The organism is Erwinia aeris (genome assembly GCF_041224955.1).
GTDB lineage: Bacteria > Pseudomonadota > Gammaproteobacteria > Enterobacterales > Enterobacteriaceae > Erwinia > Erwinia aeris.
Genome location: NZ_JBGFFX010000002.1, coordinates 114,452 through 170,093, shown reverse-complemented (window position 1 = coordinate 170,093; position 55,642 = coordinate 114,452). Strand labels below are relative to the sequence as shown.

The window sequence follows — 55,642 nt, the reverse complement described above, 5'->3', positions numbered from 1 at the left end:
GCCGGTGCGTCATCACATTCCGGTCAATCTGTATTACCTGACCGCCTGGGTCGCTGACGACGGACGTACGCAATATCGTACAGATATTTACAATTATGACCTGACGGCGCGCTCCGGGGCGCAGGTATTGGCGAAAGCTGGTCAATTATTACTCTAGTGGTTGATTCTTCAGGTTTTCTGATGTTGGCCTGCGGCCAGCCTGCCTGACGGGTACGGCAGCCTCTCCAGGAATTGCCGTATCCGTCACGTTTCGTCGGTTGACGCCACATTTCTACCCGGTTATGGTTCCGGGCGGTGAACGTTTCCACCGTTTCAGAACTTTTTTAGCCGGGTAACACAGATTAATGGATAAATTCGACTCTCATCGCCGTAAATTACTGGCCCTGGGCGGCGCGGCACTAGGCCTGTCGCTGCTTCCTGGCCAGGCTTTCGCTTCGCTTTCCACCTCACGTCCTCGCATTCTGACGCTGAATAATTTACATACCGGAGAAAGCCTTAAAACCGAGTTTTTCAACGGGAAAAGCTATGACAAGGATGAGTTAACGCGCCTTAACCATTTTTTTCGTGATTATCGCGCCAACAGGATCAAAAGCATCGATCCACATCTTTTCGATCAGCTGTATCGGCTCCAGGCGCTGTTGGATACGCGCAAGCCCGTACAGCTGATTTCCGGTTACCGTACGCTGGCGACCAACAACTCGCTGCGCGAACGCGGCAGCAGCACCGGCGTAGCTAAGCACAGCTATCATACGCTGGGCCAGGCAATGGATTTTCATATTGAGGGGATCGCCCTCAGCAATATACGCAAAGCGGCTCTTTCCATGCGGTCAGGGGGTGTAGGATACTATCCTAAAAGCAACTTTGTGCATATTGATACCGGGCCGGCAAGGCACTGGTAAGAAAATCCGGGCTGACCGGAATTAATGGAGCCTTATGAATTATCAAACTATTCCGGTAACGGCCTTTTCGCAGAACTGCTCTTTGATCTGGTGTCCGGTGACGCTGCAGGCCGCCATTGTCGATCCTGGCGGCGACGCAGAAAAAATTAAAGCGCAGACGACGGCAAAGGGCGTAACAGTTACGCAAATTCTGCTGACGCATGGCCATCTGGACCACGTAGGCGCGGCAGCTGAACTGGCTGCTTTTTATGCCGTACCGGTTGTTGGGCCGCATAAAGCAGATGCGTTCTGGCTGGAAGGGCTGCCGATGCAGAGCCAGATGTTTGGTTTTCCTGAATGTGCGCCGTTAACGCCCGATCGCTGGCTGGAAGAGGGTGAGGTTGTGCACGTGGGCGATATCTCGCTTGAGGTTCTGCTGTGTCCGGGCCATACGCCGGGTCATATCGTATTTTTTGATCGGGCTTCTCGCCTGCTGATCTCCGGCGATGTGATCTTCAGCGGCGGGGTGGGACGTACCGATTTCCCTCAGGGCAGCCATAGCGACCTGATTGCCGCGATCAAAAACAAGCTGCTGCCGCTTGGCGATGACGTCACCTTTTTACCCGGCCACGGCCCCAGCTCGACGCTGGGCAGAGAGCGGATTTCCAATCCTTTTCTGCAATAAAGCTGCCGTATAAAAAAGCCTGCGTAATGCAGGCTTTTTTATTGCGTGACGGATAAAATATTTCGCATCCGCTTTATGCACTTACAGCACGGCGGCAATCGCTTCGCACAGCGGCGCCATATTGTCCGGCGTCATTCCCGCTACGTTAACCCGGCCTGAATTGACCGCATAAACGCCAAACTCTTCCCGTAGCCTAATCACCTGATCTTTGGTCAGGCCGCTAAAAGAGAACATACCGTTCTGGTTGATAATAAAGCTGAAGTCGCCTTTTGCCCCTTTTTCCTGCAGGGTATTAACGAACAGCTGACGCATACGGTGGATGCGCTGGCGCATATCGGTCAACTCCTGCTCCCACAGGGTACGCAGCGCATCGTTGCCCAGGATAGTGGCGACGACCGCCGCGCCATGCGCAGGCGGATTAGAGTAGTTCGCGCGGATGGTAGCTTTAACCTGGCTAAAGGCCGTGTTGGCAATATCGGCCGTGCTGGCGACCAGCGTGAACGCGCCTACGCGCTCATTATAAAGCCCGAAGTTCTTCGAATAAGAACTGGCGACAATCAGCTCCTGGTGTCCGGCAGCAAAAATGCGCAGGCCCTCTGCATCTTCTTCCAGCCCACGCGCAAAGCCCTGATAGGCAAAGTCGAACAGCGGCAGCCAGCCTTTCGCCAGCGACATCTCGGCAAGCTCCTGCCACTGTGCGGCCGTAGGATCGATGCCGGTAGGGTTATGGCAGCAGCCGTGGAACAGCACAATATCGCCCGCCTGCGCTTCACGCAGCGCGTTCAGCATTCCGTCGAAATCCAGCGAATGGCTGGCCGCATCGTAATACTGATATTCACAGACTTCCAGCCCGGCGGACTGAAACACATTTTTATGGTTAGGCCAGCTGGGATTGCTGACCCAAACGCGCCTGGCGCCGGTTTGCGCGGCAATAAAATCCGCCGCTACGCGCAGCGCGCCCGTACCGCCAGGCGTTTGCGCTGTACGCGCACGTTTGTCACGCAGGATGGCGTTATCTTTGCCAAACAGCAGCGCCTGCGTACATTTGCCAAAATCGGCCAGGCCATCAATGCTCAAATAATTTTTGGTCGTTTCATTTTCCAGCAGATACTGCTCGGCTTTTTTCACGCTGGTCAGCACCGGCGTTTTGCCGGTTTCGTCCTTATAAACGCCAATGCCAAGGTTAATTTTGTCAGGACGGTCGTCCGCACGATAAAGGTCGGCTAAGCCAAGGATAGGATCTGCGGGTGCAGCTGCAATGCGTTCAAACATAATGAAAGTCCGTTATAACCTGAAACGAAATGAGAATTCAGGGTACCGCCACTATGATAAAAATGCCAACCGTTTGCGCTAAAAACAGTGAAAGAATGCCCTGGATAAAGGTAGCGGCAGCCAGCTGCTATAAACACCTGTAAAGGTAAAATAAGCGCGGCCGCTTTCCTGGCGTACGGGGCCTATAGCCAATGAAAACCTCTGGCCATAATGTAGGCCAGGCCCAGCGCAACGCCGATCAGCGCGCTAAACATCAGGCGAAAATCAGTCTGCATATCTTTGCGGATATCTTTCATCTCACCGCGTACGTCCTGTATCTCACCGCGTACGTCCTGTATCTCACCGCGCACGTCCTTTATCTCGCCGCGTACATCCTTTATTTCCCCGCGAATATCATGGAGCTCGTTTCTGATATCGTTAACGTCATGTCTGAGCCAGGCGATATGCATTTCGATACGGGTAAAGCGCGCTTCCGTCTCGGTTTCTTTTTTTTCCTGCTGGTTGCTGTGGTTTGACAGCGTTAGCAGAAGAGGGCTGTCCATATCCATATTGGCTCTCCTTAAGCTAAATCCAGACTGATTTTTTCATGTTCACGCGTGGCTAACAAACACTTTTGGAAATTTTTCAGGAACGCTGCGGCATGGCTCGAATTTTTATGAAACGGAAAAAGAAATTACATAGGGAAGCGACAGGTTTTATTTAGCAGCACGGGCAAGTCAGGAAGGGAATAAGGGCAGGCAGAGAAAAGCGAAGGTGCAGACAATAAAAAAGCGGGGCCGAAGCCCCGCCAGACGATTTGTTGCTTGATTAGAACTGGTAAACCAGACCTACAGCCACGGTGTCGTCGGTGTTCAGACCCAGTGGATTGTTGTCATCCAGCAGGTTGATCTGGTAGTCAACGTAAGTAGACATGTTTTTGTTGAAGTAGTAGGTTGCGCCCACATCAACATATTTGATCAGGTCAGCATCGCCAACGCCTTCGATATCCTTGCCTTTAGACTGCACGTAGGCCAGGGATGGACGCAGACCGAAGTCAAACTGATACTGCGCAACCAGCTCAATGTTCTGAGCCTTGTTAGCGAAAGAGTTAGCAGACCAGGAAGTGCTGTCAGCGTCGCTAAAATTGCCGCTGTAAGAAATTGGCGTGGCGTTACGGGTTTCACCGTACATCGCTGCCAGGTAAACGCTGTTAGCGTCATATTTCAGCGCGGTAGCCCATGCTTCAGCACGTTTACCCGCGCCGCTATTGATGGTGACGGATTCAGCGGAGTTATTCGGGTTAGTCACGGTACGCACGCCAGCTGCCTGCGCATCGGTACGGTCATAAGAACCATAAGCTGCAGACACGCCTACACCGATTGGCGCGGTATAGCTGGTAGAGACTGCGTAACCGTCTCCGTTAGCGCGGCGAATGTCGTCTTCACGCTCGTTTTTACCCTGATACTGTACGGCAAAGTTCCAGCCGTCAACCAGGCCAAAGAAGTTGGTGTTGCGGTAGGTCAGCACGCCGGTAGTACGGCCGCCCAGGATGCCCAGGTCGCTATAGGCAGAGTCGCCGCCGAACTCTGGCAGCATATCGGTCCAGCCCATTGGATCGTACAGCAGGCTGTAGTTACGGCCGTAATCGATAGAGCCGTACTCAGCGAATTTCAGACCAGCGAAGCCCAGACGGGTTTTGTTGCCGTCCTGCGCGTCGGAGCCGCCTTCAGAATTGTTTGCCTGGATGTTGTATTCCCACTGGCCGTAGCCGGTGAGCATATCGTTAATCTGGGTTTCACCTTTGAAACCAAAACGCACGTAGCTCTGGTCGCCATCGTTGCCGTCGTTATCAGAGAAATAGTGCAAACCAACTGCTTTCCCATAGAGGTCCAGCTTATTGCCGTCTTTGTTATAGATTTCTGCTGCATTGGCTGCACCAGCGGCTAACAGGGCTGGGATAACCAGTGCCAGAATATTGCGCTTCATCATTATTTATTACCCTCATTGGAGTTATCTGGACACCTGCCACTGCCGTCAATAATTCTTTACAGAACTACGATGAGAGTTTGGTGTCTTCCTGTATCTGCACGCATCTTTCCATTCGCGGTGCGGTTAATCTACCTCGAAAATGCTACTAATATCCTATTCTGGTTACAGGAAGAAAATTTGTGTTTCAATATGTAAATAAAACGGAACTTTGTGAACTATATCTAAATTTACAAAAATAAAAAAAGGCCAGCGAGGCTGGCCTTAGTTATATATATGAATTTCTTATATTTAATGCAAAAATCAGAAGCTGGCGTTGCGCGGCGTCCTTGGGAAGGCGATGACGTCCCTGACATTTTGCACGCCGGTAACGTAGGCGATCAGGCGCTCAAAACCTAAGCCGAAGCCGGAATGAGGCACGGTGCCGTAGCGGCGCAGATCGCGATACCACCAGTAGTCTTCTTTGTTCAGCCCCATCTCCGCCAGACGCGCGTCCAGCACGTCCAGACGCTCTTCACGCTGCGAACCGCCGATGATTTCACCAATGCCCGGCGCCAGAACGTCCATCGCCGCTACGGTTTTGCCATCGTCGTTCAGGCGCATATAGAACGCCTTGATGTCTTTCGGGTAGTTTTTCACTACGACCGGCGCTTTAAAATGTTTCTCCGCCAGGTAGCGCTCGTGCTCGGACGAGAGATCGATACCCCAGGAGACGGCGTTTTCAAACTTCTCGCCGCAGGCTTTCAGGATCTCGATAGCATCGGTGTAATCCACCTGCGCAAAATCGGTAGTAACAAATTGCTCCAGGCGAGTAATCGCTTCTTTGTCTACGCGTTCGGCAAAGAAAGCCATATCGTCGGCACGTTCGGCCAGGACGGCCTTAAAGACGTACTTCAGCATGGCTTCAGCCAGCGCGGCATTATCTTCCAGATCGGCGAAGGCCACTTCCGGCTCCAGCATCCAGAATTCCGCCAGGTGGCGGCTGGTATTGGAGTTTTCAGCGCGGAAAGTCGGGCCGAAGGTGTAGATTTTGGAAATCGCGCTGGCGTAGGTTTCACCGTTAAGCTGGCCGGAAACGGTCAGGAACGCCTCTTTACCGAAGAAATCTTCATCGTAATTGACTTTGCCTTCCGGCGTACGCGGCAGGTTTTCCATATCGAGCGTGGAGACGCGGAACATTTCACCAGCGCCTTCCGTATCGGAAGCGGTGATCAGCGGGGTGGAGACCCAGAAAAACCCCTGCTCGTCAAAGAAGCGATGCAGCGCCTGCGCCAGCGTATGGCGAACGCGCGCGACGGCGCCGATCAGGTTAGTGCGCGGACGCAAATGCGCCACTTCACGCAGATACTCGATGCTGTGACGCTTGGCCGCCATCGGATAGGTGTCCGGATCGTCGACCCAGCCCACGACTTCCACCGCGCTGGCCTGGATCTCAAAGCTCTGGCCCTGGCCTGGCGAGGCCACGACTTTTCCGGTGATTGCCACGGAACAGCCGGTGGTCAGGCGCAGCACTTCTTCCTGGTAATTATTCAGAGAATTATTAACGACGGCCTGGACAGGATTAAAGCAGGAACCGTCGTAGACGGCGATAAAGGAAATACCGGCTTTTGAATCTCTTCGGGTACGCACCCAGCCGCGAACGGTGACTTCGCTGTCAACCGCGATCCGGCCTTGCAGTACATCCGCTACAGGCACAACGCTCATATAAGTCTCTCTTTTCATCAGAATTAAAATTACCCGAAACCGGGGCAATGCTATGTTACTTGCCAGAAGATGAGACACAAGAAGAATTCGTTGCGAGGCAGGAGATTTCTTAACGAAAGGCAATCAGAAAGAGAGAAAGGCAGGGCGCCTTTCTCTCTGTAGGCAGCCTAGCTGGCTTTTTTCACCAGCGGCAGATCGAACGCCTTGCGCAGGGCGCGAACAAAAGCTTTATCCTGGCAAATGGTTTTGCCGGGGCTGTCGGAGAGTTTGGCGACCGGTTTGCCGTTGCACTCTACCAGCTTAATGACGATATTCAGCGGTTTTACCTGAGGGATATCGCAGGTCAGCCGCGTGCCGATACCGAAAATGACCTCGATGCGCTGGCCAAAGTGGCGATAAAGCTCCACCGCTTTTGGCAAATCGAGATTGTCTGAAAAGACCAGCGTTTTTTCCTGCGGATCGATGCCGAGCTTTTCGTAATGCGCAATGGCTTTTTCACCCCATTCCACGGGATCGCCGGAGTCATGGCGCAGTCCCTGATAGCTGCTGGCGAAATTCAGGCCGAAATCACGCAGGAAAGCGTCCATGGTGATGCAGTCGGTCAGCGCAATACCCAGACGGTTCGGATACTCCTCCAGCCAGGCCTGCAAGGCGGCGCGCTGGCTGTTGGCCAGAACAGGGCTGATCTGCTGATGTGCCTGGAACCATTCATGCGCCTGCGTGCCCACCGGCGCGAGCTGTAGCTGCCGGGCAACATCGTAGTTGCTGGAGCCGACCAGCCAGGGGAAATCGGCTTTTAGCGTGCTGACAATCGCCAGCTGCACATCGCGGGAGAAACGGCGGCGCGTACCGAAGTCCATCAGCTTAAAGCGGGACATATCCAAATCTGCCGTCAGCTTGCCGAAATCAAGCAGCTTGCTTTGCAGACGCTCGACGGCCATCGCGGGGACGACCAGCGGCGAGCGGTGGCGGTGCACCACTTCGCTGATCAGCGCCAGCAGCGGCACCTCCCACATAATCACCTCCCGCCACGGGCCGGCGATGCGGATATCCAGCTTGCCCTGATGATTGCGGATGCGCACCTGAGCAGGGTCATAGCGGAATTGTTTCAGCCACTGCAGATAATCCGCGCTGAAAAACGGCAGTCCGGCAAGATAGCGGCTCTCTTCGTCGCTGAGCGCCAGCGACTGCATCAGGGTCACCTGTTGAGCGATTTCCTCAGCGTAGATGCCAAGCAGATCGTCGCCACGGCAGCGAAACTCAGCCACTACGGAAACGTTCTGATAGCGATGAAATACCGCCTGCTGCATATGCAGCTTATAGGCGTCCGTATCCAGCAGCGTGGTCAGTATCGGGGAAGCATGTCGTGTCATGGTGCGTTTCAGCATCCTCTGGCGAAGAGCGTTATCCCTGGTTTAAAAAATAGTAATGACGCAGGAGTATAACTTGAATACTCATTTATTGAACCCGATCACAGCACAATTCGATCCGGCAGGTCGAGGGCAATCCGTGCGATTGTTAAGAGGATGTAGCTTTTAACAGCAATTCCGACCGCCCGACGCGATTCTCCATGGCAACATTGCAGGAAGCGGAATAGACTTGCAAAGTTAACTAATTATCGACATGAGAAGCACTTATGACGCAACTGCCACAAGCCAAAAATCGCCATGATTATCGTGCGCCGGATTACACCATTACCGACATCGATCTGACGTTTGAACTGGATGCCGCAACCACCCGTGTGACGGCCGTCAGCCGCGTAAAGCGTTTGGGCCAGGCTGATGCGTCGCTGCGTCTGGATGGGGAAGATCTGACGCTGGTCTCGCTGGAGATTGACGATCGGCCCTGGACGGATTACGCGCTGGAAGAGGGCGCGCTGATAGTTTCCGGCCTGCCGGAGTCATTCACGATGAAAATTGTCAACGATATTCATCCGGATAAAAACAGCGCGCTGGAAGGCCTGTATAAATCGGGCGAGGCGCTTTGTACCCAGTGCGAGGCCGAAGGCTTCCGCCATATCACCTGGTATCTGGATCGGCCTGACGTGCTGGCTCGCTTCACCACGACCATCATCGCGGAACAACAACTTTATCCCTATCTGCTGTCAAACGGCAACCGGATAGCCGGCGGCGAAGCGGAAAACGGACGTCACTGGGTAAAATGGGAAGATCCTTTTCCAAAGCCGTGCTACCTGTTTGCGCTGGTGGCAGGCGACTTTGACGTGCTGCGCGACAGCTTTAAAACGCGCTCCGGCCGGGATGTTGCGCTGGAGATCTTCGTGGATCGCGGCAACCTCGATCGCGCCGACTGGGCAATGACCTCGCTGAAAAACAGCATGAAGTGGGACGAGCAGCGTTTCGGCCTGGAATACGATCTGGATATCTTTATGATCGTTGCCGTCGACTTCTTCAACATGGGCGCGATGGAAAATAAAGGCCTGAACGTCTTTAACTCTAAATACGTGCTGGCGAAAGCGGAAACGGCGACGGATAAAGACTATCTGGGCATTGAGGCGGTGATTGGCCACGAATATTTCCACAACTGGACGGGCAACCGCGTCACCTGCCGCGACTGGTTCCAGCTTAGCCTGAAAGAGGGCCTGACCGTATTCCGCGATCAGGAATTCAGTTCCGATCTCGGCTCTCGCGCGGTCAATCGTATCGATAACGTGCGCGTGATGCGCGGCGCGCAGTTTGCCGAAGACGCCAGCCCAATGGCGCATCCGATCCGCCCTGAGCAGGTGATCGAGATGAACAACTTCTATACGCTGACCGTGTATGAAAAAGGGTCTGAAGTTATTCGTATGCTGCACACCCTGCTGGGCGAGGCGAATTTCCAGAAAGGCATGCAGCTTTACTTCGAGCGCCACGACGGCAGCGCAGCGACCTGCGACGATTTTGTGCAGGCGATGGAGGATGCTTCCAACGTCGATCTTTCCCAGTTCCGCCGCTGGTACAGCCAGTCCGGCACGCCGGTGCTTTCCGTACGCGATGACTATAACGCCGAGCTGCAACAGTACACGCTGCACGTTACCCAAATGACGCCGCCAACGGCCGATCAGAAAAACAAGCTGCCGCTGCATATTCCGCTGGATATCGAGCTTTACGACAGTGAAGGCAACGTCATTCCTTTGCAGCACAATGGTCATCCGGTTCATCATGTGCTGAACGTGACGGAAGAATTCCAGAGCTTTGTGTTCGACGAGGTTTATCAGCAGCCGATCCCCTCGTTGCTGCGTGAATTCTCCGCGCCGGTGAAGCTGGACTACAACTGGAGCGATGCGCAGCTGACTTTCCTGATGCGCCATGCCCGTAACGATTTCTCACGTTGGGATGCCGCGCAAAGTCTGCTGGCGACCCATATCAGGCTGAACGTCGCCCGCTTCCAGCAGGGCCAGCCGCTTTCGCTGCCGCTGCACGTTGCCGATGCTTTCCGCGCCGTGCTGCTGGAGGAAAACAGCGATCCGGCATTGATGGCGCTGATCCTGACGCTGCCTGGCGAAAACGAAATTGCCGAGCTGTTTGAGGTAATCGATCCGGTAGCCATTGCGGAAGTGCGCCGTGCGCTGCTGAGCACGCTGGCTACGGAGCTGGCGGATGAGTGGCTGGCGGTTTACAACGCGCATCGTGTGGACGAATATCGTATCGATCATGCCGATATCGGCAAGCGCGCGCTGAAAAATACCTGTCTCAACTACCTGGCCTTCGGCGAAACAGGGCTGGCCGAGAAACTGGTTACCGCCCAGTTCCGTCAGGCGAACAATATGACCGACTCGCTGGCGGCGATGACGGCCTCGGTTGCCGCGCAGCTGCCGTGCCGGGAAACGCTGCTGGCCGAATTCGACGAGCGCTGGCATAAAGATGGCCTGGTGATGGACAAGTGGTTTACTTTGCAGGCCACCAGCCCGGCTGCGGACGTACTTAGCCGCGTTCGCGCGCTGCTCAGCCATCGTTCCTTTACGCTTAGCAATCCAAACCGTATCCGTTCGCTAATCGGCGCGTTCGCCTCGGCTAACCCTTCCGCTTTCCACGCTGCTGACGGTAGCGGTTACCAGTTCCTGGTGGAGATCCTGACCGATCTGAATACGCGCAATCCTCAGGTTGCCTCGCGCATCATTGAGCCGCTGATCCGCTTTAAACGCTACGATGAAGCCCGTCAGGCGCTGATGCGCGGCGCGCTTGAGAAGTTAAAGGCGCTGGAGAATCTTTCCGGCGACCTTTACGAAAAAATCAGCAAGGCGCTTCAGGACTAATCGTCCGGCGTAAATGACAAAAAGCCCCGACAGTCGGGGCTTTTTCTTTTAGCAACGGCGTAAATCAGCGTTGCGCGTAGCGTTTTTCTTCTTCCACCGGCGAGCGTTTCATGACGCGATCCAGCACTTTCGCTTCCAGCTCCGCCAGCCGCACGGAGCCTTTACGGCGCGGGCGCGGCAGGTCGATTACCAAATCCAGCCCGATATTGCCTTCTTCAATCAGCAGCACCCGGTCAGCCATCGCCACGGCTTCGCTGACGTCATGGGTGACCAGCAGCACGGTGAAATGATGCTGCTGCCACAGCGACTCGATCAGATCCTGCATTTCAATACGCGTCAGCGCATCCAGCGCGCCTAAAGGCTCATCCAGCAGCAGCAAACCCGGCCGGTGGATCAGCGCGCGGGCCAGCGCCACACGCTGCTTTTGCCCGCCGGACAGCGCCGCAGGCCATTCGTTGGCGCGTTCCGCCAGGCCGACGGCTGCCAGCGCCTCCAGCGCGTCGCTTTTCCAGGCACGGCCTTTCAATCCCAGGCCAACGTTATCGATAATGCTTTTCCACGGCAGCAGGCGCGCATCCTGAAACATCAGGCGGGTATCGTCTCTGGCTTCGCTCAGCGGCGCGCTACCGGCCAGCAGCTCGCCGGCGCTGCTTTTTTCCAGCCCGGCCAGCAGGCGAAGCAGGGTGCTTTTACCGCAGCCGCTGCGTCCGACCACCGCCACAAACTGGCCGGAAGGAATATGCAAATCGATGTTATTCAGCACGGTGCGGCCGTGATACTGCTTGCTGACGCGGTTAACGATCAGAGGCGTACCGGCGTTAAGACGCGCTGGAGAAGACGTTAACTCGCTCATGCGTTTTCCTCTTTAAGTTGATAAGCCGGATGCCAGCGCAACCAGACGCGTTCCAGTAACAGCGCGCTGACGTCAGCCAGTTTACCGAGCAGGGCATACAGGATAATGGCAACCACCACGATATCGGTCTGCAAAAATTCGCGCGCGTTCATTGCCAGATAGCCGATGCCGGAGTTGGCGGAAATGGTTTCCGCCACGATCAGCGTCAGCCACATCAGGCCCAGGGCAAAGCGCACGCCGACCATAATGGAGGGCAGCGCGCCCGGCAGCACCACCTGAATAAACAGGCTCCAGCCGGAGAGGCCATAGCTGCGGGCCATCTCTACCAGGCCGCGATCGATATTGCGGATGCCGTGATAGGTATTGAGATAAATAGGGAACAGCGTACCCAGCGCCACCAGAAAAATCTTGGCGGATTCGTCAATGCCAAACCACAGGATCACCAGCGGGATCAGCGCCAGGTGCGGCACGTTACGCAGCATTTGCACCGACGTGTCCAGCAGCCGTTCGCCCAGGCGCGACATGCCGGTAATCAGGCCGAGGATCAGGCCGATGGAACCGCCAATGCTGAAGCCGACCGCCGCACGCCAGCTGCTGATCGCCAGGTGCTGCCACAGCTCGCCACTGGCCGACAGCTTCCAGAACGTAATCACTATGGCTTCTGGCGAAGGCAAAATACGGGTAGAAAGCCAGCCGGTCTGTGAGGCGATTTGCCACACGATCACCAGCGCAATGGGCAGTGCCCATGGGATCAGCTGATTGCCGATACGATTAAGCGGTTTGCTCATAGCCACCTCAGCTCTGCGACACTTTTTGTGGAGCGAAATCATGCGCTACGGCTTCGCCGTGCGCGGTAATGTTGTTCGGCTGCGGCACTTCCGGCACGTTCAAATCGAGATGCGGGAACAGCAGCTCGCCGACGCGATAGGCCTCTTCCAGATGTGGATAGCCGGACAAAATAAACGTCTCGATGCCCAGATCGGCATACTCCTGCATCCTGGCCGCTACGGTAGCGCCATCGCCGACCAGCGCGGTGCCCGCGCCGCCGCGCACCAGCCCAACGCCCGCCCACAGGTTGGGTGAAATCTCCAGCTTATCGCGACGTCCGCCGTGCAGGGCGGCCATGCGGTGCTGACCGACCGAATCGGTTTTTGCCAGCGCGGCCTGCGCCTTAGCAATAGTGGCGTCGTCGAGATGCGAAATCAGACGATCTGCCGCTTTCCAGGCCTCTTCATTGGTTTCCCGCACGATAACGTGCAGGCGGATGCCGAACTTCACCGTTCTGCCCTGGGCCGCCGCTTTCGCCCGCACCTGCTCAATCTTCTCTTTGACCTGTGCCGGCGGTTCGCCCCAGGTCAGGTAGACATCGACCTGTTCCGCTGCCAGATCCTGAGCAGGTTCGGAAGAGCCGCCAAACCATAACGGCGGACGCGGCTGCTGCACGGGCCGAAACATCAGCCGGGCGCCGCGAACGTGCACGTGCTTGCCTTCGTAATCCACCGTTTCGCCTTCCAGCACGCGACGCCAGACGCGGGTAAATTCCGCCGACTCAACATAGCGCTCACGGTGATCCAGAAAGACGCCGTCGCCCGCCAGCTCTTCCGCATCGCCGCCGGTCACCAGGTTAAACAGCGCACGGCCGTTTGACAGCCTATCCAGCGTGGCGGCCTGGCGCGCGGCCTGCGTAGGGGAGATTACGCCGGGACGCAGCGCAACCAGAAAACGCAGGCGCTGCGTCACGGGGATCAGCGACGCGGCCACCAGCCAGGCATCCTCACAGGAACGCCCTGTTGGGATCAGCACACCACCAAAACCCAGACGATCGGCAGCCTGAGCAATTTGCTGCAGATAAGCGTGGTCGACAGGACGCGCGCCCTCCGTCGTGCCTAAATAGTGACCATCGCCATGCGTGGGCAGAAACCAGAAAACGGAAAGGCTCATTGTGGGACTCCTTGCGTAGCGGCGGCGACATGCCAGACACGGCTGGCGATATCGACTTTCACCGGCATTAAATGGTTAGCGTAAAAGAGATCGGCGGTATGCTGCTGGGCCTGCACGGTTTTCTCGCTGACCGGGCCGATAACGGTCGGCGGACGGTGATCGAGATAGCTGGCGATAACCGGTTTCGGCAGGCCGATAGTTTGCGAAAGCAGGGCAATGCTCTGCTCGCGATCGCTGCGGGTCAGCTCGTCGGCCTTGCTGAACGTCTCCAGCACCTGCTGCACGAAAGCGCCGTTGGCTTCAGCAAAAGGGCGGGTCGCCAGATAAAACGAACCGGTCAGGTTCAGCCCGTCGCCATCGGCCAGCACCCGCACGCCGCCCTGCAACAGCGCGGCGGAATAGTAGGGATCCCAGATAGCCCAGGCATCGACATCGCCCTGCTGGAAAGCCGCGCGGGCATCGGCAGGCGTCAGATAGGCAGGCTGAATATCACTGAATTTCAGCCCGGCTTTGGTCAGCGCGCGCAGCAGTAAATTATGCGAGCTGGAGCCCTTCTGGAAAGCCACCTTATGGCCTTTCAGTTCGGCGACGCTTCTAATCGGGCTGTCTTTGGCTACCAGGATCACTTCAGATTGCGGCTTGGGCGGCTCTGAGCCGACATAAAGCAGATCGGCACCGGCCGCCTGGGCGAAGATTGGCGGAATGTCGCCCGTGCTGCCCAAATCGATGCTGTTAACATTCAGCGCTTCCAGCATTTGCGGGCCGGCCGGAAACTCAATCCATTTAATCTGCGTATGAGGGAAACGCTTTTCCAGCAGCTGATGCGAGCGGGCCAGCGCCATGCTCACCGACCCTTTTTGATAGCCAATACGGAAAGCGGCAGGCGCGGCCTCGTCCGCCAGCGCGCCGCCAGTGAACAGCGCGCTGAAGGCCAGCGCCGAGACAAAACGTGTAAACAGGCTCATGGGCGCTTCCTTATACCGCTGCGGCCAGCCGCTGATGACGACGCGACAGCGCATACCAGAAGGTGTCGAGTGATTCCGCAATGCGTTCGGCAAGCAGGGGAGAAAGTTCGGGCTGGCGATCGTAATGGCTAATCTGGCTGTCGTCGGCAAACACGCCGTGCAGCACCTCCTGCGCCTTCAGCGCGTTAAGCACCGGTTTTAGCGCATAGTCCACGGCCAGCATATGCGCGATGGTGCCGCCGGTCGCCAGCGGCAGCACCACTTTATGCTCCAGCGCGCGTTCCGGCAGTAAGTCGAGCAGGGTTTTTAACGCGCCGGAAAAAGAGGCTTTATAAACCGGCGTGGCGACGATCAGCCCATCGGCGTTAGCCAGATCCTCTTTTAAAGCCAGCAGCGCAGGCGAGTCGAAGCGGGCGTAAAGCAAATCCTCTGGAGGAAAGTTATGCAGGTTCCAGGGGATCACCTCGGCGCCTCGTTGCTCCAGCGCGTGCTGGCACAGGGTCAGCAGCGCGGTTGACCGCGAAGGATAGCGAGGACTGCCTGCCAGAGTAATAACGCGCATCATCTCTCCTTATAACCAAAAGTTATTGATTGAAATAATTCCTGAACTTATGGAACTATCCTGGCAGAGTGTGACGGACGCCTTAAATGATTTATCCGGCATATTTAAGTTACTTTTTGACTAAGCGAAAAACAGATAACAGGAAAGCGCGGAAAAAGAGAGGGATGGGGCACGCAAACGTTTTACTTTCCCGGCAAAGGACTTTACCATTTTCCCCCGCGCCTGCAGCGTTGCTGCGCATGTCGAAGGCCGCTGTTCTTTGTATCTGATAACGTATAAAAGCGAAGAAGGCGTGTCGACCGCACAGTTTTCAGGGTTGCTGAGGCAACCGTTAGTCCTTTTCCGGCCCGGTATTATGGGCTACTCAGGAGCGATCATGTATAACCTGGTTCGTAACGCGCTTTTTCAGCTCGACGCCGAGCGTGCGCACGAATTGACCCTTCAGCAGCTGCACCGGATAACCGGAACGCCGCTTATTCATCTGGTTCGACAAACTCTTCCTTTTAAGCCCGTCAACTGCATGGGCCTGACGTTCAAAAACCCGCTGGGCCTGGCGGCGGGGCTGGATAAGAACGGTGAATGTATTGACGCCTTCGGCGCAATGGGCTTTGGCTTTATTGAAGTCGGCACCGTGACGCCACGACCACAGGCGGGGAACGATAAGCCGCGTATGTTCCGCATCAGAGAGGCGGAAGGCATTATTAATCGTATGGGATTCAATAATCTGGGCGTGGACCAGCTGGTCAATAATGTCAGGCAGGCTCGCTTCGACGGCATTCTGGGCATCAATATCGGCAAAAATAAAGATACGCCGGTCGAAATGGGTAAAGAAGATTATTTAATCTGTATGGAGAAAGTTTATCCTTATGCAGGTTATATTGCGATCAACATCTCATCGCCGAATACGCCAGGGTTACGCACGCTGCAATATGGTGAAGCGCTGGACGATCTTTTGCAGGCGATTAAGCACAAACAGCAGGCGCTGGAAAATCAGCATCAAAAATATGTGCCGGTAGCGGTCAAAATTGCGCCGGATTTAGCTGAAGAAGAACTTATCCAAATTGCCGACAGCCTGGTGCGGCATAATATTGATGGTGTAATCGCGACCAATACCACGCTGGATCGTTCGCTGGTTAGCGGCCTGAAATACAGCGAAGAAACGGGCGGCCTGAGCGGGCGTCCGGTACAGCTGAAAAGTACGGAAATCATTCGCCGTCTCTCGCAGGAACTGCAGGGCCGGCTGCCGATTATCGGCGTAGGCGGCATAGATTCGCTGGTGGCAGCCAAAGAAAAAATGGCGGCGGGCGCCTCGCTGGTGCAGATATATTCCGGTTTTATTTACAAAGGGCCGCCGCTGATTAAAGAAATTGTCAGTCATATTTGATTAAATGCAGGCTTAACGGGGCCAGGGGGTTTATTTTCCCCTCTGGCTCGTTTATATTTTCTCCTGTTTATGCATTATTCAGACTATTTTGGCACGGGGCGGATCGCGTGTTCGCTGACCTCGCGATAAATAGCCGACCTGACGATCATTACGGGATACTTCATGAGGATTAAACCTGACGACAGCTGGCGCTGGTTCTTCGATGACGAACAGGAACGCATGATGTTGGCTATGGCGGAAGGCGCGCTGTTCCGCTCACGCTTCCCTCGTAAAATGCTGACGCCCGATGCCTTTAACGCCGCGCAATTCTCCGTCGACGACGCCGCCCTGTTTTCCACCTTCGCAGAAAAATGCCTGACGTGCGACCTGACCGAATGGCAGCGTACCGAGCTGGTGCTGAACGCGCTGGTTGCCCTGCGTTTTCTGAAGCCGCAGATGCCAAAAAGCTGGCACTTTTCCGCGCATCCGCGTCACTGTACGCCGCAGGATGGCGAGCTGGTAGCGGTGCGCCTGTGCGAAACGGGCGAAGAAGCCACGCTGCTGGTGGTGGAAGCGGGCGAAAACGCCGCGCTGTGCCTGCTGGCGCAGCCGGAGCTGCAGCTGGGCGGCAAAACGATGGTGCTGGGCGATGCTATCAAGGTGATGCACGATCGCCTGCTGCCCGCCATCAGCCAGCATATTTTCACCTTCGCCCGCGCCGTTTAACGCGCCAACAGCACCAGGTCGCCGTCCGGGACGCAGCTACAGCTTAACAGCGTGCCGTCCTCGCGCAGCGCGCCTTTCTTCAGCGCCCGAACCTGGCCGGACGCCAGCCGGACGCGGCAGCTGCCGCAAACGCCCGCACGGCAGGAGTAGGGGATGCGATAACCCTGCATCTCCAGCTGCTCCAGTAAAACCTGCTGATTGTTGCCGCTGAAGCGCTCGCCTTCCCAGCTGAGGGTGACGCTTTCCTGCGCTGCGGCAACCGCTTCCAGCGATTCCGCCACTTCACCCGCGCCATACAGGCGTGCCGGTTTATCGGCAACCACCTCCAGCTCGTCACCCACCCGCACGATGCCGCTGTTGCGTGCCACCAGGTTGATACCAAAATCGACATCGCCGCTGCCATCCATCGCGGTACGGAATTTTTGCAGGGTTGTCAGCGGCTCGCCGGTGGGATGCCTGCGGCCGCGCTCCGTGCTGACAGTGGTAAAAATGCAGCGGCTGCAAGGTTTCGGTGCGTCAAAAAGGATGCCGCCGATGCGCACCGTTGCCCAGCGATCTTCCGCCCATGCCGTCGTGCCCGTTACCACCAGGTTTGGACGGAACTGCTCCAACTTTACGCCGGCCGGGCAACGCTTACGTAAATCGTGCAGCGAGGCCTCATTAATCAGCAAATAAGGATAGCCGTCGGCAAAGCCCAGCGGCACCTCGCTAAATCGCTGCACGCGCCGGGTCATCTCCGGTCCTACCCAGCGAAGCTGCACGGGACGCGGAAAAAAGCCGCTCAGCCAGCTGTTGATTGGCGCAGGCGCAATCAGCGCGGTGAAATGGTTGCCCCAGACTTCCACCGGCGCAGGCTCGGCGGCGAAATCCGCAAAGCGCACGGTGGCGCTGCTGCCGTCCGGCGCCGCCAGCAGCAGACCGTCCGGCAGCAGTGCGGGCGTAAAAAGCACCATTTCAGGATACTGACGCGCTGTAATAAAGGTGCCGTCCGCCTCGGTAAGCATAAAAATACGATCGAAGGCCAGGCCGCTGGCAAGCGCCTGAGCATGAGAAACCTGCGTGCCACGCATGGATTTTACGGGATGAATAAACAGACGGGACAGGCTAATCATGGTGCTCTCCAGCAGGGAAGAAAACGCCAGCGCAAAAAAAGAGCCGGGAGCGGCTGACGAAAAGAAGCTAACTTTATGACATGCGCCCCGGATTAGCTATAATGCGCAGCAATTTTCCAGATGATAAGTGATGTTATGAATTCTCTGTTTGCCAGTACGGCGCGTGGGCTCGAAGAGCTGTTAAAAAGTGAACTGGAAGCGCTGGGGGCCGAGGCCTGCCAGATTGTCCAGGGCGGCGTACATTTTCAGGGCGACGATCGTCTGATGTATCAGAGCCTGATGTGGAGCCGCCTGGCTTCCCGCATCCTGCTGCCGCTGACCGAATGCGGCGTATACAGCGACCTGGATCTCTATCTGGGCGTACAGGCTATCGACTGGCCGGCGCTGTTCGGCAGCGATAAAACCTTTGCCGTGCATTTCAGCGGGCTGAATGAAGTGATCCGCAACAGCCAGTACGGCGCGCTTAAAGTCAAAGACGCCATCGTGGACAGCTTTACCCGCAAAAACCTGGCGCGACCGGATGTGGATCGCGAGCAGCCGGATATCCGCGTTAACGTCTGGCTGAACAAAGACAATGCCAGCATTGCGCTGGATCTGAGCGGCGAAGGCCTGCACCAGCGCGGCTATCGCCAGCAAACCGGCATGGCGCCGCTCAAGGAAAACCTGGCGGCGGCTATCGTGCAGCGCTCCGGCTGGCAGGCGGGCACGCCGATGGTCGATCCTATGTGCGGCTCGGGCACGCTGCTGATTGAAGCGGCGATGATCGCCAGCGATCGCGCGCCTGGCCTGCATCGCACCTACTGGGGCTTTACCGGCTGGAACAAATTCGACGAGGCGCTGTGGCGTGAAGTGACCAGCGAAGCGAAAGTGCGCGCTCGTCGCGGGCTTCAGGAAACGACGTCCCGTTTTTATGGTTACGATAACGACTCCCGCGTCATTGAACGCGCGCGCGTTAACGCCCGTCGTGCAGGCCTGGCGGAGCTTATCAGCTTTACCACCCAGGACGTGCTGAAGCTGACCAATCCGCTGGCGGAAGGGCCAACCGGCACCGTGCTGAGCAACCCGCCTTACGGCGAACGTCTGGAAAGCGAACCGGCCCTGATTGCGCTGCACAGCCAGCTGGGACGCCTGATGAAACAGCATTTCGGCGGCTGGAACCTGTCGCTGTTCAGCGCGTCGCCGGAGCTGCTGAGCTGCCTGCAGCTGCGTGCTGAACGCCAGTTCAAGGCCAAAAACGGCCCGCTGGACTGCGTACAGAAAAACTATCAGCTGGGAGTGAATACCTCCGGCGTGGCGCAGATTGCGGAAGACTACGCTAACCGCCTGCGTAAAAACCTGAAGAAGCTGGAAAAATGGGCGCGTCAGGAAGGCATTGAGTGCTACCGCATTTACGATGCCGATCTGCCGGACTACAACGTCGCTGTCGATCGCTATGGCGAGTGGGTGGTGGTGCAGGAGTATGCGCCGCCGAAGACCATCGAGCCGTCTAAAGCCCGTCAGCGCCTGTTTGACGTTATTGCCGCCACGCTCAGCGTGCTGGATCTGCCGGCAAACCGTCTGGTGCTGAAAACCCGCGAGCGGCAGAAAGGCAAAAGCCAGTATCAGAAGCTGGGCGAAAAGGGCGACTTCTTCGAGGTTTCCGAGTTTAACGCGAAGCTGTGGGTAAATCTCACCGACTATCTGGATACCGGCCTGTTCCTGGATCACCGCATCGCGCGTAAAATGCTTGGGCAGATGAGCAAGGGCAAAGACTTCCTGAACCTGTTTGCCTATACCGGCAGCGCCAGCGTGCATGCCGGACTGGGCGGCGCCAAAAGCACCACCACGGTGGATATGTCGCGCACCTATCTGGAATGGGCAGAACGCAACCTGCGTCTGAACGGCCTGACCGGCCGCCAGCACCGCCTGATGCAGGCAGATTGCCTGAGCTGGCTGCGCGAGTCCGACGAGCAGTTCGATCTGATCTTTATCGATCCGCCAACCTTCTCGAACTCGAAAAGAATGGAAGAGAGTTTTGACGTGCAGCGCGATCATCTGCTGTTGATGAAAGATCTGAAAAGGCTGCTGCGCAAAAACGGCACCGTCATGTTCTCCAACAATAAGCGCGGCTTCAAAATGGATCTGGAAGGCCTGGCCGAGCTTCAGCTGCACGCTGAAGAAATTACCGCGAAAACGCAGTCGCAGGACTTCGCCCGCAACCGTCAAATTCATAACTGCTGGCTGATTACTCACGCCGGTAAGGAATAAGTTTTATGTCACTGATCAGTATTCATGGCGCTTACCTCTCATTCAGCGACGCGCCGCTGTTGGATAACACCGAGCTGCATATTGAAGAGAACGAGCGCGTCTGTCTGGTAGGGCGCAACGGCGCGGGCAAATCAACGCTGATGAAAATCATCAACCGCGAGCAGCCGCTGGACGATGGGCGCATCATTTATGAGCAGGACCTGGTTATCGCGCGCCTGCAACAGGATCCGCCGCGTAACGTAAAAGGCTCGGTGTATGACTTCGTTGCCGAAGGCGTGAATGAACAGGCCGAGTACCTGAAGGCCTATCATGCGATTTCGCATCTGGTAATGAGCGATCCCAGCGAGAAAAACCTGAACGAAATGGGCAGGCTGCAAAGCATTCTCGATCACCAGAACCTGTGGCAGCTGGAAACACGTATTCAGGACGTGCTGAAGCAGATCGGTCTGGACGGCGATGCGCCGCTCTCCTCGCTGTCCGGCGGCTGGCTGCGTAAAGCGGCGCTGGGCCGCGCGCTGGTCAGCAATCCGCGCGTGCTGATGCTGGACGAGCCGACCAACCACCTGGATATCGAAACCATCGACTGGCTGGAAACCTTCCTGAAAACTTTCCAGGGCAGCATTATCTTTATCTCGCACGACCGTTCGTTTATCCGCAATATGGCGACGCGTATCGTTGACCTCGATCGCGGCAAGCTGGTTTCCTGGCCGGGCGACTACGATCAGTTCCTGCTGGGCAAAGAAGAAGCGCTGCGCGTGGAAGAGATGCAGAACGCCGAATTCGACCGCAAGCTGGCGCAGGAAGAAGTCTGGATCCGTCAGGGCATCAAAGCCCGTCGTACCCGTAACGAAGGACGCGTCCGCGCGCTGAAAGCATTGCGCAACGAGCGCGCCGAACGCCGCGAAGTGATGGGCAAAGCCAATATGCAGGTGGAAGAGGCGAGCCGCTCCGGCAAAATCGTCTTTGAACTGGAAAACGTCAGCTACGGCGTGGCGGGCAAACAGCTGGTGAAGGATTTCTCCCGCCAGGTGCAGCGCGGCGACAAAATTGCGCTGATCGGCCCGAACGGCTGCGGCAAGTCTACGCTGCTGAAGCTGATGCTCGATCAGCTGAAACCGGACAGCGGTCGCGTGCATATCGGCACCAAGCTTGAAGTGGCCTATTTCGATCAGCACCGGACGGAACTCGACCCTGATCGCACGGTGATGGATAACCTGGCGGAAGGCAAGCAGGAAGTGATGGTGAACGGTAAGCCGCGCCACGTGCTGGGCTATCTGCAGGACTTCCTGTTCCACCCTAAGCGTGCCATGACGCCAGTACGTGCGCTGTCGGGCGGAGAGCGTAACCGCCTGCTGCTGGCGCGCCTGTTCCTGAAGCCCAGCAACCTGCTGATCCTCGATGAACCGACCAACGATCTGGACGTGGAAACGCTGGAACTGCTGGAAGAGCTGATCGACGGCTATCAGGGCACGGTGCTGCTGGTCAGCCACGATCGTCAGTTTGTCGATAATACTGTTACCGAGTGCTGGATTTTTGAAGGCCAGGGCGAGATCGGCGCTTTTGTCGGCGGCTATCATGATGCTCAGCTGCAGCGCACCGCCTACAAGCAAACCCGCAGCGCGGCGCAAAGCGCGCCGGCCACGCGTCAGGAAACCGTAAAAAGCGATCCGGCAAAGCGTCCGGCGGCTAAGATGAGTTATAACCTGCAGCGCGAGCTGGAGCAGATGCCGCAGAAGATGGAGCAGCTGGAGAACGAGCTGGCCTCGCTGCAGGCGAAGGTGGCCGACGCCAGCTTCTTTGGCCAGCCGCACGACGTGACCCAGCCGGTACTGGATGCGCTTGCCGAAGCCGAACAGGCGCTGGAAAAGGCTTTCGAGCGCTGGGAATACCTGGAATCGCTGAAAAACCAATAACCCCGAGGTAATCTATGTGTTCATCGCACCAGGCCGACCAGTGGATGCTTTGCCCGCAGTGCGACCTGATGACACAGTTGCCGCCTCTCACGCCGGGCAGCAAAGCCAGCTGCCCGCGCTGTGATACCACGCTGGTCATGAACTGGGATGAGCCGCGCAAGCGGCCAACCGGCTATGCGCTGGCGGCGCTGTTTATGCTGCTTCTGGCGAACCTGTTTCCGTTCGTCAATATGCACGTGGCGGGGATGAGCAGCGAAATTACGCTGATGCGTATCCCGCAGGTCATGGTTTCGGTGGATTACAGCAGCCTGGCGACGCTGTTTCTGCTGTTCGTGCAGGCCGTGCCCGCGCTCTGTATGCTTATTATCCTGCTGCTGGTGAACCCGGTTAATCTGCCCACGCCGTTAAAAAAAGCGATGGCGCGCGCGCTGTTTCAGATCAAAACCTGGGGCATGGCGGAAATTTTCCTGGCCGGCGTGCTGGTCAGCTTTGTCAAACTGATGGCCTACGGCGATATCGGCATCGGCACCAGTTTTATTCCCTGGTGTTTGTTCTGCGTGCTGCAGCTGCGCGCTTTTCAGTGCGTCGATCGCCGCTGGATGTGGCAGCGCATTGCGCCTCTGCCTGCGTTGCCGGCGAAACCGGTGCCTGCCATCAGCGGCCTGGCGCAGGATCTGCGTTCCTGTAGCTGCTGTACAGCCATACTGCCGGTCGGACAACTCTCCTGTTCACGCTGCGGCACGCGCGGTCACGCCCGGCGCAGGCACAGCCTGCAATGGACAATGGCGCTGCTGCTGACCTCACTGCTTTTATATATTCCCGCTAACCTGCTGCCAATTATGATCACGGAATCCCTTGGCAGCAAAACGACGTCTACCATTATGGCGGGCGTGGTATTGCTGTGGGGAGAAGGCTCCTATCCGGTTGCGCTGGTGATTTTTATCGCCAGTATCATGGTGCCTTCGCTAAAAATGCTGGCTATCGGCTGGCTTTGCTGGGATGCCAACGGCAAAAGCAAGCCGCATCAGGACAGCGAAAGGATGCATAAAATCTACGAGGTGGTGGAGTTTGTCGGCCGCTGGTCAATGATTGATGTCTTTGTGATAGCTGTGCTCTCCGCGCTGGTGCGCATGGGCCAGCTAATGAATATTTATCCCGCGACGGGGGCGTTGCTGTTTGCGCTGGTGGTGATCCTGACGATGTTCGCCGCCATGACGTTTGACCCCCGTCTGACCTGGGATCGTGTCAGTACCCAAACTAAAGAGGAGCCAGGCATTGCAGGAAAATAATCATGGCGTGGCGACGGTTGATCGAATCAAACGTTGGTCACCAGTCTGGATCATCCCCATTATCACCGTATTAATCGGTGCGTGGATCCTTGTTTATCATTTCACCCATCAGGGGCCGCTGGTCACGCTGATCACCACCAACGCGGAAGGCATCGAAGGCGGTAAAACGGCGATTAAAAGCCGCAGCGTTGATGTCGGCACGGTAGAAAGCGCCGTACTGACTGACGATCTGCTGCACGTGAAAATTACCGCGCGCCTTAACGCCGGCATGGAAAAACTGCTGAAAGGCGACAGCGCGTTCTGGGTGGTTAAACCGACCATCGGCCGCGAAGGCGTTACCGGTCTGGGGACGCTGCTTTCCGGCTCCTATATTGAGCTGCAGCCGGGCAGCAAAGGCGAACAGCCCGAACAGTATAAGCTGCTGGATGCGCCGCCGCTGGCGCCGCCGGATGCCAAAGGGGTACGCATTACGCTGGACAGCGCGAAAGCGGGCCAGCTGAACCCTGGCGATCCGGTGCTGTTCCGTGGCTATCGCGTAGGCTCGGTGGAAACCAGCCAGTTCGACGCCGACAAACGTATGATGACCTATCAGCTGTTTATCGCCGCCCCTTATGACCGGCTGGTCACGACAAACGTGCGCTTCTGGAAGGATAGCGGCATCGCGGTAGATATGTCCGCTTCAGGTATGCGGGTTGAAATGGGCTCGCTGACCACGCTGTTCAGCGGCGGCGTCAGCTTTGACGTGCCGGACGGCTGGGATCTGGGACAGGCGGCGGCGAATAAAGCGGAATATAAGCTGTTTGACGATCAGCGCAGCATTCAGGATTCGCTCTACACCGTGCATAAAGACTTCCTGATGTTCTTCAGCGATTCTATTCGCGGCCTGCAGCCGGGCGCGCCTGTAGAGTTCCGGGGCATAAGGCTGGGAACGGTCGCGGAAGTGCCGTTTAAATCCACTAAAGTCGCGCAGCAGCTGGGCAACGATTACCGTATCCCGGTACTGATCCGCATCGAGCCGGACCGCTTCCAGAGTATGCTGGGCAAGGACTTTGATATTGAGCAGCACCTGAAGGACGGTATCAAGGCGGGTCTTCGCGCCTCGCTGAAGTCGGCCAACCTGCTGACCGGCTCGCTCTATATCGATCTGGATTTTGACAGCAATGCCAAACCGTTCAAAGGACCGGCCTCTTTTGCGGGCTATGAGCTGATCCCAACGACCAGCGGCGGACTGGCGCAGATCCAACAGAAACTGATGGATACGCTGGATAAAATCAATTCGCTGCCGCTGAACCCGATGATTAATCAGGCCACGGGCACGCTGAAAGAGAGCCAGCGCACTATTCGCGAGCTGCAGAAAACGCTGGATAACATCAACCAGATCACCGGCAGCCAGTCGATGAAAGAGCTACCGGCCGATATGCAGAAAACGCTGCGCGAGCTGAACGCCAGCATGAAAGGCTTCCAGCCTGGCGCACCGGCCTACAGCAAACTGGTCGGCGATATGCAGCAGCTCAATCAGGTGCTGCGTGAACTGCAGCCGGTGCTGAAAACGTTGAACAGCAAGAGCAATGCGCTGGTGTTTGAAGCAAAACCCGGCCAGGATCCCCAGCCGAAGAGGGCGAAATAATGAAAAAATGGCTACCTGTGGCTTTGGCCCTGGCGCTGAGCGCCTGCAGCAGCACGTCCGATACCACCTATTACCAGCTGCCCGTGGCGGCGAAGGGCGCGGCCGTCAGCAGCGTTGATGCCGCGCGGCCAGCGGTTTTTGTCCAGCATGTTTCCGTTCCGGACTATTTGTCCGGTAACGGGCTGGTTTACCAAACCAGCGACGTGAAATATACGATTGCTGCCAATAACCTCTGGGCCAGCCCGCTCGACCAGCAGCTACAGCAAACGCTGGTGGCGAACCTGAGCCAGGCGCTGCCCGGCTCGCTGGTCTCGGCTTCACCGCTGGGCCAGCAGCAGGATACGCTCAACGTAACGATGACCGGCTTCCACGGTCGTTACGACGGCCATGCGGTGATCAGCGGCGACTGGGTGCTGGAGCATCAGGGGCAAATCGTGAAGCGCTCGTTTACGCTGGCCCTGCCGCAGAAAGAGGATGGCTACGACGCGCTGGTCAGAACGCTGGCAGAAGGCTGGCAGCAGGAGGCGCAGGATATAGCTAACGGTATCCGCAGCCTTAATTAGAAAAATTAATCACTGGCGCTAAGCCCCGGTTTGTCGACAATCAGAAGATTGCACAATCGGGGCTTTTTTTATTGCCATACAGGAGGTTATCTGGTTTTCAGGAGAGTTTTCAGGCGATAAGTTTCCACTATCCTCGCACAGGTTTATGACATTGGCGTGAAATTTGCGCGTTGATCTTCAGCGAAAATGGCGTTAGAACTAAATTGTGACTGCGTATGCACTCACTGATTTCTTTCCACCAGATTCCACCTGACCTGAAGAGGGGATTACAGGCATGATGAAGAGACAGAAACGAGATCGGCTCGAACGGGCACATTCCAGAGGTTATCAGGCCGGTATTACCGGACGCCCTAAAGAGATGTGTCCCTATCAAATGATAGATGCAAGATCTCACTGGTTGGGAGGTTGGCGACAGGCCATGGAGGACAGGACGGTTACCGCGTAATCCGCTCTGTTATTGAAAAGGAAAACCTCCGCCCGGGCGGAGGTTTCGTCTTTTAAACGCGCTTAAAAAGCGGTGGTGTCCTTGAACAGACCCACTTTCAGATCGGTAGCGGTATAGATAACGTTGCCATCCACCAGCACTTCGCCATCGGCTACGCCCATCACCAGCTTGCGGTTAATAACACGCTTAAAGTGAATACGGTAAGAGACTTTTTTCGCCGTTGGCAGAACCTGGCCGGTAAATTTAACTTCGCCTACGCCCAGCGCACGGCCTTTACCTTCCGCGCCCAGCCAGCCCAGATAGAAGCCTACCAGCTGCCACATCGCATCAAGACCCAGACAGCCTGGCATCACCGGATCGCCGATAAAGTGGCAGCCGAAGAACCACAGATCGGGATTGATATCCAGCTCCGCTTCCACAAAGCCTTTACCGTAGTTGCCGCCATCTTCATTCATCTCGATGACGCGATCCATCATCAGCATGTTGCCAGACGGCAACGGCGGGCCTTCGGCACCGAAAAGTTCACCGCGACCAGAGGCAATCAGGTCTTCTTTTGAGTAGGATTTGCGTTTATCTACCATGTTCTTAATAAGCCTTATTTTATTGAAGCACGAAGGTTAGCTTACAGCTGTAAGCTGAGCAAGCCCGATTAGCTCTGGTTAAACCAGTTCAGCCAGCGCAGCGGCCACGGACGTTGCCGACCTTCCTGTTGGTTTATTTGCGCAATGCGCTCCTGAATCGATCTTAGCAGACAAGGCGCGTCTTCTTTGTCCCATTCGGTTTTGGTCAGGAGAGGAAGGGCTTCCTCCACGCTTTCCACCGCCCAGACGTGAAATTTTCCTTCCCGCACGGCATCCACCACTTCCTGTTGCAGGCAAAGGTGACGCACGTTCGCCGCAGGAATGATAACGCCCTGGCTGCCGTTCAGCGTGCGCTGCTGGCAGATATGGAAAAAGCCTTCGATCTTTTCGTTCAGGCCGCCGACTGGCTGCACGCGACCGAACTGATCCACCGAGCCGGTCACGGCAATCTGTTGCGTAATCGGCTGGCTGGACAGCGCGCTGATCAGGGCGCAGAGTTCGGCCAGCGATGCGCTGTCGCCATCGACTTCTGAATAGGATTGTTCAAACACGACCGAGGCGGAGAAGGGCAGCTGCTGATCAAGCTCCAGCTCCGCAATCAGCCATGCCTGCATAATCATCATGCCTTTGGCATGGATGTTGCCGCCCAGCTCCGCTTTACGCTCCACGTCATGGAACTCGCCGTCGCCCACGTGTACGACACAGCTGATGCGGGAAGGCTCGCCGAAGGCGCGGGGATGGCCGGGAAATTCGATAACGGAAAGGGCGTTGATTTGACCAATCGCCTCGCCTTCGGTTTCGATCAGGATCTGATCCAGCAGGATCTCGTCACGAATTCGCTCGGCAAGGAAGCCTTCGCGCCACTCGCGATTATCCAGCGCCGCCTGAAGGTGTTCGCCGTTGATCAGGTTTTCATCGCTGTTGGCCGCCGCCTCCTGGAACTGGCGAGCCAGCCAGACGGGACACAGCGGCAGCGTTTCCTGGTCGCCGGTATAGCGTACCGCTTCACGCATCAGCACCGGCCAAAGATCGTCTGCAATCAGCAGATCTTCATCAGCAGCGACCGAACGTGCCCACTTGATCCACAAAGCGAACGACTGCTCGTCGACGATCTGAATGTTATCCTCAAATTCCGAATAGAACGCCAGCGCCGCCAGCTCCGGCTCCATCTCCTGGAAATCAGCCAGCGCGTCGCGTTCACCGGTCAGGATAAGACGAAAATGCAGCGGCATTGGCGGCACGGCAACCGGCAGCGGCCGGGACTCGTCGGGCGAATGCCAGCTAAACTGGCGGGTGCTGAGGATTTGCTTCAGACGTAGCCAGAGCAGCGGCTGGGCCAGCAGGGCGCGTAAAGAAAGCAGTAGCGTCCCGCCGTTAGCCTTGTGCACCAGTCCGGGTTCAAGCGTTAACGTATTATTGTACTGACGGAAACAGCCGAACAGCTGTTCCGCCTCAATCCAGTCTGCGCTGTGCACGCCGCCCGTCGAGGCAAAATTATCCTGCTCCGACTCGGCCGGACGCCAGCTGACCGCCGCGCCGTCAATATGATAATGACCGCCGTACAGCGTCACGCTTTCATCATCAAAACCTGAAATCACGGTCTGCAGCAGAGCCTGATACTCCGGGTGCTCCGGCGTTTTGACCAGCATCAGCGGCAGTTTTGCCTGGCTGTCCAGCAGCAGGCTCAGCGTATTGAACAGGCGTGACTGTACTTCGGAAAAGTAACAGGGATCATCAGGAAGCTCGGAGAAAAGCGACTGAACGCTGTCGGTATCGGGCTGCAGGGCGCGCCATTCAAGTTGGTTGTTGATCAAAGTTATCGTTTTTTTCTTAAAATGAGTAATACGCCATTATACAAGATTTCAGCCTGTTAAGCATCGCTGAGTTCTTCTTTGCACCCTTACGGGCCGCAATTGCGAGTTCGCTCTGGTTTTCCGTGCGGCTATGTTAAAAAAGCTGTTATTCTAAATAGGTTACAGGTTTAGCATGAGATCCCGATGAAATACCAGCAACTGGAAAACCTTGAAAGCGGATGGAAGTGGACATACCTGGTGAAAAAACACCGGGAAGGTGAAGCGATCACGCGTTATCTGGAGCGAAGCGCGGCCCAGGCTGCCGTCGGTGAGCTGCTGGCGATAGAATACAGCCCTGGCGAGGTAACGACATGGATTGCCCGTCATATCAATCCGGCGCTGGAAAACCGCATGAAGCAAAGTATACGCGCGCGCCGCAAGCGTCACTTTAATGCAGAACATCAGCATACGCGGAAGAAATCTATCGATCTGGAGTATCTGGTCTGGCAGCGGCTGGCCGCGCTGGCGCAGCGGCGAAACGTCACGCTTTCGGACACCATTGTGCAGCTGATAGAAGATGCAGAGCATAAAGAAAAATATGCCAGCCAGATGTCTTCACTCAGGCAGGATTTGCAGGCGATCCTGGGCAAGCCGGATTAGACCTGTCGACGGTCTGCAATTACGGCCGGCGGGACAATAAGCAGCAGCGCGAAATAGCGCCCACAAAAAACCCCGCCGAAGCGGGGTTTTTATCAAAGCGTAAACTTAACCCTGAGGCTGAGTTACCACGTCTTTGATGCCTTTAACCTGGATTTCTACGCGACGGTCTGGACCCAGACATTCGATCAGGGCGTTACGGCCTTTCACGCTGTCACAGGTGTTGCCGGTAACTGGGTTAGTTTCACCCATGCCACGTGCAGAGATCTTGTTAGAAGGGATGCCTTTAGACACGAGGTAGTCAACAACGGACTGTGCACGTTTCTCAGACAGTTTCTGGTTGTACTGGTCAGAACCGATACGGTCGGTGAAGCCCAGAACCACGACGTTGCCGTCTTTAGGATCCAGAGAGCTCAGCTGGGTGTACAGCTGATCCAGAGCCTGCTGACCTTCTGGCTTCAGAGTCGCCTTGTTGAAGGTGAACAGCACGTCTGATTTCAGGGTGAAACGCTTGGTTTCAACAACTGGCGCTGGTGCTGGAGCCGGAGCCGGTGCTGGCGCTGCTTCATCCTGGCCGAAACGGTAGGAAACACCTACGCTCAGCATGGCGTTATCTGGACGGGTGCCAACGGTGTTTGCATCACCGATGTTGTTAACCCACTGGTAGTCCAGACGGGTAGCCCAGTTTTTGGTTACAGCGTATTCAACACCTACAGCTGCCAGCGGAGAAACACCGGTGTCGTGATCGCTGATGCGAGTACCGTTGTTGTTCTGCGTGGAGTCAGCGCGCCATACCATGCCGCCCAGACGGGTGTACACGTCCAGATCGTCATAGATTGGGTAGCTCAGTTTCGCAGCCAGCTGAATGCCCTGTGCTTTGAATGCGCCGTTTACGACATTGCCTTTGTTAGGCATACGACCCAGCCAGTCATAACCCAGTTCGAAGCCCAGGTACTGATTAGCCTGGTAACCACCGAAGGCACCTGCGCCCAGCTGGCTTTCGTGAGTTGGGCCGTCGTTGTTCGCATAATCGTTACCGTAGTAACCAGTGTCGTGGTACTGAGACCAGCCCAGTTTCGCACCGGTATACCAGGTGTCATCTTTAGGAGCGGCCTGCGCTACGGTAGCGAAGCCAGCCAGTGCCACTGCAATTGCGATAGCTGTCTTTTTCATTTTTGCGCCTCGTTATCATCCAAATAGGCAATGAGCTTTCATTAGCTCTTTGATTTAATCCTTCGCCGGGTTATGACGCTCGATTATGACTCATCCAAAAAAGGGAGATTATTGAGCACCCTGGCGACGTAAAGTCTACAACGTACCAGCAAACTTACAAGTAAGATGTGAAGGCGGTCTGAAAAAAAACGGCGTTTTGTACACATTTTTACACATTTGCGTACAGGACGGCGGGAAATAACTTCCGGGAAAAACGCGGCTAAACCATTGTCACGCCGGGTCATAGCATAATCAGACGCTTATCATGCCCGGCGAAGAAGTTTATGATGAGAAAACTCTTATTTTTACTTAATGATACAAACTCGACTGAATTTTTAACCCATTAAAGGGTCTGCACGCGACAATTTCGACCGGATCCGGTCGCATAATCAGACCTAAAGCCTGGCCGCTTAACGCTGCGTCATGGAGCCGACGACGATCTTCCTCGGTCAGTTCCTCAGGCAGCCAACCCAGCACCACGCTGTAGTTCCCCGTTTGCAGCGCTTTAATCATGGCCTCCAGCGTATTAATGGCCTGCCCCTGGACCTGCATCACTTTATTAAGCGGCAGCCCGGAACGCGCAAGCCAGCTGCGGCTCAGCTTTTGCTGCGGCGTCAGCCATAGCTGCCAGCGGGACTGCGTGCCCAGCTGTTGCAGCAAAGGGAGCAGTAGCATTTGCGTCATGCCCGGCTGATTCTCGCTGTAGATCAGTTCGCTGATCAGGCCAGTCGCTTCGCTATGGGATGAAGAGCGGGGCTGAGGAAAACGGCTGTTAACAGAATGAGATTTCATGGAATGAGTACGCATATCGGCTTTGCTCGCAGGTCACTGTATGGATATACAGTATAAGGGCGGTGAACAAAGATCAACCCTAAATTTTGATAACGTCTCGCAAAATCACAATGAAACCGGCTGTAACGGCAATTAGTAATTGAACCTGTTACCACGATTGCATACTTTTCATTTCTCACAGGGACGAGGGTGTTCTGTATACAGGGAGAAAAGGATGAGCCAGTCAAAAAAACAGATTGAAAAAGCCAGACGCCAGCTTGCCGAACTGGGCGAAATCGAATGCCGCAGCCAGTTCGGCGGCTACAGCCTGTCGATAGAGAACGTGGTGTTCGCGCTGGTAGCGGAAGGGGAGCTTTATCTGCGGGCCTGCGAGCAGGTAAAGCCCTATATCGTGGAGCGGAAGATGCAGCCTCTGCATTTTACTAAAAGAGGGATGCCGGTCGCGCTGGATTATTATCGGGTGGACGACCCGCTGTGGCAAGAGCACGGGCAGCTGGTGGCGCTCTCCCGGCTTTGCCTGCAGGGCGCACGCCAGCAGCGAACGCAAAAGCAGCAAAACCAGCGCCTGAAAGATTTGCCCAATTTGACTATCCGCATCGAGACGCTGCTACGTCAGGTCGGCATCAGCACTATCGCCATGCTCAAAGAGCAGGGCGCCAGACGCTGTTGGCTCAAGCTGTACGCCAGCAACAACAATTTGGGCATCAACGTCCTTTTCGCGCTGGAAGGCGCGATCGCGGGCCGCCATTACGAAGCGCTGCCGGAAAGCGTCAAAACCGAGCTTCGGCAGTGGCATAAGGAAACGCTGCGGCGCCGGGCCAGGCAGCAAAAGTCTTAGGCCAGCCCCTTTTTTTTCAACCGAACAATTTCCGGCAGCAGTGCAACCAGCAGGCCAACCTGCTGTAAGACCAGCGGCTCCTTTGTGTCCGGCGCCGCTTCCGCCGCTGCCAGGCGGGCGGAAAGATTGCCCAGCAGCCTGGCCGCTTTGTCTTCATCGACAATATCAATATGCAGCACGTCGTCGACGTAGCAGACCGCGTCATCCATCAGTTGCAGCATGGCCGGGTTGGTGATTTTCTCGCGATGGGCGCCCAGCGCGGAAATATAGCTGAGAAAAGAGTGGTTCAGGCACAGTAGTCGGAAAGCGTCTTCACGCAGGCCCGCGCTGGCGTTTTTTTCGGCCGAAATATTAGACACTACCGAGGCCAGCTCGGCGTCGCAGTTGTGCGCATCGCGCCGGGCAATGCGGTAATCCAGGCGATTATCTTTGCCCTGGTGATACTGCACCAGAATGGCGTCCAGATAGCGGCAGTTGGCATTAAGCGTGCGATCCGCGACGGCGGAAAGCTGGCGGAAACGCCAGTCGGGCCAGATAAAGGCCACGGCGATCCAGGCTATGCCGCAGCCCAGCAGCGTATCGATAATACGCGGCAGCGCGATCTCGAACCCCTCACCAAGCAGGTTAAAGCAGCAAAGTACCAGCAGGGTGATAAAAAGCGTGGCGTAGGCATATTGCGACTGTCGGAAGGCGAAAAACAGCACGCCGGTGAGCACAATGAGTATCAGCTGTCCCTCAACAGAGGGGATCAGCCAGAGTAGCGGCAGACCAATCGCTATACCGGCCAGCGTGCCGACAATACGCAGCGCCAGGCGCCTTTTCGTCGCGTTATAGTTGGGCTGGCAGACAAACAGGCTGGTCAGCAGGATCCAGTAGCCGTGTTCCAGCCCGGTGATCTGGATAAAAGCGTAGCCGGTACAGAGCAGCAGCGACATGCGCACGGCGTGCCGGAAAAGCGGCGACTGCGGCGAAAGATGGCGACTCAGGCGCAGACGGATATCTGCCCAGCCGGTCAGGCCTTCACTGGAAAGACGTCCGTCGCTGTTGTCCTGCAAAACCTGCCCGGACTCGATGGTCGCCAGCTGGGCGTCGATAGCCTTAAGGTTATGCAGCAGGTAGTGCATAGCCTTAAGTTCGCTGCTGGCGGGTTGGTTTGCACTCAGGCGCTCCAGCGCGGCCTGAAGGTGCACAAAAGCGCGCTCAAAACGCGGATCGTGCTGCCAGGGTTCGCGCAGCAAGATAGCGTTGGAGAGCTGCTGGCAGGCGCGCGCCTGCATGGTTAACAGCCGCTGAAAGCGGAACAGAATATCGCTGTAGCGATACTCTTTGCGTAAGGCGTGATATTGCGCGTGGGAAGAGCTGGCGCGCTCGTGAATATCCTGCGCCACGAAATAATAGTGCAGCGTGCGGCGCGTGCTGCGCTGCCCGCGATCGCCACGCAGCCGGGACTGGATGGAAATCTTGGTTTGATTCAGCGTGGCGACCAGCTGGCTATTGGTCATTGCCGCTTCAATCAGCGAAGCGTCGTCATTCTCTTCGATGTCTGGATCGAAGAGACCTGCTTTCGCCTCCAGGTAGCGCGCCAGGCCTTCAAAGCAGCGCGCAATATTCTCCTGTAACGGACGTACGGGAAAAATCAGATGACCGATCAGCGTCAGCAGGTTGTACCAGATAGCTCCCGTCAACAGCAGCGAGGGCTGCAAATACCACTGGGGAAACAGACCAAGCCCCAGCAGCGTATAGACAGCGATCAGCAGCGCGCCGAAAGCAATAGTGGCGTAACGCTGACCCAGCGCGCCGAGCAGGATAAACCCCCAGGTAGACAGCGCCAGCCCAAGGGTAAACAGCCAGGGAAAAGGAGAAAGCAGCTCCACCGAGACGGAGGCCACGCAAAAGCAAACCAGGGTGATCAATAAATTGCGCAGCCTGCCGCTGAGGCGATCGTCAAGATCGGCCAGCGCTGCCGCCACAACGCCCAGCGTTAGCGGGATAGTCCAGGTTATCTGGCCCAGCCATAAAGGCACGCCCGCCGTGCCGGCCAGCGCAAAAAAGATGCGCAGGTTGTAGAGCAGGGCGCTGTTATAGGCATAGCGGCGCAGGCGTGGCGACAGCGACAGACGCATAGTTAGTTATACCGGCTGCGGGCGTTGGCTTCACGGGCGGCTTTGGCGACTTCAACGCTGACTACGCGGCGTCCGACCGGCCAGAGTGCGATAGCGGCGATCTTAAAGTGTGCGATGCCCGTAGGGATACCGATAAGCGTAATACACTGCGCGATGCCTACCAGGATATGGGTGACGCAAAGCCACCAGCCGCAGAAAATAAACCAGACGATATTTAATACGGTGCCGCCGGAGTTCAGCAAAACATTTTTTTTGCCGGGATTAAGCTCATCCACATGCACCGCTTCGTTGCCAAACGGCAGTAGCGAAAGCTTGGTGATTTCCCAGCAGGAACGGGTTAACGGTAGCGTAATAATGAAAACGATGCTGAGCAGCGTGGCAACAAGCCAGCCGAAAGTCGTGACAAAACCGCCCAGAAAGAAATTTAAAATATTTAAAACGGTACGCATCAGATAGGGTCCTCGCGCTGCGCGAAAAAAGAAAATTCAATACGTTGATTATACCGTGTTTTAACGCTGGAGCGGTACATCCTTGCCGGGTAAACTGTCCGGCAGATTAACCGCAGCCCGAGAGCCTCTATGGAACTGAAAGCAACCTCGCTGGGTAAGCATCTGGCGCAGCATCCCTATAATCGGGTGCGTCTGCTCGCAGCCGGCGTCGAAGTCAGTGGTCAGAAGCATGAATACCTGATCCCTTTTAACCAGCTGTTGGCGATCCGCTGCAAGCGCGGACTGGTCTGGGGAGAGCTGGAGTTTTCGCTGCCCGATAATAAAGTGGTGCGTTTGCACGGCACGGAGTGGCAGGAAACGCAGCGTTTTTATCACTACCTTAACCAGGCGTGGCAGGCGTGGAGCCAGCAGATGAGCCCGATCGCCGCCGAAGTTTTACAGCAGCAGGTTGCCAGCCTGAGCGAGTTTGAGCAGCAGGATCGCTGGCTGAAACGTCAGGAAGTGGCGAACTGGGGCGAAAAAATCCGGGATGCTTTCTCCTCTCAGCCTTTGCCCGTCAGCCGTCTTGAAGAGTTTGAATCCTGTCGCGAAGCATACCTTTTCTGTCAGCGCTGGCTGGAAAACAGCGAGGCGCAGCGTCAGCAGCGCAACAGGCGCTGGACGGAAAAAATGCTGGCGCAGTATGCCGATTTTTTTGCCGGCGTCGAAAGTTCACCGCTTAGCGCCTCCCAGGCCAGCGCAGTAGTCAACGGCGAGGAAGCGGTGCTGGTGCTGGCCGGGGCGGGCAGCGGGAAAACCTCGGTGCTGGTGGCGCGTGCAGGCTGGCTGCTGATGCGTAAAGCGGCTGCCGCAGAGCAAATTCTGCTGTTGTCATTTGGCCGTCGGGCCGCGGAAGAAATGAACCACCGGCTTAAAACGCGCCTCGGTAGTGATGACGTTGAAGCGCGCACTTTTCATTCCCTGGCGCTGCACATTATTCAGCAGGGCAGCAACAGGTCGCCAGTGATTAGCAAGCTGGAAACCGACGGCGCGCTGAGGCGCAGGCTGCTGACAGAAACCTGGCAGCAACAGTGCAGCGAGAAAAAAGCGCAGGCCAGCGGCTGGCGGCAGTGGCTTCATGAGGATTTGGGCTGGGAGCTGGACGAAGGCGCTTACTGGCAGGATGAGACGTTGGCCAACAGAGTCGGCGAGCGTCTGGAGCGCTGGCTGGAGCTCATGCGGATGCACGGCGGCGCGCAGGCCGCGATGATCGAATCCGCGCCGGAAGCGGTTCGCGAGCTGTTCAGCAAACGAGTTAAACTGATGGCGCCGCTGTTAAAAGCCTGGAAAAGCGCACTGAAAGAAGAAGGCGCGGTAGATTTCGCCGGGCTGATCCATCAGGCGATCGCCGTGTTGGAAAAAGGACGCTTTATCAGCCCGTGGAAGCACATTCTGGTCGATGAATTTCAGGATATGTCGCCGCAGCGAGCGGCTCTGCTGGCGGCGCTGCGCAGGCAAAACAGTCAGACTTCGCTGTTCGCCGTGGGCGATGACTGGCAGGCGATTTATCGCTTTAGCGGCGCGGAAATGGCGCTCACTACCGCCTTTCATCATTATTTTGGCGAAGGCGAACGCTGCGTGCTGGACACGACCTGGCGATTCAACGAGCGTATTGGCGAAATAGCCAATGACTTTATCCAGCGCAACCCGTCCCAGCTGAAAAAGCCGCTGAACAGCCTGAGCAAAGCCACTAAAAAAGCGCTCTCGTTGCTGCCTGAGTCACAGCTGGAAGCGCTGCTGAATAAGCTCAGCGGCTACGTCACGCAGGAAGAAGAAATCCTGATCCTCGCGCGCTACCACTACCAGCAACCGACGCTGCTGGCTAAAGCGAAGACGCGCTGGCCGGGCCTGAATATTTCTTTTGCAACGATACACGCCAGCAAGGGGCAGGAAGCAGATTACGTACTGGTGCTGGGATTAAAAAGCGGCGAGGATGGGTTTCCGGCCGCTGCCAGAGAGTCGGTTATCGAGCAGGCGCTGCTGCCGCAGCCGGAAGATTTTCCCGACGCCGAAGAGCGGCGTTTGGCCTATGTCGCCATTACGCGGGCGAAAAAACAGGTTTGGCTGCTGTTTGACAGCGATGCGCCGTCAGGCTTTGTAGCAGAATTTAAACGCATGGGCGTGCCGCTGTTACGCAAGCCGTAATCCGGCACGCCCGTGGCGTCTACTGCAGGCGCGCCTGCAAATAACGTTGATAGTCAGGAATAGAAATATCAAGCGGCTGTGCGAACAGCGGAGAATGAATAATAAAGTCGGCGGTGGTGCGATTGGTCGCAACAGGGATATTCCAGACCGTTGCCAGGCGCAGCAGCGCTTTGACGTCAGGATCGTGCGGTACCGCGTTCAGCGGATCCCAGAAGAAAATCAGCACGTCGATTTTGCCTTCCGAAATCAACGCGCCTACCTGCTGGTCGCCGCCCATTGGGCCGCTTAGCATAGCGGTAACCGGCAGGCCGGTGGCGCGCTGGATCAGATTGCCGGTGGTGCCGGTTGCGTACAGCGTATGGTGCTGCAACAGCGCTTTATGGCTGTCGACCCACGCCATCATTGAGGCTTTACAGTGATCGTGCGCGACCAGCGCAATATGTTTTTTTTCCCCGAGGGTGCGGGTAGTCTGCTCCATGGCGATATCCTGTTTCGTTGAAAAGCAAACTATACGGCTTCCGATCCCGGGATGCCAGCAGGGCAGGCTTAACCTGTGCGGAAGGCTTTCATCAGCAGAACAAAACGTTGGCGGGTAGCGGCGTCAACCTGTTGATACCATAACTGCAGTACCCGGCCAGCCGGATAATGGCTGCTGGCGAAAGTCAGCGTATCGTCGGTCGGGCTGCCGGTAGTATGCGGCTGCGCAAAGCGAGGCACCGAAGCCGAATGGCCCTGCATATTATAAGCCGCCATTTCCCGTTCATAATTTTCGCCAGCGGTGCCGGTCAGTGTGTCCTGCTCGCTCTGCACAACCTTGCCGTGCTCGTCATGCAGCTGAAAATCGGGGTGATGGGCAAACGCACGTGCCTGGGCAGACGTGCGGATAGCGGGCAACGCGATAGCAATTGATTTAACGTTGGTAGTAAAAGTCACGATCAGCGGCGGCGAACGCCAGGACGAGGTATGGCTGTTTTCCAGCCTTTTTTCTACGCGGAACAGCAGCTGGTGCTGTCCTTGCTCCAGTTCAAGCCCATCGGCGCCTTTCAGCAGTGAACCGGAAATTTTATGACCGTCGAGCACCAGCAGATCGATCTCAGGCGCGAGTTTTAAGGTGGTTGCATGGGCCGCAGCCGCAACCCACATTGCCATCAACCCTGTCAGGAGCAGACCCAGCTTCATTGTTTCTCCAGATGCCCGAAATATAAAAAAGAGCGAATGTATCAAAGTCTTTCAGTATGACAGCATATTAACATTTTTACATATTTATTCATGCTAAATCTTTTGCGGCTATGATTATAAGCGCAAAATACGATCGTCTTGCAAAACAGAAATAGTTAACGGAGCCGCTATGGACGACAACATTATTAATGAAGTTTTGACAACGACTCGCCATATCGCGCTGGTAGGCGCCAGCGAGAAACCCACCAGGGCCAGCCATTACGTGATGGCGTATCTGCTTGGGCAGGGTTACAAGGTGACGCCGGTCAGCCCTAAACTGGCCGGGCAAACGCTGCTGGGACAGCGGGTTTATGCAAAGCTGGAAGAGATACCCGAGCCGGTGGATATGGTTGACGTGTTCCGTAATTCGGAAGCGGCCTGGGGCGTGGCGCAGGAGGCGATAGCGATAGGTGCCAAATCGCTGTGGCTGCAGCAGGGCGTCATCAATGAGCAGGCTGCGGTGCTGGCTGCCGATGCGGGTTTGAAAGTGGTGATGGATCGTTGCCCAATGATAGAAATTCCTCGTCTGGGGTTGGGCAGATAATAAAAAACCCCGCAAGCGGGGTCTTTGTCAGTTTCTGAGGCGTGGCGCCTGCAGCTGTTTGCGAATGGAAGCGGCGAGTTCATCCATTGAAGGATGCTCGGGGTGCTCGCCCGGTATCTCCCAGCCCAGCTGCGCTTCCGCCAGATAGGTGTGCACCGTTTCGCCGTTATCGTCTTCCATCACAACGTGATACCACGGGGCATTACGCAGCGCGCCGTCGGCGATATCGTCAATTTTAGGATCCTCTAACGAGTATTCCGGATCCACATCAACCACCACCCCTAAAAAACCCAGCAGCTTGTGTCGTACCTGCTGGCCAAGTCCAAATTTGCTGGCAATCATCGTGACCTCCCGAGAAACATAACCCTGTCATCCTTTATGGGGGCAGCGTTAGCGTTTTCAAGTCACAGCACGCGGCAGGCAAATCCTTTCAGATAGAGACCTTCCGGATAGCTGGCGATCACCGGGTGATCGGCTGCCTGCCTGAACTGTTCTATAAATTGTACATCACGCTGTGCATCGAGCGCAGCATCAGCAATAATTTTCTGGAACAGCTCGGTAGGCATCAGGCCGGAGCAGGAGAACGTCATCAACATCCCGCCAGGATTTAGCAGCTGCATTGCCAGCATGTTGATATCTTTATAGCCACGGCAGGCGCCGGCCAGCTGGTTTTTATTCTCAACAAACTTTGGCGGATCCATCACGATTAGATCGAATTTTTCTCCGCTTTCGCGATAGCGACGCAGCAATTTAAATACGTCATCGCGCAGAAACTCCGCTTTGCTGAGATCCAGACCGTTCAGCTCTACGTTCTGGCGAGCCACATCCAGCGCCGCCTGTGAGGTATCGACGCTGATCACCTGCTGGCAGCCGCCCATCAGTGCCGAAACGGCAAAGCCGCCGGTATAGGAGAAGCAGTTCAGCACGCGGCGATCTTTTGCGTAGCGGCGCGTAGCCAGCCGGCTGTCGCGCTGGTCGAGGTAGTAGCCGGTTTTATGGCCGGTCTGAATATCGACCAGTAGTTTCATACCGTGTTCGGTAATCGGCAGCAGTTCAGGCGGCGTTTCGCCCAGCACCACGCCCTGCGTCAGCTCAAGACCCTCTTTTTTACGTACCGATACGTCAGAGCGATCGTAGATGGCGCATTGCGGATAGCAGTGCTGTAGTGCGGTAATCAGGGCGGCGCGCTGGTATTCGGCACCGGCGGAAAGCAGCTGCAGCACCAGGAAATTGCCAAAGCGATCGATGGTGATGCCCGGCAGGCCGTCAGACTCGCCGGCTATCAGGCGATAGCTGTCGAGATCGTCGCGCTCCGCCAGCCAGTCGCGCAGCTGCTGAGCTGCCTGCAAACGGCGGGTAAAGAAAGCGATATCGATCGCTTCATCCTGTTCCCAGCTCCAGACGCGGGCGCGGATTTGCGAAGCGGGCGACCAGGCGGCGCGGGCCAGCCATTTACCCTGGCTGTCGCAAACGTCAATGGTTTCGCCCGACTGGGCTTTGCCTTCCATACGGGCTACGGCACCGGAGAAAACCCAGGGATGGCGGCGGAGTAAGGACTTTTCACGTCCTTTAGCGAGAATCAAACGAACGGTCATATTTGCTATGCTTACAGTCAGAAAAACAGGCGTCATTGTCCGGTGCCTGGCCACAAAAAGCAAACTGTCTCTTCAGGGGGAAATATGACGGCAATCTGTAAACGAGCGTGGGTCCACGGCAGCGTACAGGGCGTGGGATTTCGCTATACAACCCAGCACGAAGCCCGCGCGCGCGGGCTGAATGGCTATGCCCGCAATCTTGACGATGGCAGTGTGGAGGTACTGGCCTGTGGGGAGGAAAAAGAGGTCGAGGCGCTGATTGCCTGGCTGAAGGCGGGCGGGCCGCGTTCGGCCAGGGTCGACAAAGTGCTGACGGAACCCTGTGCGCTTCAGGAGCAGCCTGCGGGTTTCACCACCGGATAAAGACCGCCGCTACAGGCATTTAGCCGGTTTAGGCAGGCCGGCAATTTTAGTTGCCTGTTTTGCCGGGCCCTTAGGGAAAAGACGGAACAGGTAGCGGCTGTTGCCTTTCTCTTCGCCATATTTTTTCGCCATGGCTTTAACAAGCATGCGCACGGCTGGAGAAGTATTAAATTCCAGATAGAACTCCCGTACAAAGCGCACGACTTCCCAGTGGGCTTCGCTCAGCTCGATGCCTTCTTCCTCTGCCAGCAACGGAGCCAGCGCCTCGCTCCAGTCCGAAATTTTAGTCAGATACCCCTGCGCGTCGCGCGAAATTTCTTTACCGTCAAAAAACACCGTTTTGCCTCTGTATTGATAACCGGGATGCAGTTTACCAAAAATTTTCCGGCGCGGATGAGCAAAAAAAAGCCCCGCGCTGCGGGGCTTGTTGTCTTTGTTCAGCGCATCAGTTGCTGCGGGACATACCAAGGATACTCAGCAGGCTGACAAAAATGTTGTAGATGGAAACATACAGGCTGACGGTGGCGCGAATATAGTTGGTTTCGCCGCCGTGGATAATATTGCTGGTTTCCCACAGGATAGCGCCTGAAGAAAACAGTACGAACATCACGCTAATCGCCAGATGCAGGGCAGGGATCTGCAAAAACAGATTAGCCAGAACGGCCACCAGCAGCACCACAAAACCGGCCATCATCATGCCGCCCAGGAACGACATATCCTTGCGTGTGGTCAGCACGTAGGCTGAACAGCAGAAGAACACCAGCGCGGTGCCGCCGAGCGCCAGGCCGATAACATCGTCCATGCCCGCCGACAGCAGGGTATTCAGCATCGGCCCCAGGCAGTAGCCGAGAAAGCCGGTAAAAGCGAAGGCAGCCAGAATGCCGGTTGGGCTGTCCGCCAGGCGGTAGGTCAGAAACATCAGGCCATAAAAGCCAGCCAGCATAATGATTAAGCCCGGGGCGGGCAGGGCGAAGACGGTGCTGAGCGTGGCGGTGACCGCTGAAAAAGCCAGCGTCAGCCCCAGCAGAAAATAGGTGTTACGCAAAACTTTATGCGTGGCAAGCAGCGAGCTTTGCCTGGTATGAGTAACGATGCGATCCATAGAAATGCCTCTTAAGGTCATTAGATTGCAGTGAGAATAAGGACCGCGCCTGAAGGGGGGAAGACGTTTTACCCTTCTTTACTCGTTAAGGCGGCGTTTCTGTGAGCAGGCTGGCGCTAATAACAACAAAAAAACCAAAACTGGCTGTTTTTGCGGCAGTTGAATCAGACCCTGCTTTACATCGGCGCGGAGGATGTTTATAGTTCGGGTCATTGCGGAGGGGTGGCCGAGTGGCTGAAGGCACCGGTCTTGAAAACCGGCGACGGGAAACCGTTCGAGAGTTCGAATCTCTCCTCCTCCGCCATCAAATTCAACGGGTCAGCGAAAGCTGGCCCGTTTTGCTTTGCCCGTGATATGGCATAGCTGCCTGATTTAGGATCCCTGCTTCCCCAACAGCCCAACAGCCCAACAGCCCAACAGCCCAACAGCCCAACAGCCCAACAGCCCAACTACTCAACCACTCAACCACTCAACCACTCAACCACTCAACCACTCTCAACTACCTTATCTTATTACGGCATCGCTGTTAGCTATTCCAGGTCCTTTGTTGGCGGCTTTTTGAACCACTGCGGCGCATTTCCTGAGCAACCAAAAAAAAGATGTATAAAAGCGCATAAATTCAACAAAATAGCTAAAAAAATGCTTGGCAGCCTTTGGGCTTTCCCCTATACTGCGCGCCATCAGATGCACTTCAGGTGCAGATGGTAAAAGTGCGGAGGGGTGGCCGAGTGGCTGAAGGCACCGGTCTTGAAAACCGGCGACGGGAAACCGTTCGAGAGTTCGAATCTCTCCTCCTCCGCCATCAAATTTAACGGGTCGGCAATTGCCGGCCCGTTTTGCTTTCTGCTTTCTGCTTTCTGCTTTTTATTTTCTACCTGCTGACTGGCCCTGTTCTGCCGGACGATTATCCTGCTTACGAAAAACATCCCGTTTCTTTTCAATCTCCTGATGCGCCGTAACGGCAAAGGCGATAGTCTGCTATATTCTCAACACGAATAATGCCCGGTCCCGGCCCCATTTTGCCGTGCGGCGGCGAGCTTTTCCGACGCCCGCCTTTTGCCGGACGTATCGCTTTGCTGGCCGGGTGATTTACCCTTGGATCAATGGAAAAAACACATGATTAAAAAGTATAGTCTTTGCGCGCTGGCGGTCTGCTCGGCTCTGACCAGCCTCTCCGCTTTCGCCGCCGACGATAACTATCAGCTTGAACAGGTGTTAATGATGAGCCGCCATAATCTTCGGGCGCCGCTGGCCGACAACGGCAGCGTGCTGGCGCAGTCGACGAAGAAGAAGTGGCCGCAGTGGGACGTACCGGGCGGCCAGCTCACGACGAAAGGCGGCGTGCTGGAAGTTTATATGGCACGCTATACCCGCGAGTGGCTGGCGCAGCAAGGGTTGATCAAACAGGACCAGTGTCCGGGCAGCGATGAAATTTACGCTTATGCCAATAGCCTGCAGCGTACCGTTGCTACGGCGCAGTACTTTATTACCGGCGCTTTCCCCGGCTGCGACGTCGCGGTTTCCCATCAGGATGAAATGGGAACCATGGATCCCGTCTTTAATCCGATTATTACCGACGGCAGCGAAGCCTTTAACCAGCAGGCGCTGACCGCGATGAACAGCGCCGCCGAAAAGCTGACGCTGAAGCCAGCGTTCCAGCGGCTGGAAAAAATCATTGATTATAAAAACTCGCCGGCCTGCGATGGCAAAAAACAGTGCGACCTGAGCAGCACCAACCAGAACAAATTCTTTGCGGAAAACGGTAAAGAGCCAACGGTTAGCGGCCCGTTGAAGGTGGGCAACTCGCTGGTTGACGCCTTTACCCTGCAATATTATGAAGGTCTGCCGACCGACCAGGTCGCCTGGGGACAGATTAAAACCCCTGAGCAGTGGAAAGAGCTGTCGGCGATCAAAAATGGCTATCAGGATACGCTGTTTACCTCGCCGCAAGTGGCGCGCGACGTAGCGGCGCCGCTGGTCGACTATATCCGCAGCCTGTTGGTGGATGAAGATAAAGCCAGTGCGCCAAAGGTGACCCTGATGGTGGGGCACGATTCCAATATCGCTTCGCTGCTGAGCGCGCTGGATTTTAAAGCCTACACGCTGCCCGGCCAGTTTGAACGTACGCCAATCGGCGGTATGATCCAGTTCCAGCGCTGGCACGACAAGAAAAACAATCAGGAGCTGGTGAAGGTGGAATACGTTTACCAGAGCAGCGATCAGCTGCGCGACGCGACGCCACTTTCTCTGGATACGCCGCCAAAACGCGTGACGCTTGAGATGAACGGCTGTAAGACCGATGCCAACGGCTTTTGCCCGTGGGATCAGTTTACTCAGGTATTGAATAAAGCCATTGCCGGTACGCCGATGGCGGCAGCCCAGGCAACCGCCGCCAGCGATAAGGCCGCAGCCGATAAAGCAGCAGCGGATAAAGCGGCGGCCGAAAAAGCGGCGCAGGCCAAAGTCTCTGCGGATAAAGCGGCAGCGGACAAAGCCGAGGCGGATAAAGCCGCGGCCGAAAAAGTAGCGAATGAAAAAGCCGCGCAGGAGAAAGCCGCCAGCGACAAAGCGGCCGCCGATAAGGCCGCTGCTGATAAAGCGGCAGCGGACAAAGCCGCGAAAGCGAAAGCCTCGGCGGAGAAAGCCGCAGCGGATAAGGCCGCCGCCGATAAAGCGGCTGCTGATAAAGCGGCAGCAAAGCAGGCGTCTGACAAAGCCGCAGCGGACAACGCCGCGGCAAAACAGGCCGCTGAGGAGAAAGCTGCGGCCAATAAAGCCGCTGCTGATAAAGCTGATGCCGAAAAGGCGTCAGCTAATGCCGCGCCGGTGGATAACAACGCGGCCGATACCGCCAGCAAGCCTGCGGACGACAAAGCGGCTCCGGCAGCGCAGACGGAAAACAAATCTTCCTGACGGCGGGCGAAAAAAAGACCGGCTGATTGCCGGTCTTATCATGCTCTGTCAGAACCTGATTTCAGGCCGACGCTGTCGGCCTTTTTTACGTCTGGCGATCAGCCTTTGCTGACCACAACCAGTTTCTGGTTTACAAACTCTTTGATGCCCAGATCGGAAAGCTCGCGGCCGTAGCCTGAACGTTTCACGCCGCCAAACGGCAGTTCTGGTGCGGTATCGCTGGCGGAGTTGATATAAACCATACCGGTTTCAATGCGCGAGGCCAAAGTTTTGCCGCGCTCGATATTGCTGGTAAAGACCGAGCCGCCAAGGCCGTAATGCGAATCGTTGGCCAGTTTCACCACTTCCTCGTCATCTTTTACCACATAGATTTGCGCAACCGGGCCGAAAAACTCTTCAAAGTAAGCCGGGTTGTCGCGGGTAATGCCGGAAAGGATTGTCGGCTCATAGAAACAGCCTTCGCCTTCTACCGCCTTGCCGCCCAGATGCAGCTTCGCGCCTTTGGCTACCGCGTTCTCTACCTGCTTAACCAGCGTATCGCGCGCGCTGGCGGAAGAGAGTGGGCCAAGCGTGGTGCTTTTATCCAGCGGATCGCCGATCTTCACTTCGCGGAAGGCCTGAGTGAATTTTTCGATAAAGGCATCGGCCACTTTTTCCTGCACGATAAAGCGTTTAGCGGCGGTGCAAACCTGGCCGCAGTTGCTCAGACGCGCGCCAACGCCAGCCTTCACGGCTTTATCCAAATCGCAGTCGTCCAGCACTACGAAGACGTCGTTGCCGCCCAGCTCCAGCGTGGTTTTTTTCAGGTATTTACCGGCCTGCTGCGCTACGGCGCTGCCTGCGCGCTCGGAACCGGTCAGGGCCGCACCCTGAACGCGATCGTCAGCAATCAGCGAGGCGATCTGATCGTTGCTGACGAAAAGGTTAGTCCAGGCGCCTTTTGGCGCGCCGGCTTCCGTTACCAGCTCTTCAAACAGCGTGGCGCAATGCGGCACGTTGGCGGCATGTTTCGCCAGCACCGGGTTACCGGCAGCAAGGTTAGGCGCCAGCACGCGCATCAGCTGATAGTAAGGGAAGTTCCACGGCTCTACGGCCACCAGCACGCCGATTGGGTGATTTTCCACCCAGGCTTCGCCCAGATCGGTGGGATAAGAGGTTGGGGCAAGGAAACGCTCGGCGTTTTCCGCATAGTAGCGAGCAATCTTCGCGCAAAGCTGCACTTCGCCACGGCTCTGCTCAATCAGTTTACCCATTTCAATACTGGCGGTTTTTGCCAGTTCGTCCACGCGGCTGTCGATCAGGTCGGCCAGCTTTGCCAGCACCTGAAGGCGCGGCTGGATTGGGCCTTTGGACCAGGAAGAATGATAAAGGTCGTCGGCGGTTTTCAGCGCGGCTTCCACCTGCCGATCGTCATGCTCCGGCCAGGATTTAATCAGTTCGTTATTGGCAGGATTGATGGTTTTATAGGACATGGTGGCTCCTTCTCAAGGCCGTCAGGCTAAATGGTGAGAATAAGCGTAGTAGAGGATTTATTGATTTAACAAGGCGGAAGGGTGTCAGTTTGTGCTGTGCAACGCGACGAAACAGCAGAATGCACTGCTGTTTCGTCGCAGTGGAGGTTAGACGTTTTTACGCTCGACCGGGACGTTATCCCAGGTCAGCACGTCCTGATCGGTTTTTTCAAACGCGCGGATCAGAACTTCATCATTACCCTGTTGCTCCCAAATCCCCTCGGCGAGCTTCTCATCGTAGTTCGCCACTTCAAAAATGGCTTCGGCAATTTCAGGCGAGGTGGAACGAATACTTGCCCATTCTCCCACTCGATGTTCTTTAGATTGTTGCGTAGCCATACTGTTCTCCTGTGAGTTGAGGTTATCCGTTCAGTTTTACCGCCAGTCCGGCGACATATTCACCCTGATAGCGGGCAATATTCAGTTCATCTTCGCTGGGCTGACGCGAGCCGTCACCGCCAGCGAACGTCGTGGCGCCGTAGGGCGTGCCGCCACGAACCTGTGAAATATCAAACAGCTCTTTCGCACCGTACCCAATAGGTACGATAACCATGCCGTGATGAGCAAGTGTAGTCCAGGTTGAGGTAATCGTCTGTTCCTGGCCGCCGCCGGTGCCGGTAGAAGCGAAAACGCTGGCGATTTTGCCGAACAGGGCGCCGGATGCCCAGAGGCCGCCGGTGCGGTCAAGGAAGGTGCGCATTTGTCCGGACATATTGCCAAAGCGCGTCGGCGTGCCGAACAGAATAGCGTCGTACTGCGGCAGTTCATCCGGCGTGGCTTCGGCCGCATCCTGATCGGTTTTGCCGCCGACCTGAGCAAAACGCTCAGCGTTCATGGTTTCAGGCACGCGTTTCAGGGTCACTTCCGCGCCGCTGACGCGTCGTGCGCCTTCTGCTACCGCCTTCGCCATGGTTTCCACATGTCCGTACATCGAATAGTAAAGCACTAAAATTTTAGCCATCGTTCACTCCCTGAGTAGGTGGTTTTAAACAGCGTTCGATAGAAAAGTATAGATGAGGCTGCTCCAGCTTGCAGAAACGCAAAAAGCGAGGGATAAAAACGGATACATTCCAGAAAATGTTTAAAATAAATATTAGATTTAATAATATGATTTTCAGCAATTTTTAGCCGTAAAAGCGCCTGGTAAACCTGCTTTTTGATAAAATAATCCGCGCTTCGCGTCGATAATCTATGCTTAATAACGGGACGGTGCACAGAAAGAGCGGCCACCGTCGCCAGGGTGAAGCCACAGGCTCACCGTATGAATGCAGTATGATAGCTTAACTATTCGGAGGTAAGAAATGGCAGAACATCGTGGTGGATCTGGAAATTTCGCTGAAGACCGTAAAAGAGCATCAGAAGCAGGCCGTAAAGGCGGCAAGGCCAGCGGCGGTAATTTTAAAAATGACCCGCAGCGCGCTTCACAGGCCGGGGAAAAAGGAGGACGCAACAGCCGGGGCAGTCGTGACAAGACATCCGGTTAGTCCATCCTTACGCCGCCGGGGCCACCCGGCGGCGTGATCGTCGTTTAACTTTTTCTGATTGATTCCCACAACAACCCTTGCCACACTGCGCCAAAAATTTATACGAGCGCGCTATGTCTTTCCTTTCCCGCTACAAATTTTCCCTCAGCTCGCAGGAGCTGGTGCTGATGCTGATTACCATGGTCTGGGGCGGCACCTTTTTGGCCGTGCACCATGCCATGACCGTCAGCGGCCCTTTCTTTTTCGTTGGCCTGCGTTTTGCCACGGCGGCGCTGCTGTTGGCCCTGGTTGCGCGGAAGTCGCTGCGCGGCCTGACGCTGGCGGAATGCAGGGCCGGAGCGGCTATCGGCGTCGCTATCAGCGGCGGCTACGGCCTGCAAACCTGGGGAATGCAAACCATCGAGAGCAGCCAGTCAGCCTTTATCACCGCCCTGTATGTGCCGCTGGTGCCGCTGCTGCAGTGGCTTTTTCTGCGGCGCATGCCGGGCGTGATGGCCTGGGTCGGTATCGTGCTGGCGTTTAGCGGCCTGATGCTGCTTGCCGGGCCGAAAAGCGGCTCGCTTTCGTTCAGCGCCGGGGAAACGGCGACGCTGCTCAGCACGCTGGCTATCGCAGGCGAAATTATTTTAATCAGCGCCAGCGCGGGCAAAGTGGACGTCAAAAGAGTCACCGTTGTGCAGCTGGCAGCGGCCTCGCTTTTTTCCTTTATGCTGATGGTGCCCAACGGCGAAGCCGTACCGGCTTCTTCCCCTTATTTATGGTATAGCGCGCTGGGGCTGGGCGCGGCCAGCGCATTGATTCAGGTCACCATGAACTGGGCGCAGCGCAGCGTGTCGCCTACTCGCGCGACGGTTATCTACGCGGGTGAACCGGTTTGGGCGGGCATTGTTGGAAGGGTGGCGGGCGAGCGGTTGCCTGGCGTTGCGCTACTCGGCGGCGCGCTGATTGTCGCTGGCGTGCTGATTAGCGAGCTCAAGCTGAAAAAGCGGGCGAAGCGGCCTTCGCCCGCTGAGAGACAAAGCTAGCTTTGCTGCCTTGCCACATCGTTCAGCGCGGCGGCGCGGCGTCGGCTGAGAATAGCGTTAAGGATGATGGCGCCGAAGGTCGCCGTGCCGATCCCGCCCATGGTAAAGCTGCCAATTTTCAGCGCAAAATCGCCTGCGCCCAGCACCAGCGTAACGGCAACCATAATCAGATTGCCGTTCTGGCCCAAATCGACGTTATTCTGCACCCAGATACGCGCGCCGGCCACGGCAATCAGGCCGAATACTACGATAGACGCGCCGCCGATCACGGGTGCGGGAATGGTATGGATCAGCGCGCCGAACTTGGGCGAAAAGCCCAGCAGAATGGCGATAACCGCCGCCGCCACAAACACCAGCGTCGAATAGACTTTCGTCACCGCCATCACGCCGATATTTTCTGCATAGGTGGTCACGCCGCTGCCGCCCAGGCCGCCTGACAACATGGTCGCCAGCCCGTCGCCGACAAAGGCTCTGCCCATCCACGGATCGAGGTTTTTACCTGTCATGCCCGCAACCGCTTTAAGATGCCCCAGGTTTTCCGCTACCAGAATGATCGCCACCGGCGCGATGGTAAACATTGCCTGGCTGTTAAAAATCGGCGCGGTCGTGGTCGGCAGACCAAACCAGGGCGCGCTGGCGATAAGGCCGAAGTCCACCGGTTTACCCAGGCCGAAACCGTTGGTCAGCAGCGCATAAATCGCCCAGGCCGCTATCAGCCCAACCAGCAGCAGCAGCCGCTGCACCATGCCGCGCGTAAAGACGGCCGTCAGACCAATGCAGATCACGGTCATCACGGCTATCCAGCTGTCGAACATGGAAGAGGAGACGCTGCGAACCGCAATCGGCGCCAGGTTCAGGCCGATCGCCATCACCACAGCGCCCGTCACCACCGGCGGCATGAGTTTCTCAATCCAGCGCGTACCGACCTTCATCACTACCACACCGATAAGCGTATACAGCAGGCCACAGACGATAATGCCGCCCAGCGCGACGCCAAGATGCTGATTGACGCCCTGGCCGTTAAAGCCGGTGACCGCGATCACCACGCCGACAAAAGCGGCGCTGGAGCCAAGATAGCTGGGCACACGCCCGCCGGTAATCAGAAAGAACAGCAGGGTGCCGATGCCGGACATCATCACCGAAAGGTTGGGATCGAGCCCCATCAGCAGCGGCATCAGCACCGTGGCGCCAAACATCGCGACCGCGTGCTGTAGTCCCATAATAATTGTCTGGCCCGGCGGCAGCGTTTCATCAGGGGCCACAAGGCCCGTGGCGGACACCGACTGCCGCCATTGGGGGAACCAGGAATCAGCCATCGTCTTCTCCAGAGAAGTGAATCAGTAGCCGCCGGAGCGGGGATCAGGCATCCCGCCGCGCCAGGTGGTGGTAGCCGCGATCGAACCAGATCAGGCCGTGAGTCTGGTCGTTGCAGACCAGCGCGTGGATTTCACAGATCAACACGTCGTGCGTACCGACGCTGGCGATTTGCGTAACGTGACAGTCAAACGAGGCTACCGCGCCCGCAAGCACCGGCGAACCTGTGGTCAGGGTTGACCACTCTGCGGCCTGGAAGCGCGCCTCCATCGGCGTTTTGCCGCCAAACAGGCCGGAGAGTTCCTCATGTCCGGCGGCCAGCGTATTAACGCAAAGCTGGCGGTTAGCGTTGAAAACCTCATAAACGGAGGCGGAGCGATTCAGGCACACCAGCAGCGTTGGCGGCGAATCGGTCACGCTGCAAACGGCGGAAGCGGTAAAACCGGCGCGTCCCGCAGGGCCGTCGGTAGTAATGATGTTGACCGCCGCGCCCAGGCGCGCCATTGCGTTGCGAAACGACTGTTTTTCCACGCCCGACACGACTTCAGGCATTAACGTATCCACAGACATAATTTTCCCCTTATACAAGCGTGCAGGCATCGGCAAAAGCCAGTCTTGGCAGCCGCGCATAGACTTTGCTCGCGTCGCCATAGCCGATATTGACTAATAAATTACTTTTCCAGCCGCTGTCGGCGAAGAAGGTGGTATCGACCATCGCCCGGTCAAAGCCGGACATCGGGCCGGTATCCAGACCGAGCGCGCGGCAGGCGCTAATCAGATAAGCCGCCTGAAGCGAACTGTTGCGAAAGGCCGTCTCCTCCGCCAGCGCCGGGCTGCTGGTAAACCAGGCTTTGGCGTCGGCATGAGGAAATAGCGTGGGCAGCTGCTCGTAAAAAGCCGGATCCCAGGCGACGATAGCCGTCACCGGCGCGGTCAGGGTTTTTTCCAGATTGCCGCTGGAAAGGGCAGGCTTCAGCTTCGCTTTGCCTTCCGCGCTACGCACAAAACAGAAGCGGGCAGGGCTACAGTTGGCCGAGGTCGGCCCCATCTTGATCAAATCATAAAGTTCAGCAAGCTGCTGGTCGCTGACGGGACGATCCTGCCAGCCATTGTAGGTGCGCGCGGCGGTGAACAGCGTCGCCAGCGCGGTGGAATTCAGGGCTTCTGCCATAGCGGCTCCGGGGAAAAGTGGGCGGGCGCGGTTTCGTCCAGCCAGGTCAGTAAAAGGGCGTTAAAGGCGGCGCTTTCCGTCACGCTCATGGCATGACCGCCGCGAGGCATCGCCTCCAGCGTGGCGTTTGGCAGCGCCTCGTACAGTTTTTGCGAGCAGATCGACGGCACCAGCAGATCGTCCTGCGAACAGATCAGCAGCGCTGGCTGGGTAATCTGCCCGGCCTGTTGCGTAAAGTCGCAGCTCATCAGCGCGTGCAGGCGGCGAAGCAAATTTTCAGTACCCTGAAAATGCGCGTTATGCAGCGCGTCTTCCGCTTCGATACGCGCTTCGTTTTCCGCCAGCCAGTCGGCAGGATAGAGAAACAGCGGCTGCGCGCGAACGTAAGCTTCCACGCCGACGTTCAGCAGCAGATCCTGACGAACCTGAAAGCAGCGGCGGGTATGGGCGTCAAGCCGCAGCCAGCCGTTAACGATCGCCAGCCGCGCCACGCGTTCGGGGTAGTCGAGCGCCAGCTGCATCGCCACCATGCCGCCCAGCGCGTGGCCGATAATGTCGAAGCGGACGATGTCGCGCGCCGCCAGCGCCGAGGCCAGCTCTTCGGCCATATCGCGCATGCTGTAGCCAGCGGGCAGCGTATCCGGGCTGCGTCCGGTGCCGCGCTGATCGTAAGTGACCACGCGGTACGCCTTGCGCAGTTCGGCGAGCTGTGGCTGCCAGAAGCTGCCCAGCCCGCCCAGACCGGCAGAGAGCACCAGCGTGGGCGCAGAAGGCTGCGCCAGGCCGGAAATGTCAAGATGCATGGCGCCTCCGTTAGCTGCCGATATGCGCGATTGACGCGATTTCCACCAGCGCGTCCGGCTTTACCAGCCCGCACTGAATACAGAAGCGTGCGGGTTTTTCGCCGGGGAAATAGTCGGCGTAAACCCGGTTGATCTCGCCATAGTTGCTCCAGTCGGTCAGGAAGATGGAGTTAAACGTGACGTCAGCCATGGTGCCGCCTGCGGTTTCGATAACGCTTTTGATCGTCTCCAGCACGTGCCGCGTTTGTGCCGCCGCATCGCCGACGTGCACCACGTTGTTGTCCCGATCGAAAGGCAAGGTGCCGGAGACATAGACCACGCCATCGGCCAGCGTGCCGGGCACAAAAGGCGCAATGGGCACGCCGGTGCCCGGCGGAGTAATAATCGTTTTTGGCATCGTTTTCTCCTGCCTCAGGCCGTTTGTGTTTGCGCAACGCTGGCGGTTTGCAGCGCGGTGCAGAAAGTTTCTACGTTGCTTACCCAGCCAAAAAAGGTTTCGATGTTAAAAATGGCGGCCTGCTGGGCGAAAAGCGGGCCGGCCTGATAGGTGGCGTCTTCCAGCACCACGCCGAAATATTCCAGGAAAAACCCGTCGCGCAGCGTCGATTCCACGCAGACGTTGGTGGCAATGCCGGTAAAGATCAGATGGCGAATGCCGCGGCTGCGCAACATGCTGTCCAGCGGCGTATTAAAGAAGCCGCTGTAGCGCGGTTTCGGCAGCACGATATCGCCGGGCTGCGGCTGAAGCTGGTCAACCAGCTCATAGTCCCAGCCGCCTTTCGCCAGCAGCGTGCCCGCCAGCTCGGGCCGGTTGCGCATCGTTTTCAGCGCGTTGGATTTATGCCAGTTTGGCGAGCCGGGGCCACCCGCCTCGACGTACTGGTCGTCCCAGCCGTTCTGAAACCAGATAATCTGGCTCCCGGCATCCCGCGCCGCCTTCACGGCGACGGCGATTTTTTCAATAACCGGCGCGGTGGCGGAAACGTCAAACCCGGCCAGATCCAGATAGCCGCCGGTGGTGGCATAGGCATTTTGCATATCCACCACGATCAGCGCGGTCTGCTCCGGCGGGAAAGCGATGGCTTCCGGGCGCGCGGGTAAGGTAACGCTGTTTTTAGTGGCGGCGGTGGTACAGATCACAGTTTCTTGCAGGCTCATCAGGCTACCTCTTTAGCGGACAGGGCAATATGGCTGCGGCAGGACATCAGCGGCTGAATACGCTCGCCGAAATTCTCAATTCCCTGCAGGAAATCATCGAAGGTCAGCAGCACGCCCTGGGTGCCGGGTACGGTAGCCACTTCATCCAACATGCGGGCCACGTTGGCGTAAGAACCAACCAGCGTGCCCATATTGATATTGACGGCCGAGGTAGGATCGGCCATCTGCCGCACGTTGGTATCGCTGCCGGAGCGCTTGTCCTGCTGGCTTTGCGTGGTAAGCCAGGCCAGCGCCTCTTCATCTGCGCCGTCTTTGTAGCGCTCCCATTTCTCGCGGGCAGCCTCGTCGGTTTCATCGGCGATGACCATAAACAGCACGTAGGAGCCGACGTCGCGACCGGCAAGGTCCGCAGCGCTTTTCATACGGGCGGCGGTTGGGGCAAAGGCAGTCGGCGTGTTGACGCCTTTACCGAAGCAGAAGTTGTAATCGGCATGCTGCGCGGAGAAAGCCATGCCGGCGTCGCTCTGGCCTGCGCAAATCACCTTCATCGGGCTTTGCGGCTGCGGGCTGACGCGGCAGTCGTTCATGGTAAAGAATTCGCCTTTCAGGTCGGATTTGCCGGTGCCCCATAAATCGCGCAGCACGGTGACGTATTCGGTCAGGTAGTCGTAGCGGCGCGCGAAGTAGTCGTCGCCGGGCCAGATGCCCATCTGCTCATATTCAGGCTTCTGCCAGCCGGTCACCAGGTTGACGCCGAAGCGGCCGCCGGAAATCGAATCCACGGTCGCAGCCATTCTTGCTACTATGGCTGGCGGCAGCGTCAGCGTGGCGGCCGTCGCATAAATTTCAATGCGGGAGGTCACGGCGGCCAGGCCCGCCATCAGGGTAAAGGACTCCAGGTTATGGTCCCAGAACTCGGTTTTGCCGCCAAAGCCGCGCAGTTTGATCATCGACAGCGCGAAATCAAACTGATAATGCTCCGCCTTGAGAACGATAGCCTTGTTCAGTTCAAAAGTCGGCTTGTACTGCGGAGCCGTGGTAGAGATCAACCAGCCGTTGTTGCCGATAGGGATAAAAACACCAACTTTCATGGGAATACCTCATAGTTAACGGTGACGGTCCGCGCTGCGTTGCTTCCCTGCTCCCTGTTGAGCGGCGCAAAAGAAAGATTGCAAAGGCTGTGCCACTTTATAAAAAAGGCTATGATTCAATCAGTTGAGATATTTGTGTTAAAATGTTGTGGAGCATATGGTCCGAAACAGACCATTTGGTAAAAATTCATGCACAAAAAGCAGGCGGACGTGAGCGAAAAAAGTGCACGGTGGCAAGACGCCCGCCGGTTAAAGGATGGAGTTACGGTGAATTCTGCAAAATCCCCCGCGCCGACCCGGCGTTCTAAAGCCGTTGCCGCCAAGCGAACGGCTATCCTGGCGGCGGCGCTTGAGCTGTTTTCTCTTTATGGTCTGCACGGCACCAGCCTGGACAAGGTGGCGGAAGGGGCAGACGTTTCAAAAACCAATCTGCTTTACTACTTTCCTTCAAAAGAAGCGCTCTATATTGCTGTGCTTAAGGAGATCCTGGACGTCTGGCTGGCGCCGCTGCGCGCGCTGCGCAGCGATCAGGAGCCGCTGGTGGCTATACGTGACTATATCCGGCTGAAGCTGGAAGTCTCGCGCGACCATCCGCAGGCCTCGCGGCTGTTCTGTCTGGAGATGCTACAGGGCGCGCCGCTGCTGAAAGCGGAGCTGGAAGGTGACCTGAAAGCGCTGGTGGATGAGAAATCACGAATCGTGAAAGGCTGGATAGAAGCGGGCAGGCTGGCGGCGGTAGAGCCGCATCATCTGATTTTTATGCTGTGGGCAACCACGCAGCACTATGCGGATTTCGCCAGCCAGGTCGAGGCCGTCACGGGACGTACGCTCAACGACGAGGCTTTTTTCCTGGAAACGGTAGAAAACGTGCAGCGAATGGTGATTGAAGGTATCCGCGTCCGCTAAAAAAACGGGCCGTAAAGGCCCGTTCTTGGTATTAACGCTGTTTGCGCTGACGTAGCCACCAGCCGATGCCGAGCATCACAAACCACAGCGGCGTCACCATCAGCGCCTGGCGGGTATCTTCCTGTAGCGAGAGCAGCACCAGCACAAAGGCGAAGAAGGCCAGACATATCCAGCACATCACCTTGCCCAGCGGCATCTTATAGACGGATTCGGCATGCAGCTGCGGGCGCTGCTTGCGGTAGGCCAGATAAGAGCAAAGGATAATTGACCAGACGAACATAAACAGGATCGCGGAGACGGTGGTCACCAGCGTAAAGACCTTCATCACGTTCGGGATCAGGTAAATCAGCGCTACGCCGCCCAGCAGGCAGAAGCAGGAGAAGAAAAGGCCGGTAGTTGGCACCGCGCGCCGTGACAGCTTGCCGAAGCGTGGATGGGCGACGCCCTGCTGCG

The 55,642-nt window shown here is 56.6% G+C and carries 55 protein-coding genes and 2 tRNA genes (2 of these 57 cut by a window edge); 23 read left to right on the top strand and 34 right to left on the bottom strand.

The features are described 5' to 3' along the window. From ldtD to AB6T85_RS04475, 3 genes are all read left to right on the top strand, one after another. A protein-coding gene (gene ldtD / locus AB6T85_RS04485) for a L,D-transpeptidase (protein WP_369894890.1) crosses the window boundary here: on the top strand, nt 1-157 show its end. It extends 1,634 nt beyond the left edge of the window; the window shows 157 of its 1,791 coding nt (coding positions 1,635-1,791); the start codon falls outside the window, past its left edge; its stop codon occupies nt 155-157. Nucleotides 158-344: 187 nt separating this feature from the next. Then, nucleotides 345-899 carry a peptidoglycan L,D-endopeptidase MepK gene (mepK, locus tag AB6T85_RS04480; protein ID WP_369894889.1) on the top strand — a complete coding sequence of 185 codons (555 nt, stop codon included), beginning with the start codon at nt 345-347 and terminating at the stop codon, nt 897-899. Nucleotides 900-933: 34 nt separating this feature from the next. Beyond that, nucleotides 934-1,563, top strand: coding sequence for an MBL fold metallo-hydrolase (locus AB6T85_RS04475; protein WP_301251207.1), 630 nt, complete (start codon nt 934-936; stop codon nt 1,561-1,563). An 81-nt stretch (nt 1,564-1,644) separates the two neighbouring features. Here the strand turns inward: AB6T85_RS04475 and AB6T85_RS04470 are convergent, their stop codons facing one another. The 5 genes from AB6T85_RS04470 to pncB all read right to left on the bottom strand — a co-directional run bounded on the left by AB6T85_RS04470 (nt 1,645) and on the right by pncB (nt 7,877). Continuing rightward, entirely contained in the window at nt 1,645-2,835 is a 1,191-nt protein-coding gene (locus AB6T85_RS04470; RefSeq protein ID WP_301729768.1) for an amino acid aminotransferase, read from the bottom strand. Nucleotides 2,836-3,017: 182 nt separating this feature from the next. Then, entirely contained in the window at nt 3,018-3,383 is a 366-nt protein-coding gene (locus tag AB6T85_RS04465) for a coiled-coil domain-containing protein (protein WP_301251205.1), read from the bottom strand. Nucleotides 3,384-3,642: 259 nt separating this feature from the next. After that, the gene (gene ompF / locus AB6T85_RS04460; protein ID WP_301729766.1) at nt 3,643-4,803 is read right to left on the bottom strand and encodes a porin OmpF; all 1,161 of its coding nucleotides are present in this window, start codon (nt 4,801-4,803) and stop codon (nt 3,643-3,645) included. Nucleotides 4,804-5,103: 300 nt separating this feature from the next. Beyond that, nucleotides 5,104-6,504, bottom strand: coding sequence for an asparagine--tRNA ligase (gene asnS, locus AB6T85_RS04455; protein ID WP_253454691.1), 1,401 nt, complete (start codon nt 6,502-6,504; stop codon nt 5,104-5,106). 167 nt (nt 6,505-6,671) lie between these two features. Then, nucleotides 6,672-7,877: a nicotinate phosphoribosyltransferase gene (pncB, locus tag AB6T85_RS04450; RefSeq protein WP_253454690.1), complete on the bottom strand. Its 1,206-nt coding sequence runs from the start codon at nt 7,875-7,877 to the stop codon at nt 6,672-6,674. A gap of 263 nt (nt 7,878-8,140) precedes the next feature. Between pncB and pepN the strand changes: the two genes are divergently transcribed. Further along, complete coding sequence (gene pepN / locus AB6T85_RS04445) at nt 8,141-10,756, top strand: aminopeptidase N (RefSeq protein WP_253454689.1); 2,616 nt, start codon at nt 8,141-8,143, stop codon at nt 10,754-10,756. 64 nt (nt 10,757-10,820) lie between these two features. On the opposite strand, the gene ssuB is transcribed toward pepN, so the two are convergent. The 5 genes from ssuB to ssuE are packed head-to-tail and all read right to left on the bottom strand — an operon-like array spanning nt 10,821 to nt 15,077. Continuing rightward, the gene (ssuB, locus tag AB6T85_RS04440; RefSeq protein ID WP_253454688.1) at nt 10,821-11,609 is read right to left on the bottom strand and encodes an aliphatic sulfonates ABC transporter ATP-binding protein; all 789 of its coding nucleotides are present in this window, start codon (nt 11,607-11,609) and stop codon (nt 10,821-10,823) included. Continuing rightward, on the bottom strand, nt 11,606-12,397 hold the full coding sequence (gene ssuC, locus AB6T85_RS04435) for an aliphatic sulfonate ABC transporter permease SsuC (protein WP_253454687.1): 792 nt from the start codon (nt 12,395-12,397) through the stop codon (nt 11,606-11,608). The genes ssuB and ssuC overlap by 4 nt, the downstream gene beginning before the upstream one ends. Nucleotides 12,398-12,404: 7 nt before the next feature. Beyond that, nucleotides 12,405-13,550 carry an FMNH2-dependent alkanesulfonate monooxygenase gene (gene ssuD / locus AB6T85_RS04430; RefSeq protein ID WP_253454686.1) on the bottom strand — a complete coding sequence of 382 codons (1,146 nt, stop codon included), beginning with the start codon at nt 13,548-13,550 and terminating at the stop codon, nt 12,405-12,407. Continuing rightward, nucleotides 13,547-14,515, bottom strand: coding sequence for a sulfonate ABC transporter substrate-binding protein (locus AB6T85_RS04425; protein ID WP_369894888.1), 969 nt, complete (start codon nt 14,513-14,515; stop codon nt 13,547-13,549). The genes ssuD and AB6T85_RS04425 overlap by 4 nt, the downstream gene beginning before the upstream one ends. Before the next feature lie 10 nt (nt 14,516-14,525). Further along, entirely contained in the window at nt 14,526-15,077 is a 552-nt protein-coding gene (gene ssuE, locus AB6T85_RS04420; protein ID WP_253454684.1) for an NADPH-dependent FMN reductase, read from the bottom strand. A gap of 373 nt (nt 15,078-15,450) precedes the next feature. Between ssuE and pyrD the strand changes: the two genes are divergently transcribed. Both pyrD and AB6T85_RS04410 read left to right on the top strand, forming a co-directional pair. Then, entirely contained in the window at nt 15,451-16,461 is a 1,011-nt protein-coding gene (gene pyrD / locus AB6T85_RS04415; RefSeq protein ID WP_253461041.1) for a quinone-dependent dihydroorotate dehydrogenase, read from the top strand. 162 nt (nt 16,462-16,623) lie between these two features. After that, nucleotides 16,624-17,166: a cell division protein ZapC gene (locus AB6T85_RS04410; RefSeq protein ID WP_253454683.1), complete on the top strand. Its 543-nt coding sequence runs from the start codon at nt 16,624-16,626 to the stop codon at nt 17,164-17,166. On the opposite strand, the gene AB6T85_RS04405 is transcribed toward AB6T85_RS04410, so the two are convergent. Beyond that, complete coding sequence (locus AB6T85_RS04405; protein WP_253454682.1) at nt 17,163-18,278, bottom strand: YcbX family protein; 1,116 nt, start codon at nt 18,276-18,278, stop codon at nt 17,163-17,165. The two genes, AB6T85_RS04410 and AB6T85_RS04405, sit on opposite strands and share 4 nt — an antisense overlap. 135 nt (nt 18,279-18,413) lie before the next feature. On the opposite strand from AB6T85_RS04405, the gene rlmKL reads away from it, so the two are divergent. From rlmKL to rmf, 6 genes are all read left to right on the top strand, one after another. After that, nucleotides 18,414-20,525, top strand: coding sequence for a bifunctional 23S rRNA (guanine(2069)-N(7))-methyltransferase RlmK/23S rRNA (guanine(2445)-N(2))-methyltransferase RlmL (rlmKL, locus tag AB6T85_RS04400; protein WP_369894887.1), 2,112 nt, complete (start codon nt 18,414-18,416; stop codon nt 20,523-20,525). Nucleotides 20,526-20,530: 5 nt separating this feature from the next. Then, nucleotides 20,531-22,438, top strand: a complete 1,908-nt coding sequence (locus AB6T85_RS04395) for an ABC transporter ATP-binding protein (protein ID WP_253454680.1) — start codon at nt 20,531-20,533, stop codon at nt 22,436-22,438. A gap of 14 nt (nt 22,439-22,452) precedes the next feature. Next, on the top strand, nt 22,453-23,727 hold the full coding sequence (gene pqiA / locus AB6T85_RS04390) for a membrane integrity-associated transporter subunit PqiA (RefSeq protein ID WP_301251199.1): 1,275 nt from the start codon (nt 22,453-22,455) through the stop codon (nt 23,725-23,727). Next, nucleotides 23,714-25,354, top strand: a complete 1,641-nt coding sequence (gene pqiB, locus AB6T85_RS04385; RefSeq protein WP_369894886.1) for an intermembrane transport protein PqiB — start codon at nt 23,714-23,716, stop codon at nt 25,352-25,354. The genes pqiA and pqiB overlap by 14 nt, the downstream gene beginning before the upstream one ends. Continuing rightward, nucleotides 25,354-25,917, top strand: coding sequence for a membrane integrity-associated transporter subunit PqiC (pqiC, locus tag AB6T85_RS04380; protein ID WP_369894885.1), 564 nt, complete (start codon nt 25,354-25,356; stop codon nt 25,915-25,917). Before pqiB ends, pqiC begins: the two co-directional genes overlap by 1 nt. Nucleotides 25,918-26,194: 277 nt before the next feature. After that, entirely contained in the window at nt 26,195-26,362 is a 168-nt protein-coding gene (gene rmf, locus AB6T85_RS04375) for a ribosome modulation factor (RefSeq protein WP_125288886.1), read from the top strand. Between the two features lie 62 nt (nt 26,363-26,424). Here the strand turns inward: rmf and fabA are convergent, their stop codons facing one another. Then, entirely contained in the window at nt 26,425-26,943 is a 519-nt protein-coding gene (gene fabA, locus AB6T85_RS04370; RefSeq protein ID WP_125288691.1) for a bifunctional 3-hydroxydecanoyl-ACP dehydratase/trans-2-decenoyl-ACP isomerase, read from the bottom strand. Nucleotides 26,944-27,011: 68 nt separating this feature from the next. Beyond that, nucleotides 27,012-28,757, bottom strand: coding sequence for an AAA family ATPase (locus tag AB6T85_RS04365; RefSeq protein ID WP_253454676.1), 1,746 nt, complete (start codon nt 28,755-28,757; stop codon nt 27,012-27,014). A 183-nt stretch (nt 28,758-28,940) separates the two neighbouring features. Between AB6T85_RS04365 and matP the strand changes: the two genes are divergently transcribed. Further along, the gene (gene matP / locus AB6T85_RS04360; protein ID WP_369894884.1) at nt 28,941-29,396 is read left to right on the top strand and encodes a macrodomain Ter protein MatP; all 456 of its coding nucleotides are present in this window, start codon (nt 28,941-28,943) and stop codon (nt 29,394-29,396) included. Nucleotides 29,397-29,501: 105 nt separating this feature from the next. On the opposite strand, the gene ompA is transcribed toward matP, so the two are convergent. Further along, nucleotides 29,502-30,566 carry a porin OmpA gene (ompA, locus tag AB6T85_RS04355; RefSeq protein ID WP_301251195.1) on the bottom strand — a complete coding sequence of 355 codons (1,065 nt, stop codon included), beginning with the start codon at nt 30,564-30,566 and terminating at the stop codon, nt 29,502-29,504. A 348-nt stretch (nt 30,567-30,914) separates the two neighbouring features. Beyond that, the gene (gene sulA / locus AB6T85_RS04350; RefSeq protein ID WP_253454674.1) at nt 30,915-31,412 is read right to left on the bottom strand and encodes an SOS-induced cell division inhibitor SulA; all 498 of its coding nucleotides are present in this window, start codon (nt 31,410-31,412) and stop codon (nt 30,915-30,917) included. 199 nt (nt 31,413-31,611) lie between these two features. Here sulA and AB6T85_RS04345 point away from each other — a divergent pair, with 199 nt between their 5' ends. After that, nucleotides 31,612-32,235: a TfoX/Sxy family DNA transformation protein gene (locus tag AB6T85_RS04345; protein ID WP_369894883.1), complete on the top strand. Its 624-nt coding sequence runs from the start codon at nt 31,612-31,614 to the stop codon at nt 32,233-32,235. On the opposite strand, the gene yccS is transcribed toward AB6T85_RS04345, so the two are convergent. Further along, nucleotides 32,232-34,358, bottom strand: a complete 2,127-nt coding sequence (gene yccS / locus AB6T85_RS04340) for a YccS family putative transporter (RefSeq protein WP_369894882.1) — start codon at nt 34,356-34,358, stop codon at nt 32,232-32,234. The genes AB6T85_RS04345 and yccS overlap by 4 nt on opposite strands. 2 nt (nt 34,359-34,360) lie before the next feature. Continuing rightward, nucleotides 34,361-34,807 carry a YccF domain-containing protein gene (locus tag AB6T85_RS04335; protein WP_253454671.1) on the bottom strand — a complete coding sequence of 149 codons (447 nt, stop codon included), beginning with the start codon at nt 34,805-34,807 and terminating at the stop codon, nt 34,361-34,363. 129 nt (nt 34,808-34,936) lie between these two features. Between AB6T85_RS04335 and helD the strand changes: the two genes are divergently transcribed. Further along, on the top strand, nt 34,937-36,991 hold the full coding sequence (helD, locus tag AB6T85_RS04330; protein ID WP_253454670.1) for a DNA helicase IV: 2,055 nt from the start codon (nt 34,937-34,939) through the stop codon (nt 36,989-36,991). Between the two features lie 19 nt (nt 36,992-37,010). On the opposite strand, the gene AB6T85_RS04325 is transcribed toward helD, so the two are convergent. Together AB6T85_RS04325 and AB6T85_RS04320 are read right to left on the bottom strand one after the other, a co-directional pair. Beyond that, nucleotides 37,011-37,469, bottom strand: a complete 459-nt coding sequence (locus AB6T85_RS04325; RefSeq protein WP_253454669.1) for a methylglyoxal synthase — start codon at nt 37,467-37,469, stop codon at nt 37,011-37,013. Nucleotides 37,470-37,537: 68 nt separating this feature from the next. After that, complete coding sequence (locus AB6T85_RS04320; protein ID WP_253454668.1) at nt 37,538-38,170, bottom strand: YccT family protein; 633 nt, start codon at nt 38,168-38,170, stop codon at nt 37,538-37,540. Nucleotides 38,171-38,339: 169 nt separating this feature from the next. Here AB6T85_RS04320 and AB6T85_RS04315 point away from each other — a divergent pair, with 169 nt between their 5' ends. Next, nucleotides 38,340-38,753, top strand: coding sequence for a CoA-binding protein (locus tag AB6T85_RS04315; protein WP_253454667.1), 414 nt, complete (start codon nt 38,340-38,342; stop codon nt 38,751-38,753). Nucleotides 38,754-38,780: 27 nt separating this feature from the next. On the opposite strand, the gene hspQ is transcribed toward AB6T85_RS04315, so the two are convergent. Together hspQ and rlmI are read right to left on the bottom strand one after the other, a co-directional pair. Then, nucleotides 38,781-39,095: a heat shock protein HspQ gene (hspQ, locus tag AB6T85_RS04310; protein WP_253454666.1), complete on the bottom strand. Its 315-nt coding sequence runs from the start codon at nt 39,093-39,095 to the stop codon at nt 38,781-38,783. A gap of 62 nt (nt 39,096-39,157) precedes the next feature. Continuing rightward, a complete protein-coding gene (gene rlmI, locus AB6T85_RS04305) occupies nt 39,158-40,348 on the bottom strand; it encodes a 23S rRNA (cytosine(1962)-C(5))-methyltransferase RlmI (RefSeq protein WP_253454665.1) in 1,191 nt (396 codons plus the stop codon). Between the two features lie 84 nt (nt 40,349-40,432). Between rlmI and yccX the strand changes: the two genes are divergently transcribed. Continuing rightward, nucleotides 40,433-40,711: an acylphosphatase gene (gene yccX, locus AB6T85_RS04300; RefSeq protein WP_125288677.1), complete on the top strand. Its 279-nt coding sequence runs from the start codon at nt 40,433-40,435 to the stop codon at nt 40,709-40,711. Between the two features lie 9 nt (nt 40,712-40,720). Here yccX and tusE read toward each other — a convergent pair whose 3' ends face one another. Together tusE and yccA are read right to left on the bottom strand one after the other, a co-directional pair. Continuing rightward, complete coding sequence (gene tusE / locus AB6T85_RS04295) at nt 40,721-41,047, bottom strand: sulfurtransferase TusE (RefSeq protein WP_369894881.1); 327 nt, start codon at nt 41,045-41,047, stop codon at nt 40,721-40,723. Between the two features lie 109 nt (nt 41,048-41,156). Further along, entirely contained in the window at nt 41,157-41,813 is a 657-nt protein-coding gene (yccA, locus tag AB6T85_RS04290; protein WP_369894880.1) for an FtsH protease modulator YccA, read from the bottom strand. A gap of 216 nt (nt 41,814-42,029) precedes the next feature. On the opposite strand from yccA, the gene AB6T85_RS04285 reads away from it, so the two are divergent. The 3 genes from AB6T85_RS04285 to agp all read left to right on the top strand — a co-directional run bounded on the left by AB6T85_RS04285 (nt 42,030) and on the right by agp (nt 44,726). Continuing rightward, nucleotides 42,030-42,117: transfer RNA gene (locus AB6T85_RS04285), tRNA-Ser, on the top strand. Nucleotides 42,118-42,527: 410 nt separating this feature from the next. Further along, a tRNA-Ser gene (locus AB6T85_RS04280) sits at nt 42,528-42,615 on the top strand. 314 nt (nt 42,616-42,929) lie between these two features. After that, entirely contained in the window at nt 42,930-44,726 is a 1,797-nt protein-coding gene (gene agp, locus AB6T85_RS04275) for a bifunctional glucose-1-phosphatase/inositol phosphatase (RefSeq protein WP_369894879.1), read from the top strand. A 98-nt stretch (nt 44,727-44,824) separates the two neighbouring features. Here agp and AB6T85_RS04270 read toward each other — a convergent pair whose 3' ends face one another. The 3 genes from AB6T85_RS04270 to wrbA form a co-directional block, all read right to left on the bottom strand. Then, nucleotides 44,825-46,198: an NAD-dependent succinate-semialdehyde dehydrogenase gene (locus AB6T85_RS04270; protein WP_125288673.1), complete on the bottom strand. Its 1,374-nt coding sequence runs from the start codon at nt 46,196-46,198 to the stop codon at nt 44,825-44,827. A 147-nt stretch (nt 46,199-46,345) separates the two neighbouring features. Further along, entirely contained in the window at nt 46,346-46,576 is a 231-nt protein-coding gene (locus tag AB6T85_RS04265) for a YccJ family protein (RefSeq protein ID WP_253454661.1), read from the bottom strand. Nucleotides 46,577-46,598: 22 nt separating this feature from the next. Continuing rightward, nucleotides 46,599-47,198, bottom strand: coding sequence for an NAD(P)H:quinone oxidoreductase (gene wrbA / locus AB6T85_RS04260; protein ID WP_253454660.1), 600 nt, complete (start codon nt 47,196-47,198; stop codon nt 46,599-46,601). Nucleotides 47,199-47,538: 340 nt separating this feature from the next. Here wrbA and AB6T85_RS04255 point away from each other — a divergent pair, with 340 nt between their 5' ends. Further along, nucleotides 47,539-47,721, top strand: coding sequence for a con-10 family general stress protein (locus AB6T85_RS04255; protein ID WP_125288670.1), 183 nt, complete (start codon nt 47,539-47,541; stop codon nt 47,719-47,721). Nucleotides 47,722-47,834: 113 nt separating this feature from the next. Continuing rightward, nucleotides 47,835-48,746 (top strand): DMT family transporter, encoded by a 912-nt coding sequence (locus tag AB6T85_RS04250; RefSeq protein ID WP_369894878.1) that lies wholly within the window; start codon nt 47,835-47,837, stop codon nt 48,744-48,746. Here AB6T85_RS04250 and rutG read toward each other — a convergent pair. From rutG to rutA, 7 genes are read right to left on the bottom strand one after another with little or no spacing between them, the layout of a single operon-like run. Continuing rightward, nucleotides 48,743-50,062 (bottom strand): pyrimidine utilization transport protein G, encoded by a 1,320-nt coding sequence (gene rutG, locus AB6T85_RS04245; protein ID WP_369894877.1) that lies wholly within the window; start codon nt 50,060-50,062, stop codon nt 48,743-48,745. The genes AB6T85_RS04250 and rutG overlap by 4 nt on opposite strands. A 43-nt stretch (nt 50,063-50,105) precedes the next feature. Further along, complete coding sequence (gene rutF / locus AB6T85_RS04240) at nt 50,106-50,630, bottom strand: NADH-dependent FMN reductase RutF (protein ID WP_369894875.1); 525 nt, start codon at nt 50,628-50,630, stop codon at nt 50,106-50,108. Nucleotides 50,631-50,640: 10 nt separating this feature from the next. Next, nucleotides 50,641-51,231, bottom strand: coding sequence for a malonic semialdehyde reductase (locus AB6T85_RS04235; protein WP_369894874.1), 591 nt, complete (start codon nt 51,229-51,231; stop codon nt 50,641-50,643). Then, nucleotides 51,216-52,034 (bottom strand): pyrimidine utilization protein D, encoded by an 819-nt coding sequence (gene rutD / locus AB6T85_RS04230; RefSeq protein ID WP_301729749.1) that lies wholly within the window; start codon nt 52,032-52,034, stop codon nt 51,216-51,218. Before rutD ends, AB6T85_RS04235 begins: the two co-directional genes overlap by 16 nt. Nucleotides 52,035-52,044: 10 nt before the next feature. Continuing rightward, complete coding sequence (gene rutC, locus AB6T85_RS04225; RefSeq protein ID WP_253454654.1) at nt 52,045-52,431, bottom strand: pyrimidine utilization protein C; 387 nt, start codon at nt 52,429-52,431, stop codon at nt 52,045-52,047. Nucleotides 52,432-52,445: 14 nt separating this feature from the next. After that, nucleotides 52,446-53,192 (bottom strand): pyrimidine utilization protein B, encoded by a 747-nt coding sequence (gene rutB / locus AB6T85_RS04220; RefSeq protein ID WP_253454653.1) that lies wholly within the window; start codon nt 53,190-53,192, stop codon nt 52,446-52,448. Then, entirely contained in the window at nt 53,192-54,283 is a 1,092-nt protein-coding gene (rutA, locus tag AB6T85_RS04215; protein ID WP_369894871.1) for a pyrimidine utilization protein A, read from the bottom strand. Before rutA ends, rutB begins: the two co-directional genes overlap by 1 nt. Before the next feature lie 267 nt (nt 54,284-54,550). Here rutA and rutR point away from each other — a divergent pair, with 267 nt between their 5' ends. Continuing rightward, nucleotides 54,551-55,189 carry an HTH-type transcriptional regulator RutR gene (gene rutR, locus AB6T85_RS04210; protein WP_301729748.1) on the top strand — a complete coding sequence of 213 codons (639 nt, stop codon included), beginning with the start codon at nt 54,551-54,553 and terminating at the stop codon, nt 55,187-55,189. Nucleotides 55,190-55,220: 31 nt separating this feature from the next. Here rutR and cycA read toward each other — a convergent pair whose 3' ends face one another. Then, a protein-coding gene (gene cycA / locus AB6T85_RS04205; RefSeq protein WP_253454650.1) for a D-serine/D-alanine/glycine transporter crosses the window boundary here: on the bottom strand, nt 55,221-55,642 show its end. It continues 970 nt past the right edge of the window; 422 of the gene's 1,392 nt are visible here — the last part of the coding sequence; the start codon falls outside the window, past its right edge; the stop codon is at nt 55,221-55,223.

What these genes read in the sequence shown, in the direction of transcription:
- mepK (WP_369894889.1), top strand. Translation starts at nt 345, where the DNA reads ATGGATAAATTCGACTCTCATCGCCGTAAATTACTGGCCCTGGGCGGC.
- AB6T85_RS04475 (WP_301251207.1), top strand. Translation starts at nt 934, where the DNA reads ATGAATTATCAAACTATTCCGGTAACGGCCTTTTCGCAGAACTGCTCT.
- AB6T85_RS04470 (WP_301729768.1), bottom strand. Translation starts at nt 2,835, where the DNA reads ATGTTTGAACGCATTGCAGCTGCACCCGCAGATCCTATCCTTGGCTTA.
- AB6T85_RS04465 (WP_301251205.1), bottom strand. Translation starts at nt 3,383, where the DNA reads ATGGATATGGACAGCCCTCTTCTGCTAACGCTGTCAAACCACAGCAAC.
- ompF (WP_301729766.1), bottom strand. Translation starts at nt 4,803, where the DNA reads ATGATGAAGCGCAATATTCTGGCACTGGTTATCCCAGCCCTGTTAGCC.
- asnS (WP_253454691.1), bottom strand. Translation starts at nt 6,504, where the DNA reads ATGAGCGTTGTGCCTGTAGCGGATGTACTGCAAGGCCGGATCGCGGTT.
- pncB (WP_253454690.1), bottom strand. Translation starts at nt 7,877, where the DNA reads ATGACACGACATGCTTCCCCGATACTGACCACGCTGCTGGATACGGAC.
- pepN (WP_253454689.1), top strand. Translation starts at nt 8,141, where the DNA reads ATGACGCAACTGCCACAAGCCAAAAATCGCCATGATTATCGTGCGCCG.
- ssuB (WP_253454688.1), bottom strand. Translation starts at nt 11,609, where the DNA reads ATGAGCGAGTTAACGTCTTCTCCAGCGCGTCTTAACGCCGGTACGCCT.
- ssuC (WP_253454687.1), bottom strand. Translation starts at nt 12,397, where the DNA reads ATGAGCAAACCGCTTAATCGTATCGGCAATCAGCTGATCCCATGGGCA.
- ssuD (WP_253454686.1), bottom strand. Translation starts at nt 13,550, where the DNA reads ATGAGCCTTTCCGTTTTCTGGTTTCTGCCCACGCATGGCGATGGTCAC.
- AB6T85_RS04425 (WP_369894888.1), bottom strand. Translation starts at nt 14,515, where the DNA reads ATGAGCCTGTTTACACGTTTTGTCTCGGCGCTGGCCTTCAGCGCGCTG.
- ssuE (WP_253454684.1), bottom strand. Translation starts at nt 15,077, where the DNA reads ATGCGCGTTATTACTCTGGCAGGCAGTCCTCGCTATCCTTCGCGGTCA.
- AB6T85_RS04410 (WP_253454683.1), top strand. Translation starts at nt 16,624, where the DNA reads ATGAGGATTAAACCTGACGACAGCTGGCGCTGGTTCTTCGATGACGAA.
- AB6T85_RS04405 (WP_253454682.1), bottom strand. Translation starts at nt 18,278, where the DNA reads ATGATTAGCCTGTCCCGTCTGTTTATTCATCCCGTAAAATCCATGCGT.
- rlmKL (WP_369894887.1), top strand. Translation starts at nt 18,414, where the DNA reads ATGAATTCTCTGTTTGCCAGTACGGCGCGTGGGCTCGAAGAGCTGTTA.
- AB6T85_RS04395 (WP_253454680.1), top strand. Translation starts at nt 20,531, where the DNA reads ATGTCACTGATCAGTATTCATGGCGCTTACCTCTCATTCAGCGACGCG.
- pqiA (WP_301251199.1), top strand. Translation starts at nt 22,453, where the DNA reads ATGTGTTCATCGCACCAGGCCGACCAGTGGATGCTTTGCCCGCAGTGC.
- pqiC (WP_369894885.1), top strand. Translation starts at nt 25,354, where the DNA reads ATGAAAAAATGGCTACCTGTGGCTTTGGCCCTGGCGCTGAGCGCCTGC.
- rmf (WP_125288886.1), top strand. Translation starts at nt 26,195, where the DNA reads ATGAAGAGACAGAAACGAGATCGGCTCGAACGGGCACATTCCAGAGGT.
- fabA (WP_125288691.1), bottom strand. Translation starts at nt 26,943, where the DNA reads ATGGTAGATAAACGCAAATCCTACTCAAAAGAAGACCTGATTGCCTCT.
- matP (WP_369894884.1), top strand. Translation starts at nt 28,941, where the DNA reads ATGAAATACCAGCAACTGGAAAACCTTGAAAGCGGATGGAAGTGGACA.
- ompA (WP_301251195.1), bottom strand. Translation starts at nt 30,566, where the DNA reads ATGAAAAAGACAGCTATCGCAATTGCAGTGGCACTGGCTGGCTTCGCT.
- sulA (WP_253454674.1), bottom strand. Translation starts at nt 31,412, where the DNA reads ATGCGTACTCATTCCATGAAATCTCATTCTGTTAACAGCCGTTTTCCT.
- AB6T85_RS04345 (WP_369894883.1), top strand. Translation starts at nt 31,612, where the DNA reads ATGAGCCAGTCAAAAAAACAGATTGAAAAAGCCAGACGCCAGCTTGCC.
- yccS (WP_369894882.1), bottom strand. Translation starts at nt 34,358, where the DNA reads ATGCGTCTGTCGCTGTCGCCACGCCTGCGCCGCTATGCCTATAACAGC.
- AB6T85_RS04335 (WP_253454671.1), bottom strand. Translation starts at nt 34,807, where the DNA reads ATGCGTACCGTTTTAAATATTTTAAATTTCTTTCTGGGCGGTTTTGTC.
- helD (WP_253454670.1), top strand. Translation starts at nt 34,937, where the DNA reads ATGGAACTGAAAGCAACCTCGCTGGGTAAGCATCTGGCGCAGCATCCC.
- AB6T85_RS04325 (WP_253454669.1), bottom strand. Translation starts at nt 37,469, where the DNA reads ATGGAGCAGACTACCCGCACCCTCGGGGAAAAAAAACATATTGCGCTG.
- AB6T85_RS04320 (WP_253454668.1), bottom strand. Translation starts at nt 38,170, where the DNA reads ATGAAGCTGGGTCTGCTCCTGACAGGGTTGATGGCAATGTGGGTTGCG.
- AB6T85_RS04315 (WP_253454667.1), top strand. Translation starts at nt 38,340, where the DNA reads ATGGACGACAACATTATTAATGAAGTTTTGACAACGACTCGCCATATC.
- hspQ (WP_253454666.1), bottom strand. Translation starts at nt 39,095, where the DNA reads ATGATTGCCAGCAAATTTGGACTTGGCCAGCAGGTACGACACAAGCTG.
- rlmI (WP_253454665.1), bottom strand. Translation starts at nt 40,348, where the DNA reads ATGACCGTTCGTTTGATTCTCGCTAAAGGACGTGAAAAGTCCTTACTC.
- yccX (WP_125288677.1), top strand. Translation starts at nt 40,433, where the DNA reads ATGACGGCAATCTGTAAACGAGCGTGGGTCCACGGCAGCGTACAGGGC.
- yccA (WP_369894880.1), bottom strand. Translation starts at nt 41,813, where the DNA reads ATGGATCGCATCGTTACTCATACCAGGCAAAGCTCGCTGCTTGCCACG.
- agp (WP_369894879.1), top strand. Translation starts at nt 42,930, where the DNA reads ATGATTAAAAAGTATAGTCTTTGCGCGCTGGCGGTCTGCTCGGCTCTG.
- AB6T85_RS04270 (WP_125288673.1), bottom strand. Translation starts at nt 46,198, where the DNA reads ATGTCCTATAAAACCATCAATCCTGCCAATAACGAACTGATTAAATCC.
- AB6T85_RS04265 (WP_253454661.1), bottom strand. Translation starts at nt 46,576, where the DNA reads ATGGCTACGCAACAATCTAAAGAACATCGAGTGGGAGAATGGGCAAGT.
- wrbA (WP_253454660.1), bottom strand. Translation starts at nt 47,198, where the DNA reads ATGGCTAAAATTTTAGTGCTTTACTATTCGATGTACGGACATGTGGAA.
- AB6T85_RS04255 (WP_125288670.1), top strand. Translation starts at nt 47,539, where the DNA reads ATGGCAGAACATCGTGGTGGATCTGGAAATTTCGCTGAAGACCGTAAA.
- AB6T85_RS04250 (WP_369894878.1), top strand. Translation starts at nt 47,835, where the DNA reads ATGTCTTTCCTTTCCCGCTACAAATTTTCCCTCAGCTCGCAGGAGCTG.
- rutG (WP_369894877.1), bottom strand. Translation starts at nt 50,062, where the DNA reads ATGGCTGATTCCTGGTTCCCCCAATGGCGGCAGTCGGTGTCCGCCACG.
- rutF (WP_369894875.1), bottom strand. Translation starts at nt 50,630, where the DNA reads ATGTCTGTGGATACGTTAATGCCTGAAGTCGTGTCGGGCGTGGAAAAA.
- AB6T85_RS04235 (WP_369894874.1), bottom strand. Translation starts at nt 51,231, where the DNA reads ATGGCAGAAGCCCTGAATTCCACCGCGCTGGCGACGCTGTTCACCGCC.
- rutD (WP_301729749.1), bottom strand. Translation starts at nt 52,034, where the DNA reads ATGCATCTTGACATTTCCGGCCTGGCGCAGCCTTCTGCGCCCACGCTG.
- rutC (WP_253454654.1), bottom strand. Translation starts at nt 52,431, where the DNA reads ATGCCAAAAACGATTATTACTCCGCCGGGCACCGGCGTGCCCATTGCG.
- rutB (WP_253454653.1), bottom strand. Translation starts at nt 53,192, where the DNA reads ATGAGCCTGCAAGAAACTGTGATCTGTACCACCGCCGCCACTAAAAAC.
- rutA (WP_369894871.1), bottom strand. Translation starts at nt 54,283, where the DNA reads ATGAAAGTTGGTGTTTTTATCCCTATCGGCAACAACGGCTGGTTGATC.